Source organism: Desulfovibrio sp. MES5 (genome assembly GCF_002237645.1).
GTDB lineage: Bacteria > Desulfobacterota > Desulfovibrionia > Desulfovibrionales > Desulfovibrionaceae > Desulfovibrio.
This window is the reverse complement of the sequence record NZ_MJUZ01000011.1, coordinates 57,510-115,180: the sequence shown is the minus strand read 5'-3', so window position 1 is coordinate 115,180 and position 57,671 is coordinate 57,510. Positions and strand designations below refer to the sequence as shown.

Genomic DNA, 57,671 nt, shown 5'->3' with positions numbered 1-57,671 from the left:
CTATCCCGCGTCGCAGGGCGGAGCGAAGAATGGCGGCACGGAAAGTGTGAAATCTGAAAAGACGCCCACTGCGCCCACCAATGGCAACGGTTCGGGCCTTTCCGCCGCTGGCGCTCAAGCGGGCCAGCGTAGGCCGTCAGATCAGACAGAACAGCCGGGCCAGACAGGGCAGCCGAGCCAGGTCAGCCAGTCGGATCGGACCAGTCAGCCAGGGCAGTCAGGCCAGCAAGGGCAGGGTGCGCCGCAAAAGCCTTCGGGCAATGGCGCGCGGTGACGTCGTTTTCCTCATCCCTGGCGCGCGCAAAAGGGGACGGACGGGTTCGCATCTTTTGTCATTACCCTCAGGGTGCTGCCTTCACGCCGCTCCACTGGCGTCAGATGAAAACAGCTCTTGAGGCCATGCTTGAAGTGCTTCCGGATGCGGCCCCGCCTGCCTCCGAAGAATTTCAGGTTCCGGCGGAAGTTGAGCTTTTTTTGCTGGACGATGCCGCCATTGCGGATGCCAACGCCAGACATCTCGGCTGCTCGGGCCCCACCAATATTCTTTCCTTTCCCGGCGGGGCGGACGCTCCCGGAGTTCTACTTCTTTCACTGGACACACTGCGCAGGGAGTGCCTGCTGTACGGGCAGGACCCGGCTGAGCATGCCGTGCGGCTTCTGGCCCACGGCATGGGGCATTTGTGCGGATTGGACCATGGCCCGGACATGGACGCTCTTTGTGAACGCTACATGGACGCGGGCTGCGCTGCTTTGTGCGGTGAACGTGGAGCGGAGCCTGCTTGCGCCGCGTCTTTGTGATGTGAGCGGCGACGGGCGGCGCTTGCCGGTGAAGACGCAAGCTCAGTTGTTTGCCAGGGGAACGTCCTTGCGGCTGTGTTGTGACCTTGGCGAGGGGATACCCCCACCACTGATCGCGCTCGAGCAGTTTACGAATGAAATGAGTTCACTGCTCTGCAAGGATTTTCAGGAAAATCCTTGCCACGAAATGCAAGCAGGCAGGCTTTTGCCTGCCGCACGCAAGCATTTCAAGTGTTAAATGCTCTAAAGTTTTGCCAGTGCCTGGCAATGCAGGTCCCGCAGCTTTCGGGCAGAAATTTCCCCTTTGTCGCGCCACGCATCGGGCAGACGCAAATCAAGAAGCACAGCCAGATGCGCAAGAGCCACAGCGCTGACAGGGCTGCCGCTGTCCGCATCCACCAGCCGCCAGAACTGTTGGTCAAGGCCTGACGCATGCACCCGCCAGAGCAGGTCGCGGCGGGTTCCGGGCCGAAGCATTGAATACATGCCGCCTTTCATGTGCTCCGCCGCCGCAAGCATACCGGCCTTGGCAAAGCGGGCTGGCAGGCGCAGGCGATGCGCCATGTCGGCACTCAGGGCAATGCCGCGTTTTTCATGGCCATAGTGATGCGGCAGCAGGGCAGGGTCGGTCTGGATTTTTCCCAAATCATGGCAAAGGGCCATCCAGGCCGTCAATGCGTCGCCAGCAACCGTGTCCATAATGCGCAGGCTGTGGCCGAGAACCGAATTGTTGTGCCACTGCCTGGGGCCTGCGGGAATCCGGCTTGCTTCGTCCAGTTCCGTGAGCCATGGCCGCAGGGCGTGCCCCTGGGCCAGCACGCGAAAAAAGCGGGCGGGAGCCGGGGCTCCCAGAGCCTTGACAATTTCGCGGCCCACACGTTCGGCGGGCAAAGCGGCGAGTTCCGCTGCCGAAAGGGCGCGCATCTGCTCAAAGGCGCTTCTGTCGATGCTCCAGTCAGGCCAGGCGGCTGCAAAGCGCGCCAGGCGGAAGATTCGTGTGGGGTCATTGGCAAAAGAAGTGGGGGAGGCAGGACGCAGAATCCGCCGCTGCAGGTCGTGAAGAGCCTGCGGGTGCGAATACAGTCTTCCTGCGCTGTCCAGCGCCAGGGCATTGACCGTGAGGTCGCGCGCCATGAAATCGTTTTCTGGGCTGTTGCCGCGCAGGGGCATACATTCCCGTCCGCGCCACAGACAAACGTGTACGCTTTTGCCAACACGCCGGGCATCAGGATGGAGATCCAGAAAATCTGCCACAGTGCCGCTAAAGGCGAAATCCAGTTCCGTGGGCGTCCGGCCCACCAGCATGTCGCGCACCGCGCCGCCAACGAGGTAAAGTTCCATGGTCGCAGTATGTCACAGTCATCCACATGAGGGAAGCGAGGGGACCTCTTCAACGCCGGATTCGCGTTCGCCCGCCATCTGGCGTTTTGGACATCTGGCCTCATGTCTTGATACCGCCATGCATATGGCCGCCAGTGGCCTGCTTGCGCCGTGGGACAGCGTGCAGTGCGCGGCCCAGAGCGCCGGGCGTGGTCAATTGCGGCGCTTCTGGCATTCGCCGCCGGGCAATATCTATGTGGCCATGCGGATGCCGGTGACCCCGCCTTTTGACGGTTCCGCAGCGGCCCCGGCCACAGCGTCTTTACTGGCAAAAGCCTTGCGGAGCGAGGGCTGGCCTGTGCAGCTCAAGTGGCCCAATGATATTGTTATTGAGGATATTGACGGGCAGCCCAAAAAACTGGCGGGCATCCTGCTTGAAGAGCGCGGCGGCATACTGCTGGCGGGTATGGGCATCAACGTGGATTTTTCCCCGCCAGCTACGCAGTTGCGGGCAGACGCCGCCATGGAGGCCACCTGTCTTCGTGAAGTGTTGGGGCATATGGAGGGGGGGTATATTTCTACAGCGGAAGTCATATGGCAACGGCTTGTAATGCGCATGCATTCAGCATATATTAACTCCCACTCATTTTCCGGGCAGTGGAAAAAGCGCGCCGACAGTCTTTTGCTGTGGCGTGGAAAAGATGTGGAGCTGCGCGACGATGGGCGCATTGTGCGCGGCTGGTTGACGGGTTTGGGCCCGGCAGGCGGCCTTTGTCTTAACCAAAACGGACGGCTTGAGGAATTTTTTAGCGGAAGCCTTCTGCTAACCGGCAGAGCAGCAGTAAAGGGTTAAAAGGCATGGGCAACAAGACATTCGCGGAAGTGCAAGAGTTTTTGAAGGGTAAGGTTATACTTGTCGCCAACCGGGGTATCCCGGGCAGGCGCATTTGCCGCTCCATCCGGGAACGGTTCGACGCCGTGGCAGCCATGACCGCCACTGATGTGGACAAAACCGCTCCGGCGGCCTCCACCGCGCAGGAACTGGTCCTACTAGGAGCGGAGCCGCGCGCCTATCTGGACATTGACGGAGTCATCGCCAAAGCCAAGCAACGCGGCGTCGTCGGCATCCATCCCGGATGGGGATTCGCCTCTGAAGACACGCGCTTTCCCGCGCGCTGCAAAGAAGCGGGCATTACCTTTATCGGCGCCACCGCCGAGGCCATGAACTTGCTCGGCAACAAGGTTCAGGCGCGGGAAGTCGCTCGAAAGCTAGGCATCCCGGTGGTTCCCGGTTCGGACGGCGCAGTTGATGTGCCCACTGCCAAAAAGCTCATCAGCGAGATGGGGCTGCCCATTATGCTCAAGGCTGAAGGCGGCGGCGGCGGTCGAGGTATTTTCGCCATTCACAATGAAGCCGAGCTAGAGGACGCCTTTTTCAAGGCTTCCACCATGGCGCAGGCTTCTTTTGGCAATCCGCGCCTGTTTGTGGAAAAATTTCTCGCTGACGTGCGGCACATTGAAATCCAGGTCATTGCCGACATGTACGGCAATGTCTTTGCCTTTGATGAACGCGACTGTACCGTGCAGCGCAATCACCAGAAACTCATTGAGATAACCCCTTCGCCCTGGCCGGGCCTCTCACGCAACCTGCGCGAAAGACTCAAGGACTATTCGCGCCGTCTGGTGCGCGCGGTGGGCTATCACAGCCTGGCAACTGTGGAATTTCTGGTCACGCCCGAAGGCACGCCCTACCTTATCGAGGTCAATACCCGGCTTCAGGTGGAGCACGGCATCACTGAGTGCCGCTACGGCATCGACCTCGTTGAAGAGCAGATCGCCGTGGCCTTTGGCGCGGAACTGCGCTACCGCGAAGAAAATCTGCGTCCCTCGTACTGCGCCATGCAGGTGCGCATCAACTGTGAGAACCCGCAGGACAACTTTGCCCCCAACTCCGGCCTTATTTCGCGCTATGTGTCGCCCGGCGGCCCCGGCGTCCGGCTGGACTCCAACATCAGCGCCGGGTACGAGTTCCCAGCCAACTACGACTCGGCGGGCGCTCTGCTCATTTCCTATGCTCATGACTGGGAAAAGACCCTTGGCATCATGGAGCGCGCGCTCAGTGAATATGTCATCGGCGGCATCAAGACCACCATTCCTTTCTACCGCCAGGTCATAAAGAATCCCCTGTTCCGCCAGGGCAACATCAACACCAACTTTATCGCCGACCATCCGGAGCTCATGGTCTACACCGACCTTGCTCCCGAGGGCGAGCGCCTGTCCAAGCTGGTGGCCGAAATCTCCGCCAAGGGCTACAATCCCTACGTGCAGCTTGGCGAATACCGCTCGGACACCACGCCCTGTCTTGGACCCTTTGAACCGGTAATGCCCGCCATCACTTCGGCGCAGCGGCGGCAGCCTTCGCCCTATCCGCAGGGCGACCGTCTGGCTACCCTGGATTATATCCGTGATTCCGGAAAGGTGCACTTTACCGACACCACGCCGCGCGACTTCACCCAGTCCAACTCCGGCAACCGTTTTCGTCTTGCCGAAGACAGGCTTATTGGCCCGTATCTGGACAACGTGGGGTACTTCTCCATAGAAAACGGCGGCGGCGCGCACTTCCACGTGGCCATGCTGGCCAATATGACGTACCCCTTCACCGAGGCGAAGGAGTGGAACCGCTTTGCCCCCAAGACCATGAAGCAGCTTCTGGTGCGTTCCACCAACGTGCTCGGGTATACGCCGCAGCCCCGCAACCTCATGCTCAAGACCGGCGAAATGATCTGCGATCACTACCAGATCATCCGCTGTTTTGACTTTTTGAACCATGTTGAGAACATGCGTCCCATGGCTGAAGTGGTTCTCAGCCGCAAGGACGTCATTTTCCAGCCCGCCATCTCCATGTCCTGGGCCAAGGGTTTTGACGTGCAGCATTATCTTGGCGTCACGGACGCCATGATGCGCATGGTTGGCAGCGTCATGGGCGTGGACCCCAAGGAAGCTTCGCGGCAGATCATTCTGGGCCTCAAGGACATGGCCGGGGTGTGCCCCCCGCGCTTCATGACTGAACTCGTCACGGCCATACGCAAAGCCTGGCCTGAACTTGTGCTGCACTATCACCGCCATTACACCGACGGCCTTTTCGTGCCCGCCTGCGGCGCGGCGGCCAAAGCCGGAGCCCACATTGTCGATGTGGGCCTGGGTTCAGCCGTGCGTTCGTACGGTCAGGGCGACGTGCTGGCCACCATGGCCTACATTGAAGATGAACTTGGCCTCAAGTGCCATTTGGACAAGAGCGCCATCCGTGACGCCAACTTTGTCTGCAAGCAGATCATGCCCTACTATGACCGCTACTGCGCGCCGTACTTCCAGGGCATAGACTATGACGTCACCCTGCATGGCATGCCCGGCGGGGCCACCTCTTCCTCGCAGGAAGGGGCCATGAAGCAGGGCTACATTCACCTGTTGCCCTACATGCTCAAGTTCCTTGAGAGCACGCGCCAGATCGTGCGGTATCATGACGTCACCCCCGGTTCGCAGATCACCTGGAACACGGCATTTCTGGCCGTGACCGGCGCCTGGAAGCGCGGCGGCGAAGACGAGGTGCGCTACCTGCTTCAGGTGCTTGCCGAAGTGACGCGCACGCCGGAAGAGGATTTGTCGCAGGAAATGCGCAAGGCCCGTCTGCACATCTACCGTGACTGCAACGACGCCTTCCGCAATCTTCTGCTTGGCAAGTTCGGCAAGCTGCCCCTGGGCTTCCCCGCAGACTGGGTATACATGAGCGCTTTCGGCGCTGAGTGGAAAAACGCCATTGCCAGCCGTACCGAGACTTCGCCTCTGGAATCGCTGACGGATATAAATCTGTCTGCGGAAGAAAAGGCCTGCGCCGACATTCTCAAGCGCAAGCCCAATGATGAAGAGTTTGTGCTCTACCTCAATCATCCGGCGGACGCCCTCAAGACCATACAGTTCAAGGCCAAGTTCGGCGATCCCAACAACCTGCCCCTGCATGTGTGGTTCGAAGGGCTGAAGGTCGGCCAGGACCTGTACTTCAACGACAGCAGCGGCAAGCCGCATCATCTGCAGTTGTTGAGCATATCCTCGCCCAATGAGGCCGGGATATCCATCTGCCGTTATGTGCTGGATTCTGAATTCATGAGTAACGAGGTGCAGGTGCGCCAGCCCGTGGGGACTGCCGCCAAGGGCGCTCTTATGGCTGATCCTTCCAACCCGTACCATGTGGCCGCGCCTAGCAACGGCGACCTCTGGGTCATGTATGTGCACCCTGGCGACGTGGTCAGGGCTGGCGAGGAACTGTTCAACGTGTCCATCATGAAGCAGGAAAAAGCCGTGCTCGCCCCTGTGGACGGCATGGTCAAACGTGTACTGAAAACCGCTGACTTCAAAGAAAGCAAGCAGATGGTTTCTGTGCGCGAGGGCGAACTCATTGTGGAGCTTGGCCCTGTGCCGCGCGTATGCGCCAATGAAGCCTGCGGTCAGCCCATTCCCATGGAAAACATCACCTTCTGCCCCTATTGTGGTTCAAAGGTCAGCTAGGTGACACGACATTGACGCTTTTTGGCTTCCGGAGGGTTGTCTTCCGGAAGCCAAATCCGCTAATGCCGGCAACCCCGATGTGCCGGCTCATCAGTAATTCTGCCATAACAGCCGATGGCCTCCTGTCATGCGGTAATTTGTAGACAGTTTGCTGATGCCGATATACAATTTCCTAGGTTGCAATGCTTCTGTTTCCCAAACCGGAGGAAGACATGGGTAAGAGTACCGCCGCCAAACCTGCGCAGAACAAGGCCAAGGGGCATACCCCTGAAGCCGTTCAGAAAAAACTGGTGCTTACGGGCGCCGACATTGTGCAGCTTGGACCCGAAGCGGAATTGCTTGTTGGTGGTAAAAACTATAACACGGCGTTAATCAGCCAGATTGAGGGCATTCAGGCGCCTTATTTCCGCGCCATATCCTCTCTGGCCTTTCACCAGCTTCTGGATGAAACCAAGGTGAACGGGCGCGTGGTACGCAGTGTTGTGGACCGTGAATACGGACGCATTGACTGGAACGATCCCGAAATTAACCAGGATCCGGACTTTCTGCAAAAATTTGTGCGCCAGCTCGGCAAACAGATTCATCAGGCCGCCAAGGCCGAAGGCGAGCAGTCGCACACCAAACTGCGTACCTTTATCAATAATATTGTTGAAGGCTTTGCCACCTCTCCCGAGGGCATTGACCAGTTGCGCAAGCGTTCGGTCATCGTTCAGGCGGCCATTCTCTCCGTGGAGGTCCCCGCCGATGTCAGTGAGGCCGTGCGCGGGGCTTACCGCGAGATCTGCCAGGACAACTCCGACGACATGACCCCTGTGGCCGTGCGTTCTTCAGCCGCTGGCGAAGATTCGCGCAAAAAAGCTTTTGCCGGCCTTCAGGACACCTATCTGAACATGGTGGGTGAAGACAAGGTTGTTGAAGCGTACCACTGGGACTGTGCATCAGCCTACAACCTGCGCTCCATGACCTATCGCCGCGAGGCTATCCTGGACGCGCTGGCCAAGGCTGAGGAAACCGGCGACGAGTCCATTGCCGAAACCGCCAAGAAAGAATGGGCCATCGAGCATACCTCACTTTCTGTGTGCATGATGCAGATGATCAACCCCGTCATTTCCGGTACGGCGTTTTCCGCTGATACGGCCACCGGCTGCCGCGGCACCAACCGCAGGGATCTCGTGAGCATTGACGCCAGCTATGGCCTCGGCGAGGCTGTGGTGGGCGGCAAGGTTACGCCCGACAAACTTTATGTCTTCCAGCGCGACGACGGCGGCGAGGTTGTCATCCGTCAGATGGGCTGCAAGGACATGAAGATCGTTTATGACGAAAGGGGCGGCACCAAGGAAGTGGAAGTCCCCGAGCTTGAGGCGTTGCGCTGGGCGCTTTCGCTCAGTCAGGCAGAACGTGTAGCCCAGGGCGTGCGCGCCGTAAGCAAGGCTTACGACGGCATGATTATGGACACCGAATTCTGCATTGACGCCAACGACAAGCTCTGGTTCGTGCAGGCGCGGCCTGAAACCCGCTGGAATGAAGACCTGGAAATGCACCCCACGACCATCTTCATGCGTCGTCGCGAGGTTGATCCCAAGGCCGCCGCTGATGCCGAAGTGCTGGTTGAAGGCAACGGGGCTTCACGCGGTGCGGGTCAGGGCACGGTGCGCTTTTTGCGTTCAGCCCTTGAACTGAACAAGATATCCAAGGGCGACGTGCTTGCCGCCGAGCGCACCGACCCGGACATGGTGCCGGGCATGCGCGTGGCCTCCGCCATTATGGCCGATGTGGGCGGCGACACAAGCCATGCCGCCATCACTTCGCGTGAGCTCGGCATTGCCGCCGTTATCGGTATTCAGCGTCTTGACGTGCTGCGCGCTCTGGACGGCGCGGAGGTTACTGTTGACGGCACGCGCGGGCGCGTGTACCGCGGCCTGCTGCCGCTGCACGAGGTTGGCGGCGAAATGGACGTGGCCAAGCTGCCTGCCACCAAGACCAAGGTAGGCCTTGTGCTTGCCGACGTGGGGCAGGCGCTCTTTCTTTCCCGCCTGCGCAACTTTGACCAGTTTGAAGTGGGTCTGTTGCGCGCGGAATTCATGCTGGGCAACATCAGCATTCACCCGCAAGCTCTGGAAGCCTTTGACAAGGGCGAGCTTGAAGGGGTGGTGCACGCCAAGCTGAAGGAGCTGGAAGACCGCCTCTCAAAGGTGCTGCGCGAGCAGATGTCCGCCGGGCTCATTGTCTTTAATCTCAACCTGCGCGAACACGTGGGCGAGATCACGGGCCTTGCCGCTGAACTGGCTGCTCTGGCCGACACCAGCAAAAACCTCAATGCCGAAGATGTGCTGTTGCAGCACCGTAAAATGCGCGAGCTGGATCACAAGATTGACCAGCATATGGAGATGGCCTCACGCCGTATCGAAGTGCTCAAGACTTCGCCCGATCTGGCTGACCATGTGCGCATTATTATGGGCTATGACGACGAGCTTGCCCTGCAAAATAGCAACGACCCCGAATCCGGCAAGCGTATTGCCGAAATTGAGGCCAGCGTTGAAGCCCATGTGAAGCGCATCAAGGACCTGCCGGGCGTGACGCGCCTTATGGCCAACATAGCCCATCTGCGTGAAGAGGTGGGCCTGCGCTCCGGCCTCAAGAAAGAAATGGACGACGTGCGCAACCTGCCGGAAAAAATCCACAGCATGATCAAGGCGCGTGGCTTCCGTACCGGCAAGGAGCATTATGTGCAAACCCTTGCCCAGAACCTGGCGCTCTTTGCCATGGCCTTCTACGGCAAGCCCATCACCTACCGCACGACGGACTTCAAGAGCAACGAATACCGCAACCTGCTTGGGGGCAACCTCTTCGAGCATTTTGAAGACAACCCCATGCTCGGGTATCGTGGCGTTTCGCGTAACATCCATGACTGGGAAATTGAGGCCTTCAAACTGGCGCGGGGCGTATACGGCGGCTCCAATCTGCGAATGATGCTGCCCTTTGTGCGTACCCTTGAAGAAGCCCGCTCCATGCGCAGCTACCTTGAACAGGTGCATAAGCTCAAGAGCGGCCAGGACGGCCTCAAGATTATCCTCATGTCCGAGTTGCCCTCCAACGCCATTCTGGCCAAGCAGTTCATTTCGGAGTTTGACGGGTTCTCCATCGGCTCCAATGACATGACCCAGATGGTGCTGGCTACTGACCGCGATAATGCGCGCCTTGCGCACATTTATGATGAAGAGGATCCCGCCGTTGTCTGGGCCATTCTGGTGAGCATCTTCACCGGTCTCAAATATGGCAAGAAGGTGGGCTTCTGCGGTCAGGGCGTGTCCAACAGCCTTATCCTTCGCGGTCTGGTGGCCATTGCGGGCATTACGTCCGCCTCGGTGGTGCCCGACACCTATTACCAGACCGTGTTCGACATCGCCGCTGTGGAAGGGGAGAATATCCCCACCTCTGATCTCGGCAAGTGGCTCTGCCAGCAGCACCACCAGCGTCTGGCGGGGCTTATGGAAAAGGCCGGTTACGGACATATCCTCAAGAAATACAAGAATCCGCAGGATATTCAGGAATGGTACGAAGGGGAGTTGCAGCGCCGTCACGAGCAGTTCCGCGAGCATCTTGACACTCCCAAGGAAGACTTCTATCGGTCGGAGCTGCAAAGCTTCCGTTCCACCTTCCACAAGCCTGTGATCTATGCCACATGGAACTGGGATGATACCGTGCTGGACGCCCTGCACCATGCGGGCTTCCAGAACTTTGAGGAACAGGCCCAGGCCCTTGCGGCAGCCCGTTCCATACAGGAATAACACCAAAGAACCTTACAGGCTCTAGAGCCTGACAGTAAAACGGCCCGAAACCATATTGGTTTCGGGCCGTTTTAGCGGTTTTTGCCCGGATGCGGCAAAGGACTTCGGGCCACCTGGTGCGGCTGTTTTTTTCGCAACGGCAGGCATTGAGAACTTTACTGTGAATGAACTATGCGTGACATGACACTGAGCGGCGATGAAGGCGTATGAGCGCATTACCGCGCATTTTTTTGCGGTGGCAAGCACTTCCAGGTGGTTGTGCCACATACGTTGAGAACCCGCATTCACACAGGGAAGGACAGATAAACTTTGAGATGGTGAGATGCCAGGAAGGTGCTGCCTTTTCCAGCCAGACGGCTTTGACATGCTTGGCTTTCAACGGTGTCAGACAGCAGAAAATGCGATTTTCGGCTGAATCCAGGCAATGTTGCGGCGCGCTGCACTCTCGTGCAGCATCAGAGCATTTTACGTTTTGCAAAGGTAAGATGCTCTAATTCAGATAAAAATAGAGGCTGTGCAACAGGTACTCTTCGCCCTTGCTCGTCGCCAAGGCCAGGATTTTACGCTTGATGCGGGGCAAAGGCGCAAGATCGACGCCAAGAAGTTCAAGATCTTTGAGCATGCGGGTTGATTCGCTGGGCGTCGCTTTTTTGCTTACATAGCCCCAGACGTGTTCAGCGGCGTTTCTGGCCTTGCCTGGTTCAAGGTCGCAGGCAAGGGCTTCTTCAAGCAGCGCGTAAAACGCTTCCGCTGCCGGGCGCTCGCTTTTGAGCAACTGGCGGATGGCGGAATACGCGCTGGGGCTGCGCTCCAGCACAAGATACTTGTAGCGCGCCCATTCTTCCGTAAGGTTTTTACGTGGCAGGTCTGGCTGCGTCAGGTTTGCGCATTTGATGGCCGAAAGGTTTTTGTCCTTAACCTCCAGCATGACATCAAGCTCGCGCTCTTCGAGCAGGCTGTGCATCTGCATAAAAGGGCGCATGGCGATGGTGAGGGAGTGCATGCCCGCTTTGCTGTCCGTCAGCTGCTGCGAATAATGGATTTTCTGGCGTCCGCTGCGGGCGTTCCAGGTGGCCCCTGCGCGGTCAAGCCAGTACCGCAGGTCGCCATGCAGGGGCGGGTTCAATTCGTGATGGAAAATGTCAAAAATGGCAGGTAGTTCGAAGTCATGGCAGACTGCCAGAACATCTTCAATGGTGTAGATGCGCTCGTCATTTTCCAGGGCCAGACGTTGCAGGATACCATCGGGCAAGGCAGCAAGATTGGCGCGCAGCCTTTGCAGCGCGGAGGCCTTGTCGCCATAGCCCCCGCCAAGATGCAGGATTATGCGGCACTCCGGGCCAGCTTGCAGGGCGTCGAGAAAGGCCGCGTGGTAGGCAAGATCGGCCACGGCTTTGCGCACTACATCCTGACGTGGAGAGTTGAGCACCGTGTACTGGCCTGGGTGCATGGAAAGGCGCACGCCACTCTGGCGCGCAAGGGCGGCCAGGTTTTCAAGTTCAAGCCGTAATTCGGCCTGCCAATCGAAGTGCACCGCTTCATGCGAGGCCAGCGGAATAATATCTGAACTGATGCGCATGAGTGCAAGGGACTGACTGCGGCAATAGCGCAGCATGGCTTCCAGCGCGCCCAGATTGTTGCGGCTGACGGCCAGGAGGTTGTCGCGGCTTGCACGCGCCAGGGCAAGACTGCTTTGTGCCGCTCCAGGCAGGCCAATGGTTTTGCAGGCAAAGCCGTAGCGGATCATAAAAAACACCTCGGTGAAAAAAAGCCCCCGCTTGCGCGGGGGCTTTGTCATTCTACAAATCGGGAAGCGCCGGGCTGGCTTAGTACATGCCGCCCATGCCGCCCATGCCACCCATGCCGCCCATGTCAGGCATGGCAGCATCTTTCTTGGGTTCGGGCTTTTCGGCAATGGCGCACTCGGTGGTCAGCAGCAGGGAAGCCACGGAGGCGGCGTTCTGCAGAGCCGTACGGGTGACCTTTTTGGGGTCGATAACGCCAGCCTTGATGAGGTCTTCGTAGTCGCCGGTGGCGGCGTTGAAACCGAAGCCGTCCTTGCCTTCACGCACCCTTTCGACCACGATGGAGCCTTCAAAGCCGGCATTGTGGGCGATCTGGCGCAGGGGCTCTTCAATGGCGCGGCGGATGATGTTCACGCCAGCCAGTTCGTCGTCGTCAGCGGGCTTGATGTCGCAAAGGATCTTGGCCACGCGGATGAGCGCGGTACCGCCGCCAGGCACAATGCCTTCTTCCACGGCAGCGCGGGTGGCATTGAGGGCGTCTTCAACGCGGTCTTTCTTTTCCTTCATTTCCACTTCAGTGGCAGCGCCCACATGCACCACGGCCACGCCGCCCACCAGCTTGGCAAGGCGTTCCTGCAGCTTTTCGCGGTCATAGTCAGAGGTGCTGTCTTCGATCTGGGCGCGGATCTGCTTCACGCGGGCCTTGATGTCTTCGCTCTTGCCAGCGCCGTCGACAACGGTGGTGTTTTCCTTGTCGATGACGATGCGCTTGGCGGTGCCAAGTTCGGCCAGGCTCATGTTTTCAAGCTTGGAGCCAGTGTCGTCGGAAGCCACCTGGCCGCCGGTCAGCACGGCGATATCCTGAAGCATGGCCTTGCGGCGGTCGCCGAAGCCAGGAGCCTTAACGGCAACAACCTGGAGGGCGCCACGCAGCTTGTTGACCACCAGGGTGGCCAGGGCTTCGCCTTCCACGTCTTCAGCGATGATCATGAGCGGACGGTTCACCTTGGCAACCTGCTCAAGCACGGGCAGCATGTCTTTCATGCTGGAGATTTTCTTTTCCGTGCACAGGATGTAAGGATTGTCCATTTCGCAGACCATCTTTTCGGGATTGGTCACGAAGTAGGGAGAAAGGTAGCCGCGGTCAAAGCGCATGCCTTCCACCACATCCATGGTGGTTTCGAGGCCCTTGGCTTCTTCAACCGTGATGACGCCTTCCTTGCCCACTTTGGACATGGCTTCGGCAATGATGTTGCCGATGGTGGTGTCGGAGTTGGCAGAAATGGTGCCGATCTGGGCGATTTCTTTCTGGTCGCGGGTGGGCTTGGCAAGATTGGCCAGTTCGGCGATCAGGCCTTCAACAGCCTTGTCGATGCCGCGTTTGATGGCCATGGGGTTGCGGCCAGCGGCCACAAGCTTGATGCCTTCGCGGTAAATGGCCTGAGCCAGAATGGTGGCGGTGGTGGTACCGTCGCCAGCGGCATCGGAAGTTTTGGAGGCCACTTCCTTGACGAGTTGAGCGCCCATGTTTTCAAACTTGTCGGACAGTTCGATTTCCTTGGCAACCGTCACGCCGTCCTTGGTGATGACGGGAGCGCCAAACGACTTTTCAATGACCACGTTGCGGCCTTTGGGGCCAAGGGTGACCTTGACGGCATTGGCAAGCTTATCAACGCCACGGGAAAGTTTTTCACGGGCTTTCACATCAAAAAAAATTTCTTTAGCAGACATTGGGACATTTCCTCCTAGTGGTAATGCGGCAAAGGTGGGAGTTAGTCGATGATGGCGAGAATGTCTTCTTCGCGCATGACCAGATGGTCAACGCCGTCAAGCTTCACTTCAGTACCGGCGTACTTGTTGAACAGCACTTCATCGCCAGCCTTGACGGCCAGAGGGGTGCGCTCGCCATTATCCCCTACCTTGCCGGGACCCACTGCCACAACCTGACCCTTGGACGGCTTTTCTTTAGCCGTGTCGGGGATGTACAGGCCACCGGCGGTCTTTTCTTCGGATTCAAGGCGTTTGACCAGAACACGGTCGTTGAGGGGTTTCAGCTTCATGACGTCAGATCCTCCCGGAAATGTTATTATCGTCCCTCAGGGACACAGCTGTGGACGCAAAATAGCGTACACGCTGGAAATATTGCGCGTAACAGGCCATGTTGAACAGTCTGTCCAATCCGGCCCCGCACCGGCATAGAAATAAGACATGCTGGCGGGTTGAAAAGGGGGGTGTGTGGAATTTTTTTGAAATTTTTTTTAACCATGTAAAATAACAATAAATTACATAGTTAAAAAAAGAATCCGCACATCCGCTATTTCCGGCATCCGGCCCTTGCGGCAACCCGGCAAACCGGGACGCCGGACAGCGAATGATCTTCGCGGGCTGTTACGTCTCGGCACCATACGTTATTGGGCGGCAATGTAAAGCCCCGCGCAACACGAGGGTGCTGGCCGGAATCTGCTGGCCGCCGCCGCTGGCGGCGGGCCTTTGCGTCAGCCCCTCGACTCGACGAGAGCAATGTTATTTTGAAATTCTTTGTGGGAGTGGGAGCCCCTTTTGCAATAAAGGCCCTCACCCACGCCCCAACATTTAAAGCTTTTACTGTATTTTAGTGCAGCACAACGATTTTTATGATCTGAAAAGGGCAGAGACAGCGTCTTGCAGGCAGTACGCCATCTAGACCAGGTTAGCTTTGAAATGCTTCACATTTCAAAGTTGTCGTTCTGCCGAAAAATGCGATTTTCGGCAGAATCCACGCCATATTATGGCGCGCTGTACTCTCGTGCAGCGTTAGCGCATTTAAACTTTTTCAAAGTTAAAATACTCTAAAGGGTTATTTGCTCTCAGGGGGTTCAACAGTAAATCGGCCAGAAAATACATCAGCCCGTGAAACAGTACCGGGGCCGCTGCGTTTGGCAGCGGCCCCGGTGACGTTGGGATATTGTCTGTTTTATGCGGCCTGTCGCGTCTACACGCTGGCCTCATCTACCAGAAAGACAATGGAGTAGTAGGGAATGCCGCCGTGCAGCGAAAGGCCGATCTGGCATGTTCGACTTGAGGAATAGCCAACCTCGCACGTGCTGACCTGCATGCGCAGGCTCTTGAGCGCGGATTCATTAAGCTCAGGGTGTGTAAAGCCCCGGTCGCCCGCCCATCCGCAGCAGTTGATGCCGTCCGGTACGACAACGTTTTCGGCGCACATTTTGGCGAGCTTTTCAAGTTTGCCCTCAAGGCCCATTTTGCGCACCGAACAGGTGGCATGCAGGGCAATGGTTTTGGGCAGTTTGTTGAACTTGAGGCTGCCATCCATCTTTTCAAGAATGAACTCAATGGGCTCCATCAAGGTCAGCGACGGATCAAGAGTTTGCTTCATGTGCAGCAGGCAGGGGCTGGTTTCGCAAAGCACGGGGTACTGCCCGTTGTTGCTGGCTTCCTTGAGGGCGGCTTCCAGTTCCTTTTCCTTTTTGTGGGCGGCGTCGGCAAGGCCCTTGCTGGCAAAGGCCATGCCGCAGCAGAGCTTGTCCATATCCTTGGGCAGAATGACATCGTAGCCGCCCTTGAGCAGAACGCTGATGACCGCTTCCGGCTCAGTGCGGCGATCGGTGTGCTCTTCGCCGGGGCCCATGTTGCGGGCTATGCAGCTTGGAAAGTACACCACTCTTTTGGGATTGGCGCTGTGGGTTTCAGGAATCCGTATCTTGCTGCCGCCCTTGGGCATATCCCTGTTCCAGAGAGGAGCCTTGTTGAAGGTGACGCAGCGCAGCAATCTGGAGCCATTTTCCATAAAGGTGGTGCCCAGGGCGCGGTGCAGCTTGTCCACACTGTTGAGCGCAAAGGACATGGCCCGGCAGGTTCCGGCAAAGTGGTCAGCAATACTGTTGGCGACCTTTTTGCTCAGGTTGCCAGCTTCCCTCTTGCGCAGGCTCTTGATGAAGACGCCGGTATCCACTCCAGCGGGGCAGCGGGGGCGGCACAGGCTGTCGGTTGCGCAGGTGGCGTTGCCCATATAGTCGTATTGTTTTTCAAGGTTTTTGAGTTCCTTGCTGCCAGGGGCAACCTCACGCAGGCGGCATATTTCGCGGTACGCCGTGATGCGCTGGCGCGGGGTGAGGGTCAGATTGCGGGACGGGCAGACCGACTCGCAGAAACCGCACTCCATACACTTATCCACAAGCTCGTCAGCCGGATGCAGGGGCTTGAGGTTCTTGATGTGCCCCTGCGGATCGGGATTTATAAGCACGCCGGGATTGAGAATGCTCTTGGGGTCCAGCAGATCCTTGACGGATTTCATGATGCTGTAGGCAGCCGCGCCCCATTCCAGTTCGACAAAGGGGGCCACGTTGCGGCCCGTGCCGTGTTCTGCCTTGAGGGAACCGTCATATTTTTCGGTAATAAGTTTGCAGAAGTCGTCCATAAAGGCCGCATAGCGGGCCACTTCAGTGGGCGAGCCGAAGTCCTGCCAGAAAACGAAGTGCAGGTTGCCGTCCCTGGCATGGCCGAACAGGGGGGCCACCGAGTATCCGTGGCGGGCAAACAGGTCTTGCAGGTCTGTGGCGGCTTCGCCCAGGCGCTCAAGGGGAAAGGCCACGTCTTCAATAACAATGGAGGTGCCCACAGGGCGCATGCCGCCCACCGAGGCCAAGATGCCCTTACGGATCAGCCAGAGCTTGGTGTATTCTTCGGGCTTGTCGGTAAACGCGTGCGGCCGCACGAATTTTACGTCCTTGAAGGCGGCGTTGATGGTGGCGATGTTTTTGTCCAGCTCTTCCTGAGAGGAGGCGCGCGTCTCCACCAGCAGGGAGCAGACCTTGTCGTCCAGGGTGTCGAGGCCGTCGGGCAGGCCGGGGGTGCCCTCCACTGAGCGCAGAGAAGCCCTGTCCATAAGCTCGGCGGAGGAGACTGGCAGAGTGGCCACGGCAGAAGCGAGGTCACAGGCGTCCTTGACCGTGGGCAGCAGCATGAGGGCCGATGCCTTAAACGGCGCTTCTTCCACGGTGCGGTAGGTCACTTCGGCGATGAAGCCCAGGGTGCCTTCAGAACCCACCATGAGGTGTTGCAGGATTTCAAAGGGATCTTCGTAATCAACCAGGGCGTTGATGCTGTAGCCCGTGGTATTTTTGATCTTGAACTTGCGGCGGATGCGGTCAGCCAGGGCTGCGTCGCTCATGATCTTGTTTCTGAGAGCGGTCAGGCCGTCAAGGATGTGGCCGTGAGTCCTGGCAAAGGTCGCGCGGCTTTTGGCGTCGGCGGTGTCCAGCAGGGTGCCATCTGACAGGACCATGCGGGTGGACAGGACTGTTTTGTATGAGTTGTCGGAAGTGCCGCAGCACATGCCGCTGGCGTTATTGGCAAAAATACCGCCGATAAAACAGCTGTCGATGGAGGCCGGGTCCGGCCCGATTTTTTTGCCGAATTCCGCCAGTATCTTGTTGGCCCCGGAACCGATGATGCCGGGCTGAAGCGTGATTTTTTCAGCGTGCTCACCCACGCGCCAGTCTCTCCAGCCCTGGCTGATGCGCACCAGCACGGAATCCGTCACGGCCTGGCCTGAGAGGCTGGTGCCTGCCGCGCGAAAGGTTACGGGCACCCGCATGCGGTCAGCCACGCCCATGAGCTCAACTATTTCTTCTTCATTAAGCACGTCCACCACAAGCTTGGGGGTGAGGCGGTAGACGCTGGCGTCTGTGCCATAGGCAAACAGGCGCAGGGGATCAGTATATATACGATTTTTAGGGATAAAAGCCAAAATGGCATCATGAAATTCTTTGTGGGGTGATGTCAGCATCAGGAGTCCTCCAGGGCAGGGCGAACCTGCGATGATTTGCAGATAGCAGTAACTAAGTTACCTATTGTTAATAAAAATCGCTAGTAAAAAAAGTTTGACAACGTACAGGATATAAAAAAGGAAATACAATATTCATAGATTTTTATGAATTATACTTAGGGTCATGTCCAGATGAAAGGTTTTTCCCTGAGCTTTTTGAGGACAAGTTTGCAGATACTCTCGTCCTAGGGGTAAAGCGGAATTCGCAACTGGCCCATATAAAAAACCGCCAGTAGGGCTACAAGGCGGTTTTTTGAAGCGCCACAAGCGAGAAAGAGCCTGCCTGTTTTTAAAAACTTCAACTCACGAAGACATCAAACACAGCCATGATGCGGCATACAAATACAAGTGTCGTGCGTAGCATCTTGGGAAGATTTATGTTGTTTCATCCTATGTCACTGGGAGGAAACATAATTTATCTTCCTTATAACGGGACTTTGGCGTGTCTCCTATGAAATCTTGCTTTAGTGATGAATCCGATGCTTGAATAGAACTGATACTTGGCGGTGACCGCTCTATTGCAAGCAGTAAATGGTTTTAATATACTATCCGCATAATCAATACGGCGGCGAAGCAAATCAAGACAGCGCAAAATCGGCTATGGCTTGGGTGTGAAGAGCTGTGGTGTCAAATACCGGAAAGCCGGGCAGATCATCCTGGCCTATGAGCAGGAAAATCTCGGTGCAGCCGAGAATGACTCCCTGTGCGCCTTCGGCTCGCAAGGCGGAAACTATGCGCAGATACTCCTGTTTGGAGTCCTTACGCAGATCACGACGCACCAGTTCATCAAAAATGATGCGATCGACGATACCCTTATCATCATCGTTGGGTGGCATGACTTCAACGCCGAATTTGTCAGAGTAACGCTGGCGGAGCGCTTCAGACTGCATAACTGGCATGGTTCCCAGCAAGGCCGCACGCTTAAGGCCTGCTTGCCGGATGGCCTCGCCAGTGGGGTCGGCAATATGGATGAACGGCGTGCTGCGGCTGGCCATTATTGGTTCTACTACCCGGTGCATCGTATTCGATACGCAAGCGATGACATCGACGTTCGCGAGTTCCAAAAGGTTAACTTTCTCATTGAGGTACGCCTGAGCTTCATCCCATAAATTGTGATGTACAAAGTGTGCAATATTACCGAAGTTTACCGAAACGACGATGATTTCTCCATTGTCCCATCCACCCAGGCGGCTATTCAAGCGTTCGTTGAGCATGTTGTAATACTCGCTTGTGGCCTGATTGCTCATCCCGCCCAGGATTCCAATCACTTTCTGCTTCAGAGGGCGAAGCCGAGAGGTATTTTTCATTTTTTCTCCTTTTTTATCTGGATGTTGCTTCATTTTCTCGTTTTTCTGCGTGGACGCACTTATATTGCAGCAATTACGTTTTTATTAATTGGATAATCCTGCTCATAGGCATACTAGAGCAGTTTCGCATTGAGAATATCCATTCTCGCGGTAGCCGTTGCCCGCTCCTGCGGGATTGCCTGAACCGTTGGCGGGAACCGCCTTACGGGGCAGGACAGCATCGCTACGGATAGCGACAGCGGTTCTTCCACTTATATGTCGTGTAACCAATTACTGTCTTCAGGCGTATTTTCCTGCGTCACAACGCCTGAAGCAATGCTTCCGAGACGCTCGCTTCGGCGCTTAACCGCGCAAATAAATAGCGGTGCTGTCTTCGCGGCAGCCTTTGCCCGAAGGACTTACGGATGCGGCAGCGATTGTATGAAACAAGCTGTGCCGTTATGCATGCTGTCTTCAAGCGTAGTTTCCTGCGTCACAACGCTTGAAGCATCCGTAAGCCCTGCGGGCAACGGCTGAAGCTGCGCTTACGCCTCTGCGGCGGGCGTCTGCTCCCGCATCCGCCAGAGCAATTTCAAAGTGAAATTGTTCTAAATATGGCAGACAGGTAACGAGTAATGAAAGAGCAACGAACAAAGGCGCAAAGGCGCGACAGGATGGTGCTATGGCGCGACTCCTGCCTGCCGGACGGGCTTGAACTGCTCAACGCCTCTTGTCACGAGTATAGTTACCCGGCGCACTTTCATGATGAGTTCGTCATCGCGGCCTTCAGCAGTGGTGCTCAAAGGCATCAAGTTTCGCGATGGCGCGGCATCGCCACCCCCGGGACGGTAATGATAATCCCGCCGGGTGAGGTTCACACGGGCGAAGCCGCAGAGCGTAATATGGGATGGGAGTATTGCGCCTTTTATCCTTCAAATCGCTTTTTAAACGCTATTGCCGACGAGGTTCTGGCAGGTCGGGGCGATCTCGACTTTGGGAGCAAAATTTTGCACGAGGACGCAACGTTGGCGCGGCACCTGCAATACGCAAACGCAGTGCTGGCGCAATCGTTGGATGTGCTTGAACGACAGTCCTGGGTTTATGCAACCCTGGCATCAGTGATCGAGCGCTGCGGCACACGAACTACTGCAAGTTCAAATGCTCATGTGTGCCGGTCATGTATGAAGCGTGCGATTGACTTTTTGCAGGCGCACCATGGCGAGCAAGTTGCCTTGCACGACGTCGCTGCAGTGGCGGGGTTGAGCGTATACCACTTCATGCGAACGTTTAAGGCTATGACTGGCTTGTCGACGCACAGCTATTTGACGCAAATCCGCCTTCAGCACGCGAAAAATCTACTGGCCAAAGGCGTACAGGCAGTTGAAGCCGCAGCCAGTGTGGGGCTGTTTGATCAAAGTCATCTGAACCGACTGTTTCGTCTTCATTTTGGGATTACGCCCGGGCAGTACGCTGCTGGTTGCAGATGAAGCTGGGGCGGCGGCAAAGCTTTGTTAAAAAAGACGAGACCATGCCGACAGTACTCAGGGTTTGCCTGAGCGTGCGGCATGGTCTCGTCGGGTCTGAACTTGTCGGGCCATGTCTGGTCGGCCAGACCTCGCTGGTCAGGACTCACCGGCCAAGTCTCGTTAGCCTGTGGGGCCGTGTCAGATTTTTTCGATCTTTACGGCGCAGGCTTTATATTCCGCAGTTTTGGTAATCGGGTCCATGGCGGGGTTGGTGAGCCAGTTGGCGTTGCTTTCACGGAAGTGAAAGGCCATCCAGACCATTCCCACGGGCATGTCGTCCGTGACCTTTGCCCGTACCGTCACTGATCCACGGCGTGAAGACACGCGGATGGTTTCGCCGTCGGCTATCTGCAGCCGGGCGGCATCAGCGGTGGATATATCCGCCGTGTCGTGGCCCATGAGCGTGTTGAGCCCCTTGCTGCGGCCTGTTTGCGTTCTGGTGTGGTAGTGGTAGAGCCGCCTGCCGGAACTGAGAACAAAAGGATATTCCGCATCGGCAACTTCTGCTGCCGGCGTCCAGTTCACAGACACAAACAAGCCCTTGCCGCGAGTAAACGCCCCGTCCTTGTGCAGCACCGGGGTTCCAGGGTGGTCTTCATGCGGGCAGGGCCATTGCAGGCCGTCGCCCTTAATGCGCCGATACTTGATGCCGCGGAATATTTCGGCCAGTACCGATATTTCATGATCCCACAGGTCCTGCGCAGAATCCGATTCCCAGTGATGGCCAAAACGGGCCGCCAGTTGCTTGAAAATCCACCAGTCCATTTTCGCCTGGCCGGGCGCGGCGCTGGCGGCGCGTACACGGCTGACGCGGCGTTCGCTGTTGCTGAAGGTACCGTCCTTCTCGCCCCAGGCTGCGGCAGGCAGAATCACATGGGCGAAGCGCGTTGTTTCATTGGGAAAAATATCCTGCACCACCAGAAACTCCGCGGACGCCAGGCAGCTTTCCACATGGCCGATATCGGGTTCCGTGTTGGCAAGATTTTCGCCAAATATATACATGGCCCTGATTTTCTTTGACTTGAGGCCATCCAGCATGTCGGGCATCATCATGCCCGGCCCTGTGGGCAGGGACGTTTTCCAGAATTGCTCCAGCCTTTCCCGGGCGGCCTTGTCGGCCACCTTGCCGTAACCGGGGTAGGTATCCGGCAGAGCGCCCATATCACAGGAACCCTGCACGTTGTTCTGCCCGCGCAGGGGGTTCACGCCGCCCAGTGGTTTGCCCACATTGCCCAGAAGCATTTGCAGCGACGCGCAGGCCAGCACGTTGTTAACGCCGCAGGTATGCTCTGTTATGCCAAGGGTATAGGCCAGCATGGCGGGTTTGACCGAGGCCAGATCGTGGGCGGTACGCTCAATGACTTCAGGCGCAATGCCGCAAATGGGCGCGGCACGCTCAGGCGTGCAGTCGGCCACATTGCTTTGCAGTTCCTCAAATCCCAGCGTGTGCCGCGCCACAAAGTGCTTGTCGTACAGGTCATCTCTGATGAGCACGTGCATGATGGCGTTGAGCAGGGCAATATCCGAACCCACGCGCAGTTGCAGGTGGGTTTCCGCCTCCTTGGCTATGCCGGTGCGGCGCGGGTCCACGACAATCAGTCGGCACCCATTGCGAACGGCCCGTTTGACAAGGGTTCCGGCCACGGGGTGAGCCTCCGTGATATTGGAACCAATGAGTAAAAGCATTTTGGCTTCGCCCAGATGGGCAAAGCTGTTGGTCATCGCACCTGATCCAAATGATGTGGCCAGACCGGCCACAGTGGGAGCGTGTCAGGTACGCGCGCAGTGATCAATATTATTGGTCTTGAACACCGCGCGAAAGAGTTTTTGCATCTGGTAGTTATCTTCGTTGATACTACGGGCGCAAGCCACACCGGCCACAGCATCCGGGCCGTGATTTTCAATCACCTCAGAAAATTTGGCAGCTATGAGGTCCAGAGCCTCGTCCCATGAGGCCGTCCGGAACGTGCCGTCCTGGCGGCGGATAAGCGGCTCGGTAAGCCGTTCTTGACTGTAGATGAAGTCATAGCCAAAGCGCCCCTTGACGCACAGGCTGCCCTTGTTGGGGCTGCCGTCTTCAACGCCGTTGACCTCGATTATGCGCCCATCCTTGACGGACAGGTTCAGTTGGCAGCCCACGCCGCAGTAGGGGCAGGTGGTGCGCACCGTGTCTACCTTGTCTTCACGTACGGCAAGGCCATAGGACTTCTTTGCCGTAAGCGCCCCGGTGGGGCATGCCTGAACGCACTCGCCGCAGTGGGTGCAGCGTGTGTAGTCCACCAGGGGCCACCAGGATTCTTTTTCAGCTCTGCGGCCGAACTGCGGCGGAATGGCGTCGTTGACCTGAATGGCCGAGCAGACCGAGGCGCAACGCCCGCACTGCACGCAACGGCTGAAGTCGCGCGTGATCATCGGGTGGTCGTCATCCAGGGGAAAATGCCCGGGTTCCGGCACAAGGTCTTTGACGGGCACATTGCACTTCATGGTCAATGTCTGGAGCTGGCATTTGCCTTCGGCGGGGCAGGGATGCTCACGATGGGGCATGGCCCCTGCGGCCTTTTGATATGCGGGCCAGAGGTCGGGAGGCAGTTTGCGCAAAAAGCAGTCGTGGCGGCCCTCGGCCACCAGCAGAGAAAGAATGTTTTTGCGTGTGGCGAGCACTGTAGGGGAATCCGTCTCGATGATCATGCCGTCTTCGGCAGGGGAAGAACAGGCGGGCAGCAGGCGGTCGCGCCCCTTTACCTCGACGGAACAGATGCGGCATACCTTGCCGTGTCCGGTTTTGGGCAGCCAGCACAGCGTGGGAATAAAGACGCCGTTGGCCTCGGCGACATCCAGTATGGTCTGCCCAGGCTGAAAGGCAGCCTGTTTTCCATTAATGGTGACAAACATAGAAACTCCCGTTTGGGCCAGATGCGGCCCGTCCTTCATATTTGTACGACGCGGTCAGTGCGCGTTCGTCCGATATTCAGTTTTTTGCGGCCTGCTCTCGGCGTACCCTCAGGCTGTCCGCTCCCGGCATGTAGTCGCAGGGTTTTGCCTGAATAACTATTGGCAATTACGTCAGCAGGCTTTGTGCGCATCTAAAAAAAAATCAATCAACCATGCGCCCACATGCTCAATGTGCAGTCATGACGACGCGCAGGCAGCGCAGGCAGCGCGACGACTCGCGTACGGCTTCCCACTCCAGCGGTTCTGTTTCCACCTCTGTAAAGCCCTGCAGGCGTTCGTGCAGAGAGATGGCGTGAATGGGCATGGGCGGCGTCGGGTCCTCAAGGGGAACGGAATCTTCCGTATCCAGCATATTGATGGACATGAGCGCCTGTTCCAGCTTTTCGCGCAGGGTTGGGCCTTCATCCGTGCCGCTCAGGTGGGCGGCTATGTGCGCGGCCGCGCGTTTGCCAGCGGCAAGGGCGGCTATGAGCGAACTTGGGCCAGTCACGCAGTCTCCGCCGCCGAAAAAGCGGGGCAGGGCGCTGACTTCGCCGGTGATGTCGTGGGCGTCCAGCGTGCGGTACTTGTTCAGGGCGCCGTCCTTGCCTTTAAGGATCACTTCCAGAGCGACCTTTTGGCCGATGGCGTAGACAATGGCGTCACAAGGCAGTTCAAAGTCTGCGCCTTCAACAGGAACAGGACGGCGACGGCCGGAGTCGTCCGCAGGGCCGAGTTCCATTTTCTGGCACACAAGGCCGGTAACGCGACCGTCTCTGTTTTCTATACGCAGCGGGGCTGCCAGAAACGTGAAAAGAGCGCCTTCTTCCCTGGCCTCTTCAATTTCCACGGGGTCGGCGGGCATTTCTGCCTCGGTGCGGCGGTAGACCACGCGCACTTCCTTGAAGCCGTGGCGCAGCGCCGTGCGTGCGCAGTCCATGGCCACGTTGCCGCCGCCCACCACCACAAGGCGGGCGCCGCTTACGGCCTGTCTGCCCATGGTGGCTTCATGCAGGTAATGTATGCCGCTGAGGTAGCCCTGCGGGCAGCTGTCTTCGCCTTCGCAACGCATACCGGGGGCGTGGGGCGCGCCTGCGGCAATAAAGACAGCCTCAAAACCCTCATCGTGCAGCTGGTCCACAGAAATATCGCGTCCAATTTCAACGCCGGTGCGGATGTCACTGCCAGCAGCAGCCACCACGTTTACTTCCCGCGTCAGCACGGATGGCGGCAGGCGAAAGTCGGGAATGCCGAATTTGGCCATGCCGCCGCAGACGTCGTGACGCTCGAAAATGGTGGGCGCGGCTCCCAAATGGGAGAGGTAGTAGGCACAGGACAGCCCGGCAGGGCCGCCGCCGATAATGGCCACTTTTTTACCGTGGGCAGGCGGATTTTTAGGCGCAAGGGGCTGGTTGAGCGCGGCATTGTGGTCAAAAAGAAAACGCTTGAGATTGCGAATGGCCACAGGCTTGCCCTTGAGGCCACGCTTGCAGGCGGCTTCGCAGGGGCGCTCACACACGCGGCCAATGGTGCCGGGCATGGGGCAGTTGTTCATAACCCGCTCAAGGCCTTTGTCAAACCGGCGAAAACGGATGTCTTCAATATAATCAGGAACATTGACATGCCCTGGGCAGGCATTGACGCAGGGGGCGGTAACCATGCTCGTATAGTTGCCGCCAGAGGTCTTTCTGGCCTTGAGCAGTTGCGGGGCCTGTTCCAGCACATCCAGCAGGGGCTGAGGCGAGGTCTGGCCAATGTCGCAGCGGGCGCTGCCACGGACCATAGCGGCCAGTTCGCGCAGATATTCCAGATCATCGGCGCGTTCCTGCCCCTGGCACATATCCTCAAGGCGCGCGGCAATGCGTTTGAGACCGCTGCGGCAGGGGAAGCACTGGCCGCAGGATTCGCCTGACGCCACGGCATAATATGCGCGCAGCATGTCAAGAACATCAACAGTGTCGTCATTGACCGTCAGGCCGGCCCACCCCATAAAGGCTCGCTGATTTTCAGGGGCCTTTTTTCCTCGCCATGTATCAATCGTCTGCATGGGTATCCTCTGCATTCTTTCTACCGTGTTGGCATATGCGTTCAAGATAGCGCATTGCCAGCCCGAGGCAAAGACGGCCCGGACGGAAAAAGTTACATCCCGTCTGAGCCGTCTTTATGATGTCATGCGTTTTGAACACTAAGAAAGCTTTTTTATAGTGGCTTTCCCAGGGGTTATGCCATGCCGGGCAAGACAGGAGCCAGCCGCGGCATGCAGGATTTTTGAACGCTCCGGCATTGAGAATGCATGCTTTCAGTGCCGGAAGTCGTCCCAGGTCCTGGCGGGCGCTGCCCGTGCAGCCGCCCCCAAGACGCAAAACAGCGTTGGGCTAGAACGAGGGCATGATGCCTTTGCCCACCAGTTCTTTTTCAATGTAGGCCTTGACTTCGGGCGACTGGGCGGCCTTGATGAGGGCCTTGGCCTTGGGGCTGTCCTTGTCGGCCGCGCGCACCACGATGATGTTGGCGTACGGCGATTCGCTGCCTTCAATCACAAGGGCGTCACGCGCGGGGATAAGACCGGCTTCGCCAGCGAAGTTGGTATTGATGACGGAGGCGGTCACGTCGTCCAGGGTGCGGGGCAGCTGGGCGGCGTCAAGCTCATGAAACTTGAGGCCAAGGGGATTTTCGGTGATGTCGGCCACAGTCACGAGAGCGCCGGGCTTGATCTTGATGATGCCGTTGGCTTCAAGCAGGCGCAGGGCGCGTGCTTCGTTGGTGGGGTCGTTGGGCACGGAAATGGCGTCACCCTTCTTGAGGTCGGCCAGCTTCTTGATTTTTTTGGAATACACGCCAAGCGGTTCGATATGCACCTTGCCGATGGACACAAGACCAAGGTTCTTTTCCTTGTTCATGTTGTCGAGGTAGGGGGCATGCTGGAAGAAGTTGGCGAAAAGCTGACCGTTGGCAAGGGCCATGTTGGGCTGCACGTAGTCCGTGAATTCCTTGATGACCAGGTTGTAGCCGTCCTTGGCCAGCAGGGGCTTGACCACAAGCATGATGTCCTTGTGCGGGAAGGGGGTGACGCCGATGACGATGTCTTCGGCGGCGAAGGAAGGAACGGCCAGGGTCAGAATCATGGCCAGAGACAGAAGCAGGCGTTTCATGATGGCTCCTCGCTTGGGTAAGACTGTGCCTGTTGAAGAATCAAGGCCCGACATGGAAATGGCGGGGCTTTATCGCAGTATCTTGTACAATACGTTGCAGATGCCCTGTATAAGCAGCACCAGTACGCAAAGGATGATAACGGAATAGACCATTATATCAACCTGAAAGCGGTTGTAGCCGTATTTTACGGCCAAATCGCCCAGCCCGCCGCCGCCCACGGTGCCGGCCATGGCGGAATACCCCAGCAGGGTAATGGCAATGACCGCGATATTGAGCACTATGGAAGGCAGCGCCTCGGGAAAGAGCACGCGAAAAATGATCTGAGAGTTGCTGGCTCCGAAGGATCGGGCCGCTTCGATCACGCCCCTGTCCACCTCAAGAAAGCAGGTTTCGATGAGGCGGGCCACAAAGGGGGCCGCCGCGATGGTGAGGGGAACAATGGCCGCCGCGCTGCCAATGGAGGTGCCCACCACAAGGCGGGTAAAGGGGATGATGGCGATCAGCAGAATGATAAAGGGAAAGGAGCGCACCAGGTTCACCACAAAATCCACCACCCTGTAGATCGAGCGGCAGGGGCTCAGGCCAATGGGGTTGGTCACGATCATGAGGATGGCCAGGGCAAAGCCGATGAGCAGTGAAAAAAACGTGGAGAGCATCACCATCTGGAGGGTTTCCCAGGTGGCCAGCAGAATTTCGGGCATTTTGTCCTGAAGACGGTCCCACAGGGGGGCGAAGTCCTGCGTCAGTTGCGCGAGGGAACTCAGATCACTCATGGCTCGCATCCAAGGCTTGTTTTACGGGGTATTCCAGTATTTCCCAATACAGGTGCTGTTCTTCAAGGTAGCTCAGTACGGCTTCGATGTCCTGATCCTGCACATTGATGATAAGAAAGCCGAAAACATCATCCAGGTACCGCTCAAGCTTGCCGCCCACAATGGAAAAATCGATGCCAAGGGTCCTTGCCATCTGCGTGATGACGCTCTGCTGCGAGATGACGCGCGGGAACATGAGCCTGATGTTGGTGCCGCCGGGAATGAGCGTGTACTCATTCTCCACGATGGCCTTCATGTCCTTGGTGGGCGAAAGAAAAAGGTCCTCGGTCTTGCCCATGGCCACAGTTTTGCCGCCGTCGAGCAAGAGCAGGCTGTGACAGAGGCGTTTTACCACTTCCATCTGGTGCGTGACCATGATGATGGTCAGGTTGAGCCGCTTGTTGATGTCTTCCAGCAGGTCAAGGATGGATGAGGTGGTCTTGGGGTCAAGGGCGGAGGTTGCCTCGTCGCAAAGCAGAATGCTGGGGTTCAGGGCCAGGGCGCGGGCAATGCCCACACGTTGCTTCTGGCCGCCGCTCAGGCTTTGCACCCTTTGGCGCGCCTTGTCCGTGAGGCCAACCAGATCCAGCAGTTCCATAACGCGCTTCTCGCGGTCGGATTTGTGCCAGAGCTGGAGTGGAAAGGCCACGTTGTCAAAAACATTTTTACGGGCCATCAGATTGAAATTCTGAAAGATCATGCCCATCTTGCTTTGCAGCAGGCGCAGGGCGCGGGGCTCAAGCGAGGCCACTTCCACGTCCATAACCCTGACGCTGCCCTCATCATAGACCTCAAGGCCGTTGAGACAGCGCAACAGTGTGGATTTGCCAGCGCCGGAATGGCCGACAATGCCGAAAATTTCGCCCTGGCGTACCTGCATGTTGATGTTCTGCAAAACAACATTGCTGCCGTAGCGCTTGAGAAGATTGCTTACCTGAATCATGCGGCGAATACCTGAGTCTGTTTGTTATAATCCGGGTACCATGCGATATTTACCTCGAAAAGTAAAGGAGGTTGCCCGGTTTCCTGTGCTGACAGCCTGATTGCAGGCTGTACGTCTGCGGTGCAGTTTTGAAGCGTGACAGTGCCCCAGGTGGTACTAGAAAACCCCCGGCGTGGCCCGAGGGTTTTTATTACAGAAGCTGTATCGTCAGGTCGTTGGCAAAAGCCGCTGGGCCATCACCTTTTTATCAAAATTCACTCCCTGACAACAATAAGAGTTTTAGAGCAAGTTCTCTTTGAAATTGCTGTGGCGGATGCGGGAGCAGACGCCCGCCGCGGAGGCGTAAGCGCTGTTTATCTGCGCGGTTAAACGTCGGAGCGGGCGTCTTGGAAGCGTTGCTTCAGGCGTTGTGACGCAGGAAAATACGCCTGAAGACAGTAATTGGCTACACGACATCTAAGTGGAAGAACCGCTGTCGCTATCCGTAGCGATGCTGTCCTGCCCCGTAAGGCGGTTCCCGCCAACGGTTCAGGCAATCCCGCAGGAGCGGGCAACGGCTACCGTGAGAATAGATATTCTCAATGCGAAAATGCTCTAGGGGGGCGTGGGGGAGGGACCTTTTTGCAAAAGGGTCCCTCTCCCACAAAGCATTTTCACGTTAATTAAACATCAAACAGCATTTCCAGGTCTTCGCGGGTAAGGGACTTCCAGGTGTCCTGACCGGGAATAATGGCTTCGGCCACGCCGCGTTTGGCTTCCTGAAGCTTGAGTATCTTTTCTTCCACCGTATTCTGGCAGATGAGCTTGTATGAGAAGACCTGCCGTGTCTGGCCGATACGGTGGGTACGGTCCGTGGCCTGACTTTCCACAGCGGGGTTCCACCATGGGTCGTAGTGGATAACGTAGTCCGCCGAGGTAAGGTTGAGGCCCGTGCCGCCCGCCTTGAGCGATATAAGAAAGATGGGGATGTCGGGGCTGTTGTTGAAGCGGTCCACCTGGTCAAAGCGGTCCTTGCTCGCGCCGTCGAGGTAGCAGAAGGGCACCTGCGAGAATTCAAGCCACTGCTTGATGATCTGCAGCATCTGGACAAACTGCGAGAAGACCAGCACCTTGTGCCCGCCTTCCACAATTTCCATAACCATGTCCTTGAAGGCGTCGAATTTGCCGGAAGGCAGGTTGTTGGAAAACCCGGGCAGGTCCAGCTTGAGCAGCCGGGGGTGGCAGCAGATCTGGCGCAGCTTGAGCAGGGCGTCCAGAATGGACATCTGGCTTTTGGCCAGGCCTTTTTCGTCCACATCCGCGAGCACCTGGGCACGCAGCTTGCGGGCGAGGGCCGCGTACAGTTCTGCCTGGGCGTCTTCAAGGGCGCAACAGGTGACGCTTTCGACCTTGGGCGGCAGATCCTTGGCCACTTCGGCCTTGGTGCGGCGCAGAATGAACGGGCGTACGCGGGTGCGCAGGTAGTCCAGAGTTTCCGCGTCGCCATCCTTGATGGGCTTGACGATGCCGCGCTGGAACGCGTGCTGCGAGCCGAGGAAGCCCGGCATGAGGAATTCAAACAGGGACCACAGCTCGAAAAGGTTGTTTTCAATGGGCGTGCCCGACAGGCACAAACGCATGCGTGCGTTGATGCGTCGCACGGCTCTTGCGGTTATCGTATTGGGGTTCTTGATATTCTGGGCTTCGTCAAGAATGACGGTGTTGAAGTCGTACTTCTCCATCTCCTCAAGGTCACGGCGCAGCAGAGCGTAGGTGGTGATGACGAGGTCAGACGCGGAGATATGCTTGAACATGCCTTCGCGGCGCGTGCCGTAGATGGTCAGCAGCTTGAGGCTGGGCACGAATTTTTCCGCTTCGCGTTCCCAGTTGGGCAATACGGAGGTGGGCACCACAATAAGGTTGGGGCCGCCTTGGCTGTGCTGCACCATGTGCTGGATGAAGGCGAGGGTCTGCACAGTTTTGCCCAGGCCCATTTCGTCAGCCAGGATGCCGCCGAAGCCGTATTCCGACAAAAAGTTGAGGTATGAAAGGCCCTGCACCTGATAGGCGCGCAGATTAGCGTTGAGGCCCTTGGGCGGCTCAATGGGGCGCACCTCGCGGAAAGAGCGTATCTTCTCGCGAAGGTTGTTCCAGAAAGAGTCGGTGGCAGCGCCGGGCAGGTCTTCAAGCAGGCTGTCCAGCACCGGGGCTTCAAACTGCTTGAATTTGTGCTGCGGCGGCTTGGAGGGGTCGAGGCCGAGGGCGGTCAGCTTGTGCGAAAGCTTTTCAAGCCACGCTTCAGGCAGGCTTGTGTAGGAGCCGTCCTTCAGCTGCACATAGCGCTTGCCGCGCGTCCACGCCTTCCAGATTTTTTCCAGGGGCAGGGACTGGCCTTCGTAATCAACGGTAATATCCAGCGAGAACCACTTTTCCTTTTCATTACTGACAACTTCGGCAGTAATATTGGATGTGGCCGTGCGCACCTTGTAGCGTGAAAGGGCTTTTTCGCCGTAAACGCGGTAGTTTTCGACCAGCTTGGGGTAGTAGTCCAGCAGAAAGGCAATGGCTTCTTCCGGCTCGAGGAACCACAGCTTGCTGGAGCGGGCCTGAAAATCCATGCCCGCAAGATCCGACATGAGCTGGGCTTCTTCGTCCTGATGGCGGCGCACCAGGAAGGTCTGACCTTCATAGGTATAGCTGCCGGTCTGGAAGTCGGGGTTGGGCCCGTTGAGCGTGAATTCGCCGTGGCGGGTCTCATAGATATTGTCGATCTCAAGCGTGAGCAGGCTGCCTTCTTCATCCAGAAAGAGCTTGGGATTATACGTGGCGGGCTGAAACACCGGCTCCATCTGTTTGAGGAACTGCTGCGGCTCGTACAGCTCTGAAGCGGGAAGGCGCGTCCACACGCGGTCAAGAAATTCAGAAATTTCCTCGTGCGGCACAACGGGGCGCTCATAGATGAGATTGCGCACAAGCGAGGGGTAAAGGCCCGTCTGCACAGGGTAGAAATTGTGCTGGTAGCAGACCCAGAGCGGCATTTGCCCGTGAAACGTGATGGGCGCGTCTTCCGGGGCGGAGCTTTCGTTCTGCGGGTTGCGGCTTTCAGCGGCGGCGCGGCTTGCAGCGCCCGCCCGGATGGGCAGTGGGGGGCGGCCTTCGCGCTTGAGCAGCACCTCAAAGCTGAAGCCCGAATCGTCCAGAATGGGCTTGAGCTTGAGAGCAAAGGGCGTGCTTTCGATGCGGCAGGGCATGTCCGTATCTTTCCAGAGCAGATAGTATTCCTTGCGCACCGACCAGAAAAACCATGAGGTAAGGCCCTGCGGAATTTCAACCCTGTGACCGTAATAGTCGAGGTGCTGGCCGATCTGACGGGCCACATGGGGCAATTGCGGGGAAAATTCGCACCATTCGGGGTTGTTGATGATCTGCTCCAGCGTCACCTCGTTGTGCACGCTGGACAAGCCGGATTTGTTCTGCCGCCCGCGAAAGAAGGATACCAGAAGGCGGCCCTGTTCCGGTTCAAAGCGAAAGATGAGATAGTGGCGGCCCGGCTCGGCCTCCATATCGGTGGAAAAAAAGTTCCGGAAGCTTTGCTTCCAGTCCGTGCTTGGCGGAGGGCTTTCTTCAGCATCGCCCTGTTCTTTGCGCAGTTCTTCCACAAGGCGCAGGCCGAGAGCCGCCACATGACGGCATATGCCGGTGAAGGCGTCAGAGCAGTTGCACTGGTGGCGCGTGCTGCGGTCGGTGATGGTCAAACTCAGGCTGGGTGTGTAGACCTGCAGGTCATCGCCCTGGATAACGCCTTGCACGTCCCAGGTCTCGCCTTCCTGAATATTTATTTTTTGCACCTCGCCTTCGGACAGTATATAGTACGCTGCGTCGCGTATGTATTCCGGCACGCTGTCGTGCAAAAAAGCTTGGCACATTTCGCGAACAACGCTTTGTTCTGATCGGCTCATGCGTTCCCCAAAAAACCTCTGTCAGACATTTTGAATTTTCAATGACAGGGCGCTGTTATGATGTTTGCGATAAATAGCACAGGTGGGGGGGCGAAAGCAATATGAAGCTTCAAGATTATGGAAAAAATAAATTTTGAGTGGGCAAACAGTATGTTGGGTATAATTGCCAGGCTTGTGGTCACGTTCTTACTAGCTGTTTTCACGGGATCTTTTTTTGCTTCGGCCCCCTTGGCGGACGAAATCGTATCCAAAGAAAACCAATGGGGCAGTCCTGTTGACGGGGGACGGATTCTTTTTGGCAGCATAGGCGAAGCCTCGAATTTGATACCGTATCTTACCGCGGATTCGGCCTCGCACGAGGTGGCCGACCTTATTTACGTGTCCCCCCTGCGCTACAACAAAGACCTTCAGGTTGAGCCGTGGGCCGCCGAGAGCTGGAGCATGGAAGACGAGGGGCGGCTCATGCGGTTTACCCTGCGCAAGGGCATTCGGTGGGAAGACGGCGTTGAACTCACCACCGCAGATGTGGCCTATACCTGCAAGGTTGTGGCGGATCCGGCCACCGGCAGCCCGTATGCCGAAGATTTTTCACGCATCAAAAACTTCCGCATTATTGACCGTTATACCTTTGAGGTTGAGTACGAGCACTTTTTTGCACGCTCCGTCTCCACCTGGATGCAACCCATACTACCACGTCATTTGCTTGAAGGACAGAACATTCGCAATACGCCCTTTTCACGCAAGCCTGTGGGCGCGGGGCCGTACCGCCTGAAATCCTGGGAACCGGGCAGTCGCATCATTCTTGAAGCTTCGCCAAGTTATTTTGCGGGCAAGCCCCATATCGCCGAGGTCGTATACCGCATCATTCCCGACAACGCTACTATGTTTATGGAAACCCGCGCCGGGCGGCTTGACGTCATGGGGCTCTCGCCGTTGCAATACCTGCGGCAGACGTCCGGCCCGGCCTTTGAGCGTGAGTTCAACAAGTTTCGCTATCTGGATTCTTCTTATGTTTTTTTGGGGTTCAACCTGCAGCATCCCTTTTTCAAGGATGTGCGGGTGCGCCGGGCCATTTCGCAGGCCATCGACCGTGAAAGCATCATTCAGGGCGTGCTGATGGGGCAGGGCATACCTGCCTTCGGCCCCTTCAAACCCGGGGTATGGGCCTACCATCCCACCCTGAAGCCCATGCCGCAAAACGTCGCCGCCGCACGCGCGCTGCTGGCCGAGGCAGGATTTACGGACAGTGACGGCGACGGTCTGCTGGACAAGGACGGCAAGCCTTTTTCTTTCACCATCCTGACCAATCAGGGCAACGAGCAGCGCATCCTTACCGCCACGGTCATACAGTCGCAGTTGCGGGCCGTTGGCATTGACGTGCGCATCCGTACGGTTGAATGGGCCGCGTTTATCAGGGAATTTGTCAATAAAGGTCGTTTTGACGCCATAATCCTCGGCTGGACCATCCCGCAGGACCCGGATATCTACCAGGTCTGGCATTCGTCGCAGGCTTTTGAGGGTGGCCTTAACTTTACCCACTACAAAAATCCCGAAGTGGACAGACTGTTGGAAGAGGCGCGCTCAACCCCGGATCAGAACACGCGCGCGCAGTTGTATTACCGCATGCAGGAGATACTGGATGCGGAGCAGCCCTACTGTTTTCTTTTTGTGCCCTATGCCCTGCCCGTTGTGCAAAAGCGTTTTCAGGGCGTTAAACCTGAGCTTGCAGGCATAATGTACAACTTTGAAAAGTGGTGGGTGCCCAAGAAATTGCAAGGGTACAGCCTGACGCCGGACTAGGGGCTGTCTCTAACTACTTCTTTTGTCCAACTGACTGCGTCAAAAGGCCATTTTTACTCCAGTCATGTACCGTAAGAGTACATTCACTTCGTAAAAAAAGCCTTTTTCCTTGCCTTTGGCGCAAAATTATTTATCTAGAAACAGTCCCTAGCCCTGTTTTGTGACAATACGACGACAGCGCAACTGTATTTCGGCCCGGCAAGGTTTCAACCTTGCCGGGCTTTTAGAGCAGTTTAAGAATGAAGTTAGTTAACTGCTCTGCAAGGATTTTTTTTGAAAATCCTTGCCACGAAATGCGAGCAGGCAGGCTTTTGCCTGCCGTACACGAGCGTTTCAAGTGTTAAATGCCCTAGCCGGGTTTATGAAGGCGCGTGTTTTTTTCACGCCGCTTGTGACGTTGACAAGGCTGAGCAACTAAGAACATAGTCAAAAACATTACAAAGATATTACGCCCCGGATGGGACTTACGCATGATTCGTATACAGGAAATTCTCGACAAGGTTGCAGCGCACAACCCCAGCGCAGATCTGGAGCTTATCCAGAAGGCCTACGTGTTTGCCGCTACCGCCCATGTTGGACAGACGCGCCTCTCAGGCGAGCCCTATCTGTCCCATCCTCTGGCCGTGGCTGATACCCTGGCTGAAATGGGATTTGACGAGGCCACGGTGGCCGCTGGCCTGCTGCACGACACGGTGGAGGACACCAAGGCCACCATCGAAGAGCTGGATGAAAATTTTGGCGAGGATGTGGCCGATATTGTTGACGGCGTCACCAAGATCAGCATGATCCCCTTTGAAAACAAGGAAGAAGCGCAGGCAGAGAACATCCGCAAGATGATCCTGGCCATGAGCCACGACATGCGGGTTCTCATGGTCAAGCTCGCCGACCGTCTGCACAACATGCGCACCCTTGATTTTCAGAAAGCTCACAAACAAAAACGTATCGCCCAGGAAACCATGGATATATACGCGCCGCTGGCTAACCGCCTGGGCCTGTATATCCTAAAGCGCGACCTGGAAGACTTGAGCTTCAAGTATCTGCGGCCAGACATTTACAATCAGATAGACCACTGGCTGGACAAGCATCAGGTGGTGGAAAAGCAGATCATTGCCAAGGTTGTGGATCTCATTAAGGATCTGTTGGCCTCCAACGGCATTGATGGCCAGGTGTACGGGCGCATCAAGCACAAGCACAGCATCTACAAAAAAATGCAGTCCCAGTCGCTCAGCCTGGACGAAATGCATGACATTATGGCGTTTCGTGTGCTGGTTAAGGATATAAAGGACTGCTATGCCGCTCTGGGCCTCGTGCACTCGCAGTGGCGGCCAGTGCACGGACGATTCAAAGACTATATCTCGATGCCCAAAACCAACGGCTACCAGAGCCTGCACACAACCGTCATTGGTCCCGAGGGCGAACGCATCGAAATTCAGATTCGTACCGAAGACATGCACCGGCAGGCTGAACACGGCGTGGCCGCGCACTGGCTGTACAAGGAAAAGGGCCGCGTCAACAGCAAAGATCTGGAGCAGTTTGGCTGGCTGCGAGAAATTTTTGAACGGCAGAGCGAAGAAACCGACTCGCGCGAGTTCATGCATTCGCTCAAAATGGATCTCTTTAAAGACGAGGTATATGTCTACACCCCGGCGGGTGATGTAAAGGAACTGCCTGAAGGCGCGACGCCTCTGGACTTTGCCTTTATCATCCATACCAAGGTCGGGCAGCACTGTGCGGGCGCAAAGGTCAATGGCCGTCTCATGCCCCTGAGTACGGAGCTGAAAAACGGCGATATTGTTGAAATTGTTACCGACCCCAGCCGTAATCCCAACCGTGACTGGCTCAAAATAGTCAAAACCGCCAGGGCGCGCAGCCGCATCCAGCACTACCTGCGCACCGAGGAACGCGCCCACGCCGTAAGCCTCGGGCGTGACATGCTCGAAAAAGAAGGCCGCAAGGTCAGCCTTAATGTGAACAAGGCCATCAAGGAAGGGCATATGGCCCTGGTGGCCCAGGAAATGAACTTTGAAGGCGTGGACGATCTGGTGGCCTCTGTGGGCTATGCCCACACCACGCCGCGCAAGGTGCTCAACAAGCTGTACGCTGTTCTGCATCCTGATGAGGTCACAGCCGCGCCCGCCACCCCCACAGTCAAGGAAAGCAAGGATGCCGCCACCCGCAAGACCGAGGGGGTGGGCATTTCCGGCGTGGACGGCGTGCTCATGCGCTTTGCCAAGTGCTGCAACCCTGTGCCTGGCGACCCCATTATTGGCTATATCAGCCGGGGGCTTGGCATCAGCGTGCACCGTGCGGACTGTCCCAATGTGGCCAATATGGAGCCGGAGCGGCTCATTTCCGTGCATTGGGACGGTGTTGAAGAAAAGCCCTATGAAGCAGGCATCTTCATTATTGCCAAGAATGAACACGGCGTGCTGGCGCTTGTGGCGCAGATACTTGCCAAAAACAATGTGAACATCACCGGCCTGAGCATGGACAATCTGGTGGATGGCCGCGCCAAGCTGCGGTTCACCGTCGAGGTGCTTGACGCCACGCAGCTCTATCAGCTCATTGAGGCCATCCGGGCCCTGCCCCCCATCCTGGAAGTGGTGCGTGATACGGAAGACACAAAATAGGCATTTTTCGGACAAACTGTTCTTCATGGCCTGTGGTGCAGCAACACCGCAGGCCATATTTTATTGATGGGTCTGCCGATTGCATCTGCACACAGCACAGCGGGTACACTTTTTGATGCGTGCTGCCTGGAAGGCGCTGCATCAGGAACCCCGCGTCAGATGAAGAGGAAGACTGTAACACACTGCATTACAATAAAGGTTTTAGGGGGTGGGGGCGTGGGGGAGCGACCCTTTTGCAAAAGGGTTCCTCCCCCACGGGGCAATTAAAAGTGGCCGCAGAAGCACAAGCGCCAAGACGAGGCGGCGCGGGCAGCCCTCAGGGGCGTGCGCCTGCTACAGCGGCGGCAGCGTTGCGCTGTGCGCAAGGGGGCGGCGGGGCTCTGCGGAGCAAATGGCATGCGTTTTTCTCCAGGCTGTAGGGCTTGTACCCACGATGCGGCGAAAGTGCTCTCTAAATGACGTTGCTGAGCCAAATCCCGTGATGGAAGCAATCTCCTCCACAGGCAATGCGCTTGATTCAAGAAGCACTTGCGAGCGCCGGACGCGCGCCCTGGTCAGCCAGACCATGGGCGGCAGGCCTGTCTGCTCCTGAAATTTCCGGTTCAGGGTTCTTGCGCTCATATGCGCCTCTTTGCATATCTGCTGCACGGTCAGATTACGGTGCATGTTTTCCTGCAGCCACAACAAGAGGGCTGACAGGCTGCCGTCGGAATCCGGGGCGGCATGCCGTATGAATTGCCGGTGCCCGCCGTCTCTTTCAATGGGCACAACAAACAATGTGGCAAGCCTTTCTGCGGCGGTGGCGCCCAGATCCTTCCGCACCATATGCAGACAAAGATCGATGCCGGATGAAAGACCGGCTGAGGTAAGTATCTGACCATTATCGCAAAACAGGATGTCTGGTTCAACGTTTACCTGCGGGTACCTGGCGGCAAGCTCTTTCACAAGCGCCCAATGCGTTGTCGCGGTCATGCCGTCCAGCAGGCCCGCCGCCGCCAGAATGCACGCCCCGGTGCAGATGGACGCCAGCCTTATGCCTGCCGAGCACGCATGGCCGAGGGCCTCAAGCACAGAAGGATTATTGAAGGAAAAAGGCTGAACAATGCCTGGAATAATAATGGTGTCCATATCCTGCATGGAAGAAAGCGGCAGTATTCTTGTGATGCTGAAGCGTCCGGAGGCAACGGCTTCCTTGTCTCCAACAAACGATATCTCGTAGGCTTCTTTTCCGTCTGCCGCTGTTGCCAGTGAAAACATTTCGTAAGGAATGCTGCAATCAAAAGGAACAAAACCGTCAAGGGCAAGGATACCTATGTGATGTTTTGAGAAATGTGGTCTCATGGCAATGCCTCTGGGGTGCGCAATGTGTAAAAGCGTTGTTTCTGTACTCCAGAAGCGGGGATAAGCCAACCTGCGAGGCGGACGATGGCAATATCCCGTTGCTGATTGGCACGACAGGAGCTTTTTCACGCCAGTATCTGTGGTATTTTCTTTAATCATTACTCAATCAAAGGGAGTACCCATGTCAAAAAACGATGTTCCCCTTTCCACAACCCCTGATGCAGGAGCGTCCCTGCAGGGAGCTTCTGGTGCACAAGGTGAAGCGGGCCAGCTTTTCGCTGACTCTCAGGCAGTGGCGCGGCCCCCGCACATATCTTTTGTGCTTTATGACGGAATGACCGCGCTGGATCTGATCGGCCCGGCAGAAGTGCTTGCCGGGCCGCAATTCAGGGTTGATTATGTCTGGCGAAGCAAAGACCCGGTCCGGGCCGAAAGCCAGGCCGACAAGGAACTGCGCCTGGTGCCCACAGCCACGTTTGCCGACATCAGCGAAACAGACATTCTGTGCGTGCCTGGCACAAGCGACCCTTACAAACAGATGATGCAGAAGGACATGGTGGACTGGCTGGCCGCTGTGGGGCGCAACGCCACATGGGTGACAAGCGTCTGCACCGGATCGTTTCTGCTCGGTGCTGCCGGACTGCTCAAGGGGTACAGGGCCACGACCCATTGGACGCTTTTGGATCAGCTGGCTTACTTTGGGGCTGTTCCTGAAAACGCGCGCGTTGTTCATGACCGCAACCGCGTTACCGGGGCAGGGGTCACGTCGGGCATAGACTTTGGATTGACGCTGCTTTCGCTTATTGCCGGGCAGGAGGTTGCCGCAGCGAAGCAGCTGGTTCTGGAGTACGATCCGGCTCCGCCATTTTCAAGCGGTTCGCCCGCAGTGGCGTCGCCTGAGATTACGGCTTCGGTTAAGACGCAGTATGCGGCGTACGTCAAAGAAAAGATGCCCTATGCGCAAACATGCCTTGAAGATGCCGCCTTGCGATTGGGGATCATCTGACAGCAATGGTGGGGCAGGTATAACCAGAGAAGGTTTTCGTTGAAATGCTTTATATTTCAATTTCTCATTCTGCTGAACAATGCGATTTCCGGCGGAATCGACGCTACTTTGCGGCGCGCTACATTATTGTACAGCGTTAGAGCACTTAAACTTTTTTAAAGTTAAAATGCTCTAAAATGCAGCAAAGGTTTTAGGGGGTGGGGGCGTGGGGGAGGAGACCCTTTTGCAAAAGGGTCCCTCCCCCACAAAGCATTGTATCGTGAAGCCCTCTGAACCGTAATAATGAAAAGGCCCGGAACGCGCTGGCGTTCCGGGCCTTAAAGTTGGGGTTTTCTGCGGCAGGTTCGCCGTCATGCCGCATCAGGTACGGCGTAACGGCGAAAACCTTTCGCGAAAATCCATTATTTCGTCCTGGATTTTGTTGTCAATCTCATTGAGGTGCATCTCGGGGCGGCCAAGATAGTAGCCCTGAACATAGTCAAAGCCCATGCGCATGACGCTGGCAAGCTCATCAGAGGTTTCCACGCCTTCGGCAAGGCTCAGGATTCCTTTTGAGCGGCAGTAGTTCAGCAGACCTGAGAGAAGGTCTTTCTGCGACGCGGACGTGTTGTGGATGGATTTGATAAAAAAACGGTCGATTTTTAAAATGTCGGGTGAAAGGTTGATAAGCCTGAGAATGTTTGAATGCCCGCAGCCAAAATCGTCCAGGGCCACCTGGGTGGACATCTCTGTACGAAAGTCTTTGACCTGCTGCGCCAGCGAGCTTTCCACCGTGGCTGTTTCAAGGATTTCAAAGACCATGTTTTTACATATGGCTTTATATTTCGGGTGAATGGCACGCAGTTTCGCCGGATTGAAAAAGTGCGTGGAGATGGTGTTGAAAAAAATCTTTCTTTCCGCAAGCAGGCGTCGGTGGCTGTAGACCCATTCAAAAATCAATTCAAACGTGATTTTTTCAAGCTGGAGGAGCTTGGACTGGTTTTCGGCCAGCGCGAGTATGTCCAGCGGGCTGGAAAAATCGGGCATTGTCGGGCGCATCAGCGCCTCATAGCCGATGATGCGGGCATCATGCAGGCTCACAATGGGCTGAAAGGCAAAGCGAAGCATCTTGCCGTCAAGAAGTTCATTCAGCTTTTCCTGCCTGCCAAGAACATTGGCCTTTGTGCGGTATATTTCGGGGCAGAACCGCATGAGGGTTCCCCTGTTGCGGCTTTTGACCTCCAGCTGCGCATGGTAGGCGCAGTTCATGAGGATGTCGCTTTCAAGAGCGTCGTGGGGATAGACGGCGGCGCCGCTTGAGGCGCGAATCCACACTTCGTCGTCGCGCAGCATGACGCGGGTGTTGAGCAGGGTTTTCAGGCAGCCTTGCGCAAAGCCGAAGGCGTCAGATTCGTTGTTGAAGCCGTGCGCGTAGACGGCAAACTCGTTGCCAGCCAGTCGCGCAAGCAGACTTGTGCCAAAGGTGCATGCCTCCAGCACCTCCGCGACCTTGTTCAGGTAGAGGTCGCCATTGTCATACCCGTAAGCGTCATTGATATACTTGATGTTGTCCAGCTCGCAGCAGAAAAGCACACCGATGCTGTCGGGCTGCTCATGTAGAATATCGCGAACCGAACGCACAAAAGACTTGCGGTTGAGAAGACCGGTTTCGACATCATGGCTTTTGTCGTACTCGGCCTGCTCTTTGAGGGTGGCCGCCTGGCTTATGACAAATTCCAGCCCTTCGGACAGATCACCCATATAATCGCCGGGCAACGCGGGGTAGCCCGCAGTCGCCATCAGCATCTGCCGTGCCAGACGCTTGAGGTTCACGTGCAGCGTCTTGAGTTCGGCGGCAAAATGGTTTGAAGGCCCAGGCGGGGAGACAGAAAGATTCCCCTTTGCAAGCTCCGCCGCGTAGCTTTTTGCTTCCGCGAGGGCCTTGGTTATCTGGCAAAGCTTTTCAGCTTGAGTTGAGGTGCTGGACTGGCAGAATGCCTCCAGAGCCTCATCATACTGACCGTGCAGTAATTTATCCAGTCCACGCTCTATATGCATCCTTGCCTCAGGAAATGTACTTGCTGATTATGCGGCGCGCAGGCTATGCATCAAAGGTAGAGAAAGTTTCAGTTTCAGTGGTGGAAAAATATTGCGCTATTGCCGCAGCGATGGCGGTTTGGTCGCAGTTTTCCGGCAAAAACGCGGCGGCTTTTTCACAGAGCCTTCCGTCAGCGTCAGGCGGGTTGCGGGCGATAATGTTGGCAGCGGCAAGAAGCTGCGCTTCAAGCTTGCACGTTGGCGCCATATCGGGGGAGTGGTGCCAGTTGATGGGCTCGGTCAGTATAAGGGGCAGCTTCCACTGGTACAGAACCACCGCACCGATAAGCGCGTGGTCCATGCTCCAGTAGTTGTTCTCGACCTCAAAATACTGGCGGCAGCATTCCTTGCATGTGTTTGTCATGGTTTCCCAGAGTTCCGGACGGCAGGCGGCAAAAAAAACCTTGCCTATGTCGTGGAGCAGACCGGCGATATAGGCTTCGTCCGGGTCCATGAGCAGACGGTTTTTTTCATCAGCGGAAGGCCCCCACACGCCGTCAAGCCCCCCCAGCTCTGCAGCCAGAATCTTGGCAATGGCGGCGGTTGCTAATTCGTGCTTCCACAGCTCTTTGATGTCAAAGCTTTTGGGCAGATTTGCCCCTTTGATCACGGCTGCCATCCCCACCATAACCACCAGCGTTCTTATGGTTTTTAAGCCCAAGATATTGATGGCGCGGTGGAGGGTGGATACCTTGAACTCCTGCCCGTAGGCTGCGGAGTTGGCAGTGGCGAGAACCCGGGTTGTCAGTTTTTGGCTCCTCTCGATAAGCGTCACCAGTCCCTTGGCCGGAGTGGCCGAGCTGTTTTTCGTCGCTGCAAACAGCATGGGGAGCAGGTCCGGCTCAAAGGGGAGCATCGGCGGCTTTTGCTGAAGTTCTTGCAGGCACGCGCGGGCGTCTTCTTGAGGTTGCATGGCTAACATCATCCCGTTTTAGAGTTCCGTAGAGCAGCGCAAAGGCGGCATCAAGCATGCTGCTGGTATGCCAGGACCGGATGATACGCAGGAAAGCTTATTCTTGCCCACCTTCACCATTCAGGACCGACGTCAGATATTCGGCCAGCGACTGCATGGTCCGGTATGGGTTTTCTTCGTGTTCAAAGGCTGAATCCATAGCCACGGCAACACTTTTTCCCATTTTTCTCGAAAGGAGATCATCAATATTATCCAAAAAAAGCATCGTATCAAGTGAATCCAGTATGCCGTCAACGCCCATTAACGACAGGGAAGGGCTGTATTTATGGGTAATCTCGCTTCCTTCCTGTGTAATTTCAAGGGCTTCTGCAAGTATCTTATGGATTTCATCCTGGCTGATCATAATAAAACATCCTTTTTTCAGTGTGTTGGCTGTGGGCGTCAACAACGAAACCAAAAGACGTAAAGAGCCTGAATTTTACTCAGCGCCAGGCGTTTCGATGCCGCCGAGCGTTTTTTTGCAAATAAGCAAGTACTCGTCAGGAGTATCATGCCCAGGCATGTACATAGGGCGAAACATTTCACCGCCGGGGATTTCTTCCCTGTACAGGGCGGTGCGGCTTATCTCCCTGAAGCCTTGGGCCGCTGCGAGAAGGCGCACTTTTTTATTGCTCGCCACCACATGATTGAAAATATTAATGATATTAAGCGATTTTTCCGCCCATGTGAATATGGTTTCACAGGCGGCTGCCGCAAGCCCTTTTGGGGCGTGGTTTTCAATGTAAAGTCCGTCAATGCAGCATTCATTTTTGTGAAAGGCAAAATCATTAAGGCCTACCTGGCCGTAGAGATGTTCGCCATCAGCGATAAAAAACAGAATGTAATCACGCACGGATGTGACGTAATTATTCAAGATATGGCGCATGCTTTCTTCGGTCACGGCAGTGCGTGTAAGAAAGGCAATGGAGCTTGCTTCACGCCAGCAAGCGAATTTTTTGACCAGTTCCGCATCTTGAATATCAGCCGCTGTTACGGCTTTAAGCGCGTAGGAATGGCCGCCGTGCTCAAAGGGAATGGCAAGGCCATGCTTTTTGGCTTTTGCAAAGAACTCAAGAGTGTCTGATTTGTACTTGAGCCAGCCGGACAGCGGCACTTCAGCCCTGTCGCGCCCGGGCTCCTCAATCAGCTGCCGTATGGCCGCGCAAATGTAGTCCACTTCTTCTTCCGTACGGTTATGGCCGCTGGGCAGGCAGATGGTTTTGACCGACGCGGCATAGGCGGCGGGCGTTTGCGCCTGCTTGAACATGGGCATCGAGGAGATGGGAAAATACACTGGCTCGGCCAGGATGCTGCTTGCGTGCAGTTGCATGATCATTTTGCTGCGCTGGATATTCTCGTCTTCAATAAAAAGAAGGTTGGTCAGAAAGCCGGGCTCGCTGTTTTGCGGCACGGGGTTCAGCCGTACGCCCGGCGTGTCGGCCAGGCGTTCCCTGTACCACGAATGTATCAGTTTTTTCTTGGCCATAAGGTCGTTCAAACGGCTGGTCTGCGCAAAACCCAAAGCCGCCTGAAGCGCCGAGATGGAGTAGTTGAACCCTACAAGATCATAGGCAAAGGGATTGTTGGGCGAGCGACCCCCCGCTGCCAGTCGTGCCGCGCGGTCAAAAAGCAGGTCATCTGACGTGAGCAGCATGCCGCCTTCACCGGCGACAACCGATTTGTTGCCCTTGAAGCTGAATGCGGCGAAGTGCCCGAATGATCCTGCCGGGCGGCCATTATAGCTGCTTCCGATGCCCTGTGTGGCGTCTTCAAGGACAAACAGGCCGTTTTGGGCAGCAAGCTCCATCAATGGCGTCATGCGGCACGGCTGCCCGTAAAGATGTACCGCAATCAGGCCTCTGGTGTTGGGCGTGATCTTGCGGGCGGCGTCCTCGGCTGAAAGGCACAGGGTGTCGGGGTCGACATCGCAAAAAACCGGGCTTGCCCCGCAGTACGTCACGCAGGCCGCTACGGCGAAATCCGCCAGATCCGGCACCAGCACCTCATCGCCCTGCTTGAGGCCAAGGGCGGTAAGGGCAATATGCATAGCCCCTGTACAGCTTGAAAGCGCCAGCGAGTATTTTTGCCCCGTGATCTGGGCCATTGTTTGCCTGAACGCGTTGATATAGCTGCCGGATTTCATATTCCAGCCGGTTGCGCAGGCTGAAGTTACGTGTTCGATCTCGTGATGCGTTATGGAAGGGCCCTGTGGGAGAATGGGGTCGATAATCATATATTTACCCTCACTTGGGGGCGTGCCCTGAAAATTTTTTGTGCCAGTAGGCGATGCGCTCGGCTCGCGAGGCTGCTTTTTCTTCTTTTATGTAATCGCATACCGGTAAAATCGTTGTTTTATCAAGGGAAAGGATCACCGAACCCCACGAGAGACCGGCGCCGAACGAACAAAGCACAGTATTTGCGTGTCCTTTGGCCGCAGGGCCGGAGCTGCTTTTGGCATAGTGGGCGCAGATAAGAACGGGTACGGACGCGACCCCCAGGTTGCCGTAGAGACTCAGAGACTCAGTGGGGACATTTTCTTTGCCAATGCCAACTTTTTTGGCAATGGAATCGACAATAATCTTGTTTGCCTGATGCAGAAACAGTCTGTCCACGTTTTGCGGCTCAAGACCTTCATGCTGCAGGTGTTCCTTTATATGCGGGGGGACGACAGAGGTGCTGAAGGTATATATGCCCATAGGGTCCATCCAGATGGAGCACTGCCCGCCAAGAGTCCAGGGATTGCCCTTATCGTCGGATACGGTCTGATTGAACGGACTGTCCGCTCCTTCAGAGGCGCATTGGGGTATGCGGCTTCCGCCGCCGGGAATAACCAGGGCCTCATGCTTGCTGCCGTCTGTGCCGAAGGCAAAGCTCATGGGCGAGGGGGATTCGCTATAGGAAACCAGCGCCGCTGTTCCCGCATCGCCAAAGATGGGGCCTACCACCCTGTTAGCGGCAGGCTGAAAGCGCCCCGGAGTGTCGCCAGCCAGAAGAAGCACGTTTTTGCAGGCGCGCGACTCCACAAGGCTTGCCGCCATCCACAGGGCGTTTATAAAGCCTGCGCATCCGGCATTCATATCCATGGCCACGCAGTTACGCGGCAGACCCAGACTGTGTTGCAAAATGGCGGCGCTTGCGGGCAAAAGGTAGTCCGCACTATGGCTGACAAAAAAGACAGCGCCGATATCGCTTGAAGGGGTGTCGGTATGGCGCAGAAGGGCGCGCGCTGCCTGAGCGCACATGTCTGACGCCGTCACGTCATCATCGGCTTTACGGCGTGTATGCAGTCCGCTGACATCGGTAAAGCGCTTCATCTGTGCGGGATTGTCTGAAAAATACTCAAGCTCGTCTTCAACGGACACCGCATGCCCGGCCACTACGGAGCTTATGGCGGCAAGGGCCGCGTGCGTAAAGCGTGTATTGGTCATATTTCTTTCCTCTGGGCTGCGGGGGCAGGCCGTATGGCGGCTCCACGCTTGCCATTTGAAGGAATGTCTTTTTTAATTTATTTTCAGTGGGGCTCTGTTTGTCAGTATTTGTAAATGACAACTTTTATTGTGGTTTACTGTATGAACAAGGGCTTCTGTCAGATGAGCATATTTTTTTTACGAAGGGAAGAGCATGGATAACGTATTTGCTGCCCGTGCCACATTTCTCTCTTTATAGTATGATTAAATAGAGAGTTATTGCAAATGATGAAGAAAGACGTTTTAGATTTTATCCATGCTGCCATATTGCGAATCATGTCCGAAGAAATGGGCTCTGCCCCGCAGATTGACGAAACAACCCCCCTTATGGGCAAGGGGGGCGTGCTTTCGTCGTTGATGCTGGTGGAACTCATGCTGGCGCTGGAAGACTATTGCACGGACAATAATAGGCGCTTTACATGGACTCATGACAGTATGATGTCGGCAAAAAACAGCCCGTACCAGACCATAGGCAGTCTGGCAGAATACATATGCTCCTTGCCGACGCTTGGGCAGGAGGGGTGACATGGCAGACCGTCATGTGGTCATAACAGGCATAAGCGGCGGCGTGGGGCGGCATCTGGCCATGCGCGCCATGGAGGAGGGGTATAGCGTGACAGGGCTTTGCCGAACGCCCCCCGCTGATATGCCGTGCGAAACGCTGGCCTGCGATGTGGCCATGGCGGATCAGGTGGCTGACTGTTTTGCCAGATTGCGGCATGTGCCGCTGTGGGGCGTCATCAATGCCGCGGGCATTGCGTCGATGAACCTTACCGTGACAACGCCGCCAGAGACCATGCGCCGTATTGTGGAAGTCAATCTGCTCGGAACCATGTACTGCTCGGCGCAGGCCGGGCGTTTGCTGGCGCGCCGCAAGGGCGGCAGGATAATAAATTTTTCATCCATTGCCGTGGCTTTGGGACTTGAGGGCGAGAGCGCCTATGTGGCCGCCAAGGCGGGGGTGGAAGGGTTCACGCGGGCTTTTTCGCGTGAAATGTCCTCCTGGGAGGTCACGGTCAATGCGGTGGCTCCCGGCCCCATCCCCACGCAACTCACGGCGAAAGTCCCTCAGGGCAAGCTCGACGCCCTGGTGGAACGGCAGGTTATTCGCCGCCAGTGCGCCCTTGACGACGTCTGGCAGACAGTCCGCTGGCTGCTGGATGACGCCAGCGGCATGATCTCCGGCCAATGCCTTCATGTGGGTGGCGTGTGAGCCTGTATCGCGATCTCTGTCAGCGCAGCGCTGATCCCCGCCGTCCTTTCCTGCTCGGGCCGGGGGAAAGTCTCAGCCTTGCCGATATGGCGCAGGCGTCTGACCAGTGTGCCGACGTTGCCCCCGGTGATGTGGTGGCCCTTGTGGGGGACTTTGACGCGTCAGGCATACGGAACCTGCTGACCCTTGTGGACAAGAAGGCCATCATCATGCCGCTGGTGGCGGCAAACCGCGCGCAGCACGAATACTGTTTTGCAGCCGGCCATGTCGACGTTGTCATGGCCGACGGCAAGCTTGTGCGGCGGCAAGAGCGGCAGGCCGCCCATCCTTTGCTGGACCAGCTGCGCGCCCAGGGCCACGCCGGACTGATTCTTTTTTCTTCTGGCAGCACCGGCAGTCCCAAGGCCATTGTGCACGACTTTGATAAATTTCTTGCCCGCTTTGCCACGCCGCGTCCGGCATGGACCACTCTGGGATTTTTGCTCTTTGACCATATCGGCGGCCTGAACACGCTGTTTCATATGCTGTATAATAATGGTCTTGTGGTGCGCCCGACGGCACGCACCGTTCCCGCCGTACTAGACGACATTCGCGCACATGGCGTCCAGCTGCTGCCCACGACGCCAACTTTTTTGCGCATGCTGGTTCACAGCGGTCTTCTGGACGGAGCCGATCTGCCGACGTTGCGGCTTGTCACGTACGGCACCGAGCTGATGGATCAGAATACGCTGTCAACCATTGCGGACCTTCTGCCGCAGGTGGACTTGCGGCAGACCTATGGCATGTCCGAATTGGGCATTCTGCGGGTGCGCACACGGAAACGCGACGAACTCTGGATACAGATCGGCGGCGAAGGTGTGGAAAGCCGCGTCCGCGACAGTGAACTGCATATCAGAGCCGAAAACAGGATGCTGGGATACCTCAATGCGCCTTCGCCCTTTGATGCTGAAGGCTGGTTCAACACCAAAGACCTGGTGGAGCTTGACGGGCCATGGCTGCGGATTGTGGGCAGGGCTGACAATGTGATCAACGTCGGGGGGCTCAAGGTGCTGCCTGCCGAAGTAGAAAGCGCGGCTCTTTCTTTCCCAGGCGTGAGGCAGGCCAAGGCAAACGGGGCACCCAACCCTCTGACAGGCATGCATGTAGAGCTGTTATGCCAGCCGGGCGAAGGAGTGGATCTGTCCATTGACGCCCTGCGGCGGCGCCTGGGGGAGGTTTTGCCACCTCATGCGCGCCCTTTGCGGATCAGGGTCGGCACTGTGCCCACAGGCCACAGGTTTAAGCAGACATGACGCAGGTCGTGATAAATTTATATTTGTTATTCTATTGAGAATGATAAGCTAAGCAGCACTTACTATAGTGATGTCGCTCATATAAGCTCAGAAAATATGTATTATTATATTTTTTTGTTGTCTACCCATGAGTGCATGAGGTATTTATCGTAATTAAGAATCATTTTTATTTGTTGACAGGGTCCACTTGTATGTCTATCTTGACGACTAAGGTATACAATTGGAATTTGATTACCACTGCCTGAAGAGTGGAATCTTAAAATATTCTCTTCACTTTGCTTAATCAGTTGGCTGCTTGTAATTCATGATCTGCTGACTGGGGGAGACTTGATGTCTCCTCGGATTCTCGGATTTTCTTCCGAGCCTCCCTATATAATCCCAATTACTATGACGGTTGCGCGCAATTTTCAGATCGTGGTCTGAAAGTCGTGCTTTGTGTCATTCGTCGCAAACGCCAAAATTACTTTGGGGGCGAGATGAATACGATTTCTCTTATGCGTCCTGCTGCTGGACAGCAGGTAACAGTTCCTTCTGCAAAAGAATCCACCTTTGTCGTGGATTTCTCTGCCGATCAGATTACTCTGGAAAAAGCTGATGATGCCCTTGTCTTCCACTTTGACGATGGCGGAAGCATCAGGATTGCTGATTTTTATACTGAATACACCAAGGACAATACCCCGGATTTTGAAGTGGACGGGCAGCTCGTCACAGGCGCGGATTTTTTCAACGCCTTTGGTCCTGACCTCGCGCCTGCCGAGGGGGCTCCCGCATCTGAACGCTCCGCCCGGTATAATGAGTTCAGCGGTAGCGAACTTGCCGATGGCGTGGATCATCTGGATGGGGTAGCTTATGAGGCGGGCTCTGGAAGCGCCTTCAGCGACCCTGGCACGCACAATTCTCTGTTCGCGGCAGCGGTGGGACAGGCTCCTGCCCCTGGCGGCGACGGCGGCGGCAACGGCGGTGAAAACCCGCAGCCTCCTGTTCAATACTCCCTCAAATACTCCAACGTGGCGCTTCTTGGCGCTGACGGGCAGGACAACCCCGAGGTTCACCTTGATCTGGCGCGCCTTGGCGATGACGACGTGGCGGGCAAAACCCTTGCCATCACCAATTTTGACGGCAGCATAAGCTATACCGGAACAGCCAACCCCGACGGAACCTGGACATTTGATCTTGATGGCTATCAGGCTGTGTATGATCCCGTGAAGGGTGAACTTGTATTTACGCTTACCGACGTTGCCAGTGGCGCTACAGGGTCTGAAAACTACACCCTGGTGTTCACTGACGCCAATGGCCAGCAGATCAGTCATGGCGTGCGGGTCGCTTCCACCACTGACCACAATGACATGACATCCATTGCCTGGAAGGCGCCGGAAAGTGCCGACATGCAGGTAACAGACCAGACCTGGGCTGGTGAGGTCGCCCATGGCGCGCATTTTACCAACGCCAGCACGGCTGATATTGCCGCAGCCATCAAGCTGCCGCATCCTCCGGCGGGCGAAGGCGCGTATGATGCGGGCAGTGGCCGCGAAATGCACTATCAGCTCACTGAAACGTCGCTCACCGCTGACGGCGGGCAGAGCAGATTTGAGATCGACCTGAAGTCGGGCACGAGCTCTTTGCGCATCAGCAATAATGACAACACTGCCGTACTGACGGGTGTGGAGCATCATGAGCCGCTGCCTGGATTTGGCGACACTGGCTATGGACTGGGCTACACGGGTGCAGATGCCACCGAGTATTCGGCGAACGTAACGGCAACAGTGGCCGCCCAAGGCACAACGGGCCAGAACGAAATTCGGGTGACTGGCGGCGATCTGATTATCCAGACCGTGAGTGACCAGCCCAGTTTTTCTGCGGACGGCGCAGCCTATGTCAGCGGCGCTTACGCCACAGGCGGAGGCCATGTTTCTTTGGAGGCGCAGGGCGTTTCTGTGGGCGCTGCTTCCGTTGCTGCCGGATCTGCCGACAAGAGCGCTGTGATCACTGGCGTGCGCGCCGATGGCGGCGTATTGACAAATAGCGGCGCCCTTGGATCGACCGGCGGGACTACCGGTTTTTTTGTAGGCAGGGAGTTTGACAGTTCCGATGTCAGCATCACTGCCACCACGGGCGATGTGCAGGTCAGCGCGGATATGACGGGAACGGCAGGCTTCAATACTGCGGTTGCCGGGGTTGCCGCCACGGATAATGGGCACGTAACCATAGCCGCTGCTGATGGCAATGTTGACATCACCGTGAATAACAGGACCGAGAGCGGTTCGCTGGACGACTCTTCCAGCTTTTTCGGCGTGTTTTCCGGTGTTGGGCTGGGGGGTAACGATCTGCCCGGCGAAGGAGATTTTGCCGACAGATATCAGCAATATCAGTATACCGCTGGCCTTTACCAGCAATATCTTGTGGATAAGTTTAACGAATCCTCGAATCCTTATTTCACCCAGGGCTTGGATTTTGACTCAAACCGTGGTCAGCAGACCATTGTGGATATTCAGGCTGAAAAAGATGTGAATATCAGTCTGAACCTTGGCGCACGGGACGGCGGATTTGAGGCCGCAGGCATTAATGCCCAGTTGGGCGACGTGAATATCGCCTCCAAAAATGGCGACATCAATGTGGATGTGGCCATGCAGGGCAAGCATTTGTCCACAGGCTCAGGTCAGGAATGGGTTTCCGCTCTGGAAATAAGCAACGGGACAGCCGACCTGAAGGCGGAGCTGGGAGATGTGAATCTTTCAGTAAACGCCAATGGTGAGAATATTGCTGTGGTGCACTACAACGGGGCAACAGCTTTTCCTGCTGGCGGTCCCTACGAATATGTTCCGGATGCCGCAGTGATGGCATCATCATCCATTACCGGGAAGAACATCAACCTGAGCGGTACGGTGGGGGCGGACGGCAGTTCAGCCATAAATCACATCATTGGCATCAATGCCACCCACACGCATAAAAAGGAAACCTTTGTCATCAGCGCGGATGAGCGGTTCACATTGAATGTTGCCGCTGTAGACAATGGCGGCGCAACTTCAGCCACAGGCATTTACGCCGGCTACGCTTTTTATCCGGACGATGACGGAGGGTTCTTTTTCAACAATGCCCCCAGTTATGTGCTGGCGCTTGGAGCCAAGGAGGCGGAAATTACCGCCAAAGTGGAAGCCGGAACCGGTCTTTCTGCTGACAGCCGCAGTGTGGGCATCGAAGCCAGCGGCCGTAAGTTCGCCATCATTTCTGATTCAGAAGATAATCTGTGGCGCGATGATGGGTACGGAAACAAGGCGCCGAACACAACAGCGCTTGGGTATACAATAGGATACGATTTTGATGCCGTTAATCAACTGACCGTTTCAGCCGAAGGCGCGTGGCACAATACGGGAATTCTGGCCGACAGCGTTGAATTCACTACATACGGCCACCTATATCAAGCGACTTCAACCGTGGATATTCGGGCGGACTCACTGACCGTCAAGGCCACAGGCAATCCCGAGGCAGGCAGCACGTCCAGCAGTACCGGCATTGCCGCAGTTGAGGGCAGCATGGTGCATATCGTCTCCAATGACGTCACTATTGAGGCTGCAGACGCTCACCACAGCGTTGGAATTCATGCGGATGGGGGCGGAAACGTGTCGATCTCCAATGCCATACTGGGCGGGACTTCGGATTCTGGCCTGAAGGTTATCATCTCCGCCAAGGTCGGTACTGACCTTGAAAGCATGACCAACGGCATAGCCATTGAAGCCATCAGCGGCGGTCATGTACAGATTGTCTCACGCGGCGACAGTGGCGATTACGTTGAAATCAACGGCGGCATCGTCACCGACGGCACCGGGCACGTCACCATACAGACTGGCGGCGGCGATGACATTGTGAAGCTCAACGGCGCGGTGGACATCGGCTCGTCAAACGGTCTTACCATTGACGGCGGCGAGGGCTATAATCTGCTGATCCTTTCAGCGCCCGACCACGAAACCTTCATGCAGTACTACAAGAGCTGGTTTGAAAGCGGCGCCATTGAAAACAATATTCACAACTTCAATGAAATCATCCTGCAAGGCGTGGATATGGGGTCGGATGCCTACCATCTGATCCAGAACAGTGTCGGCGATCTCGACATTCTCGTGCGCGTTATTGATGCGGGAACCAACGTGGATCTGGTGGCCAACGCCTATGAGCATGATTTCGGTTCCCACGATAATCATGCAGGGGACAATGACCTGCTCTTTGTTCGGTTCAACGGCGCGGAAAATCCCGATCAGGACGGGTTTGACCAGACCATGCACAATATCGGCGATGTGGGCGACGGTTATGAAAGCGTCCTGCTTGATTTTGTGGGGTCGGGTGATGAGTCCCTGTTTGCCCACAGCAGCAGCCTGGACCGTCTGTTCGATCTGAAGAACAGCAGCCATGAAAATACTGACATCTTCGTCCGAACCGAATCCAGTGACTCCCTGGTTGATTCGGGATGGGCAGCCAGCACTGAAACCAGGGTGTTGAATGGCGAAACCTACACGCAATACAACAATGAAAGCGGCGAAACAATGTATGTGCAGATGACCATCGAAAACTGCGCGTAGAGCCCTTGCACTCTGCAATTGCTCTGGAAACTGCGGGGCGGCCCCTCGTCGCAAAGTCGCAAGCGGATGTGCCCTCGTTGACGCCGCCATACAGGCATGCCGTAGAGTTTGAGAATACATGGTCTCACCGGTAATCCCATTGGGCGTCAGACCAGATAAAAAACGGCCCGGTACAGTTCCGGGCCGTTTTTTTTGAGGGCTCTATCGGGCCTGTCGCCCCTTGCCTTCTTTCACATTTAATGAAAGTACGCTATGTTATAAGAGCAGTTTTACGTTGAAACTGTACTGCGGCTGCGTGAACAGGCGCTCGCCGTAAAGGCGCAAACGCAGGGCATCTGCGCTGGAAAACGCCGAGGCGGGCGTGCCGAGAGCGTTGGGAATGCACATTCTCAAACGGTTCATCTGCTCGGAACTGGCGGCTGCAACACAACCTGAATGGAGCGGTATGGGCAATTATACGCTGGATAATGTGGAGCTTGCTGGCTGCTCCGTAGTGCTGGGCGAAAATATGCAGCGCCTTGAGGATGAGCCGCAGTACTGGGGCAATGACCGGTCACAGCTGGCTCGCCTTCAAAACCGGCTGGGGCTGGATACAAGGCGCGTTGCCGCACCCGGCACCACCGCCAGCGATCTGTGCCGCCAGGCCGCCACGTCGCTCATGCAGGAAATGCGTATTGACCGTCAGGATGTGACAGCCATCATTTCCGTTACCCAGACCCCGGACTATCTGATGCCGGGCAACGCCTACGTGCTTCATGCCGCCCTTGGGCTTTCAAAAGAAACCGTTGCAGTCGATGTCTGTCAGGGATGCGCTGGCTTTGTATACGGCCTGTGGCTGGCTGGCATGATGTCCCGCGCCTCGGGCAACGGCGGCGTGCTGCTTTGCGCGGGCGACACGCTTTCCCGTGCAGCAAACAAGAAAGATTATACCACCGCGCCCATTTTTGGGGATGCGGGAAGCGCCGCCTGGGTCCGGTACTGCCCGGATGCGGAAAACACGTATTTTGTCCTGCGGGCAGACGGGCGTGAGCTGGACAAGCTCTACATTCCGGCGGGCGGCGCGCGTATGCCCGCGTCCGCAGCGACCGGGGCCGAGCAGACGTATGATGACGGAAGCGTCCGTTCCCTTGATGACCTGCATATGGACGGCGTCGGGATTTTTTCCTTCACCATGGCCGAACAGCCCCAGCTGTTGCGTGACCTTATGCGGTTTTCCGGTTGCGATGCCGCGAGCATCGACTACTTTGTCATGCATCAGGCAAACAGGTATATTGTTGAAACGGTAGCGAAAAAATCCGCTATTCCCGCACAAAAAGCGCCCATGGCCACGTTCTCGCGCTACGGCAATCTGAATTCCGCGTCGATTCCCGGCGTACTCTGCGGCGAACTGGCCTCCGTGGCCCGCGAGCGAGACCTGAACGTCGTATTGCAGGGCTTTGGCGTGGGGCTTTCGTGGGGGGCGTGCCAGATGCGTCTGCGCCAGGCCTGTTGCCTTGAGCCGCAAATATACAGCCCTCAGGACAAAGCCTAAGGCAAAGCAGCTTTTTGAAATACTTTGTGGGGGATGGACCCTTTTGCAAAAGGGTCCATCCCCCACGCCCCCACCCCTAAAACTCTTGTTTTAGAGCATGTTGCCTTTGAAAAGCTTGTATGCTCTTTGCCTGCCGTATACGAATATTTCGAGTGTTAAAAGCTCTGAAAGGCCAAAAAGGCGTCTGTGTCAGCGTATTGCTGGCACAGACGCCTTTTTGCGTCCTTGATCTACGTTTTCGCCGTGAAGCGCGGGCCTTCCCCGGTCCTGGGGGGCAGTCAGGGGCTGGCCTGCGTTATGGCTCGAGTATACTGCGCAGAATGCTGACGGGGTGCAGGCAGGCAGTGCCGCTGCCATGCACAATCTGCACCCGGCAAGTGCCGCATTCTGAAGCGGAAATGTCCGCTCCGCTTTCACGTATGGTGGAAAACAGGGTTGATCCGACCTGCTGGGCTATTTCATATTTTTCAGTCTTGAAGCCGTAACTGCCGGAAATGCCGCAACACCCCGCATGGGCGTCAGTTACGCTGACGCCGGGCAGCCTCCGCAGCAATTCAAGGCTGGGCAAACCGTTGCCCTGGGCCCGCAGATGGCAGGGCGCATGGTACATGATCCTCATGTCGGGCTCATGTTCCCGCCTGGGCGCGGGCGTAAGGTCCAGTTCGCCGGAATCGGCGCAGGCCAGCAGGAAGTCCTGCGCGTCGTCCAGGCGGCAGGCTCCATATTTTTCGCCCAGATCAGGAAAGTATTCCGGCAGGTCAACGCGGAACATCAGTGCGCAACTGGGGCAGCCGGTGACCACAGGCAATTCCTGGTCGCGCCACTGCGCCAGCGCGCGAAGGTTATACTCCGCATTGCTTCTGGCATGCTGCCAGAACCCATTGGCCACCATAGGCAGGCCGCAGCAAACGAGGTCCTGCGGCACAATAACCCTGTAACCGGCGCGGTTCATGGCCCATATCATGTCCAGCCCTGTCTGCGGGTCGTAAACGTCAACGTAGCAACCTGGGTAGAAAACCACGCTGCGCCCGGTATCCGGCTGGCGCACCTCTTTGGCGAGGCTGCGAAAACTGCGGCGCGCAAATGCGGGCAAAGGGGCGCTCCTGTGGATGCCGAGCCTGTGCAGCACCTGGCGCGTGACCGGGTTGAGCATGCCAAAGTTTTTCAGGGCAGCCGGAATGCGGTGCAGCCATTTGGCCATAAGCTCGCCATGTCCCAGTATCCAGTCCCGCAGGCCGGGAGGCGTCTTGCGGCACTGGTCGGCACGAGCCATCATGTTCAGGCTGGATACAGGCACCCCGTGCGGGCAGGTAATATCGCAGTTTTTGCAGTTTGAGCAGTAGTGCAGCGAGGGGTCTTCGTTCAGGCCCAGCAGGCGAAAGCGTTCATAGGCCGGGCCGATCATGCGCGGGCCAAGAAATTTGGGCGTCGCATCGGCAACAGGGCAATGCACCACGCAGGTGGTGCAGGCTATGCAGTTGTCAGGGTTGATACGGCCGCTCATCTTCCTTCCTCCGCAGCGGCGGCAGCCATGCTGCCTGCCTGCCATCCCGTGGCCACGGCAACGCCGTGCCCGCTTTTTTCTGCCGCATAGTCATATCCGCCAAGGCTGCGCCCCGCAAAAAAGACGTTGGACCAGCAGGCGGACGTCTGGGAATCCACCGGGCGCATGGCGCTGTCGACAAGCACGCCCATTTGGGCAAAAAAATGCCTGCCAAACAGTTCGGGTGAAGACCACTGTTCCACATTGGCAGGCGCTGCCACATCCAGCCCCATGACGCTTTCACGTACCATGCCGGGTTGCAGCGTGAGCCCGCCGCCAAGAATGCCCCCGGTGGCAAGCACAAAGGTTCTGGCTTCGTGCCTGCGCTCCTGCCCCGAAGCTTCAGCTATAAGGGCCGTGCATTTGCTGCCGTCTGTCTCGGCGCGCAGCGCCCTGGCGTTTTCAACCATCTCGAAATCGTAACAGCGCAACGCGCGCAGCAAGGCGTCACGCAGGCGCAAGCCGCCCACGCCAGGGGGGATGGACAGCATCTCCACCACCGGGCATCCCGCAGCCTTTTCAATGGCCTGCCAGGTTTCCGGCTGCGCTTTGCTGCCGCAAACAGGGGGCAGCAGCACAAGGTCGCAGGAGTCCGCACGGGCTGCGAGGGCGTCGGTGAGCCATTGGCGGCTCTGGGGCTTGTCCATGAGGCGGGCAAGATCAAGCGCGCTTGCGCTGCGGTGGGCTTGCCCAAGCGGGGAGGGCATTGTCAGCTCGGAAAATTCCCTGTCGGCCCATGACCTGTAGCGGCGCAACTGGCTTATGACCAGGGCCGGGCGGCAGTCGCGCAGGCCCTCAACGCTGGCCACAAGCACGCGGCGCGCGGATTTCAGGGCAGAAACATTCACTCTTTCCGGCAGAAGATATGTGGGCTTGAGCGTGCCCATAATGGTTGGCATATGCACATTGCAAGGCTGACCATCGGCGTTGGTGGCCGCCCGCATGGGCCAGCGCTGATCGGCCATGTGCTGCTGGAAAAAGTGCAAAGCCTCGCGCACGTTTTCCTCGTCCATAAGCCTGTAGGGATGGTTGGCAGGCAGCATGGCCATGCCCGTCCAGGGATCGGCAACATATCTGCCGTCAACATAGCCGAGCAGATCGATCGTGCCGCCGCTGATGGCAAGAGAACCCATGCCGGTCGTGAGCATGCGCACCTTTTTCCCCCGGCTGGCGGCGGTAAGGGCAGCCACAAATCCGGCCATGCCGGAGCCCACTACAAGAACGTCAGCAATCCTGTTCATGTTCGGCTCCGTCAAGGTTGAGGGTAGCGGCGTAGATGGCCCGGCTCAGTTCCATTTCACGGGCCTGCATGCCCCAGAGGGCAAAGCGCAGCCCACCCCAGCGTTCCTGCAAAAAGCGCCGGACATTGTCCGTGGGCTTGCGTTCCAGATGCACGCCATGTTCGGTCAGCGCGCCTACCGTTCGCAGGGAGCAAAAGGCCCCCTGACAGGTCCCCATGCCCAGGCGCGTACGCAGGCGGATGTCCGTGAGGGAAAAAATGGAAGGCTGGCGCGCCACGTATTCGATTTCAGCCATGCTTACCATTTCGCATTCGCAAAGCAGGGGATTGTCTGGCTGTTTTTCTGCCAGCTCCAGCACGCCCGGCAGGTCGTCCCCAAGGCGGT

Annotated in this window: 35 protein-coding genes (2 of these 35 cut by a window edge); 14 read left to right on the top strand and 21 right to left on the bottom strand. The window is 56.7% G+C overall.

What is annotated here, in order from left to right:
• Together BCS36_RS03890 and ybeY are read left to right on the top strand one after the other, a co-directional pair.
• Positions 1-274: the final stretch of an HDIG domain-containing metalloprotein gene (locus BCS36_RS03890; protein WP_291301601.1), read on the top strand. 2,393 nt of this gene lie to the left of the window's left edge; only the last 274 of its 2,667 coding nucleotides appear in the window; the start codon falls outside the window, past its left edge; it ends in the stop codon at positions 272-274.
• Between the two features lie 125 nt (positions 275-399).
• Positions 400-798, top strand: a complete 399-nt coding sequence (gene ybeY / locus BCS36_RS03885) for an rRNA maturation RNase YbeY (RefSeq protein ID WP_291301600.1) — start codon at positions 400-402, stop codon at positions 796-798.
• A 243-nt stretch (positions 799-1,041) separates the two neighbouring features.
• Here the strand turns inward: ybeY and BCS36_RS03880 are convergent, their stop codons facing one another.
• Positions 1,042-2,139 (bottom strand): polynucleotide adenylyltransferase, encoded by a 1,098-nt coding sequence (locus BCS36_RS03880; RefSeq protein WP_291301599.1) that lies wholly within the window; start codon positions 2,137-2,139, stop codon positions 1,042-1,044.
• Between BCS36_RS03880 and BCS36_RS03875 the strand changes: the two genes are divergently transcribed.
• The 3 genes from BCS36_RS03875 to BCS36_RS03865 all read left to right on the top strand — a co-directional run bounded on the left by BCS36_RS03875 (position 2,138) and on the right by BCS36_RS03865 (position 10,466).
• The gene (locus tag BCS36_RS03875) at positions 2,138-2,971 is read left to right on the top strand and encodes a biotin--acetyl-CoA-carboxylase ligase (RefSeq protein ID WP_291301598.1); all 834 of its coding nucleotides are present in this window, start codon (positions 2,138-2,140) and stop codon (positions 2,969-2,971) included. The genes BCS36_RS03880 and BCS36_RS03875 overlap by 2 nt on opposite strands.
• Before the next feature lie 5 nt (positions 2,972-2,976).
• A complete protein-coding gene (locus tag BCS36_RS03870; RefSeq protein ID WP_291301597.1) occupies positions 2,977-6,678 on the top strand; it encodes a pyruvate carboxylase in 3,702 nt (1,233 codons plus the stop codon).
• Between the two features lie 212 nt (positions 6,679-6,890).
• Positions 6,891-10,466 carry a PEP/pyruvate-binding domain-containing protein gene (locus BCS36_RS03865; protein ID WP_291301596.1) on the top strand — a complete coding sequence of 1,192 codons (3,576 nt, stop codon included), beginning with the start codon at positions 6,891-6,893 and terminating at the stop codon, positions 10,464-10,466.
• Between the two features lie 490 nt (positions 10,467-10,956).
• On the opposite strand, the gene uvsE is transcribed toward BCS36_RS03865, so the two are convergent.
• The 5 genes from uvsE to BCS36_RS03840 form a co-directional block, all read right to left on the bottom strand.
• Complete coding sequence (gene uvsE, locus BCS36_RS03860) at positions 10,957-12,264, bottom strand: UV DNA damage repair endonuclease UvsE (protein WP_291301595.1); 1,308 nt, start codon at positions 12,262-12,264, stop codon at positions 10,957-10,959.
• Positions 12,265-12,292: 28 nt separating this feature from the next.
• Complete coding sequence (gene groL, locus BCS36_RS03855; protein ID WP_291301594.1) at positions 12,293-13,942, bottom strand: chaperonin GroEL; 1,650 nt, start codon at positions 13,940-13,942, stop codon at positions 12,293-12,295.
• A 41-nt stretch (positions 13,943-13,983) separates the two neighbouring features.
• Complete coding sequence (groES, locus tag BCS36_RS03850) at positions 13,984-14,271, bottom strand: co-chaperone GroES (RefSeq protein WP_291301593.1); 288 nt, start codon at positions 14,269-14,271, stop codon at positions 13,984-13,986.
• A gap of 911 nt (positions 14,272-15,182) precedes the next feature.
• Positions 15,183-17,999 (bottom strand): FAD-binding and (Fe-S)-binding domain-containing protein, encoded by a 2,817-nt coding sequence (locus BCS36_RS03845; protein WP_291301592.1) that lies wholly within the window; start codon positions 17,997-17,999, stop codon positions 15,183-15,185.
• 617 nt (positions 18,000-18,616) lie between these two features.
• Positions 18,617-19,378, bottom strand: a complete 762-nt coding sequence (locus BCS36_RS03840) for an aspartate/glutamate racemase family protein (RefSeq protein WP_291301591.1) — start codon at positions 19,376-19,378, stop codon at positions 18,617-18,619.
• Between the two features lie 581 nt (positions 19,379-19,959).
• Between BCS36_RS03840 and BCS36_RS03835 the strand changes: the two genes are divergently transcribed.
• A complete protein-coding gene (locus BCS36_RS03835; protein WP_291301590.1) occupies positions 19,960-20,811 on the top strand; it encodes an AraC family transcriptional regulator in 852 nt (283 codons plus the stop codon).
• Between the two features lie 177 nt (positions 20,812-20,988).
• Here BCS36_RS03835 and fdhF read toward each other — a convergent pair whose 3' ends face one another.
• The 6 genes from fdhF to BCS36_RS03805 all read right to left on the bottom strand — a co-directional run bounded on the left by fdhF (position 20,989) and on the right by BCS36_RS03805 (position 32,627).
• Entirely contained in the window at positions 20,989-23,742 is a 2,754-nt protein-coding gene (gene fdhF, locus BCS36_RS03830) for a formate dehydrogenase subunit alpha (protein WP_291301589.1), read from the bottom strand.
• A 226-nt stretch (positions 23,743-23,968) separates the two neighbouring features.
• Positions 23,969-25,828 (bottom strand): FAD-dependent oxidoreductase, encoded by a 1,860-nt coding sequence (locus BCS36_RS03825; protein WP_291301588.1) that lies wholly within the window; start codon positions 25,826-25,828, stop codon positions 23,969-23,971.
• 328 nt (positions 25,829-26,156) lie between these two features.
• The gene (locus tag BCS36_RS03820; RefSeq protein ID WP_291301587.1) at positions 26,157-26,933 is read right to left on the bottom strand and encodes a MetQ/NlpA family ABC transporter substrate-binding protein; all 777 of its coding nucleotides are present in this window, start codon (positions 26,931-26,933) and stop codon (positions 26,157-26,159) included.
• Between the two features lie 69 nt (positions 26,934-27,002).
• Positions 27,003-27,707, bottom strand: coding sequence for a methionine ABC transporter permease (locus tag BCS36_RS03815; protein ID WP_291301586.1), 705 nt, complete (start codon positions 27,705-27,707; stop codon positions 27,003-27,005).
• Complete coding sequence (locus tag BCS36_RS03810) at positions 27,700-28,689, bottom strand: methionine ABC transporter ATP-binding protein (protein WP_291301585.1); 990 nt, start codon at positions 28,687-28,689, stop codon at positions 27,700-27,702. Before BCS36_RS03810 ends, BCS36_RS03815 begins: the two co-directional genes overlap by 8 nt.
• Before the next feature lie 662 nt (positions 28,690-29,351).
• On the bottom strand, positions 29,352-32,627 hold the full coding sequence (locus BCS36_RS03805; RefSeq protein WP_291301584.1) for a DEAD/DEAH box helicase: 3,276 nt from the start codon (positions 32,625-32,627) through the stop codon (positions 29,352-29,354).
• Positions 32,628-32,777: 150 nt separating this feature from the next.
• Between BCS36_RS03805 and BCS36_RS03800 the strand changes: the two genes are divergently transcribed.
• Positions 32,778-34,427 carry a peptide-binding protein gene (locus tag BCS36_RS03800; RefSeq protein WP_291301583.1) on the top strand — a complete coding sequence of 550 codons (1,650 nt, stop codon included), beginning with the start codon at positions 32,778-32,780 and terminating at the stop codon, positions 34,425-34,427.
• Between the two features lie 470 nt (positions 34,428-34,897).
• Entirely contained in the window at positions 34,898-37,057 is a 2,160-nt protein-coding gene (locus BCS36_RS03795; protein ID WP_291301582.1) for a bifunctional (p)ppGpp synthetase/guanosine-3',5'-bis(diphosphate) 3'-pyrophosphohydrolase, read from the top strand.
• A gap of 333 nt (positions 37,058-37,390) precedes the next feature.
• Here the strand turns inward: BCS36_RS03795 and BCS36_RS03790 are convergent, their stop codons facing one another.
• Positions 37,391-38,398, bottom strand: coding sequence for a GlxA family transcriptional regulator (locus tag BCS36_RS03790; protein WP_291301581.1), 1,008 nt, complete (start codon positions 38,396-38,398; stop codon positions 37,391-37,393).
• Positions 38,399-38,579: 181 nt separating this feature from the next.
• On the opposite strand from BCS36_RS03790, the gene BCS36_RS03785 reads away from it, so the two are divergent.
• Positions 38,580-39,404, top strand: a complete 825-nt coding sequence (locus tag BCS36_RS03785) for a DJ-1/PfpI family protein (protein ID WP_291301580.1) — start codon at positions 38,580-38,582, stop codon at positions 39,402-39,404.
• Between the two features lie 360 nt (positions 39,405-39,764).
• Here the strand turns inward: BCS36_RS03785 and BCS36_RS03780 are convergent, their stop codons facing one another.
• From BCS36_RS03780 to BCS36_RS03760, 5 genes are all read right to left on the bottom strand, one after another.
• Positions 39,765-41,441, bottom strand: coding sequence for a GGDEF domain-containing protein (locus BCS36_RS03780; RefSeq protein ID WP_291301579.1), 1,677 nt, complete (start codon positions 41,439-41,441; stop codon positions 39,765-39,767).
• Positions 41,442-41,484: 43 nt separating this feature from the next.
• Entirely contained in the window at positions 41,485-42,393 is a 909-nt protein-coding gene (locus BCS36_RS03775; RefSeq protein ID WP_291301578.1) for an HDOD domain-containing protein, read from the bottom strand.
• A 97-nt stretch (positions 42,394-42,490) separates the two neighbouring features.
• On the bottom strand, positions 42,491-42,796 hold the full coding sequence (locus BCS36_RS03770) for a hypothetical protein (RefSeq protein ID WP_291301577.1): 306 nt from the start codon (positions 42,794-42,796) through the stop codon (positions 42,491-42,493).
• 75 nt (positions 42,797-42,871) lie between these two features.
• Positions 42,872-44,665, bottom strand: a complete 1,794-nt coding sequence (locus BCS36_RS03765) for a DegT/DnrJ/EryC1/StrS family aminotransferase (protein ID WP_291301576.1) — start codon at positions 44,663-44,665, stop codon at positions 42,872-42,874.
• A gap of 10 nt (positions 44,666-44,675) precedes the next feature.
• The gene (locus BCS36_RS03760) at positions 44,676-45,860 is read right to left on the bottom strand and encodes a ketoacyl-ACP synthase III (protein WP_291301575.1); all 1,185 of its coding nucleotides are present in this window, start codon (positions 45,858-45,860) and stop codon (positions 44,676-44,678) included.
• A 315-nt stretch (positions 45,861-46,175) separates the two neighbouring features.
• Between BCS36_RS03760 and BCS36_RS03755 the strand changes: the two genes are divergently transcribed.
• The 5 genes from BCS36_RS03755 (at position 46,176) to BCS36_RS03735 (ending at position 54,503) form a co-directional block, all read left to right on the top strand.
• On the top strand, positions 46,176-46,424 hold the full coding sequence (locus BCS36_RS03755) for a hypothetical protein (protein ID WP_291301574.1): 249 nt from the start codon (positions 46,176-46,178) through the stop codon (positions 46,422-46,424).
• Position 46,425: 1 nt separating this feature from the next.
• Positions 46,426-47,112 carry an SDR family NAD(P)-dependent oxidoreductase gene (locus BCS36_RS03750; protein ID WP_291301573.1) on the top strand — a complete coding sequence of 229 codons (687 nt, stop codon included), beginning with the start codon at positions 46,426-46,428 and terminating at the stop codon, positions 47,110-47,112.
• Positions 47,109-48,404 carry a fatty acid--CoA ligase family protein gene (locus BCS36_RS03745; protein WP_291301572.1) on the top strand — a complete coding sequence of 432 codons (1,296 nt, stop codon included), beginning with the start codon at positions 47,109-47,111 and terminating at the stop codon, positions 48,402-48,404. Before BCS36_RS03750 ends, BCS36_RS03745 begins: the two co-directional genes overlap by 4 nt.
• Positions 48,405-48,880: 476 nt before the next feature.
• A complete protein-coding gene (locus tag BCS36_RS03740) occupies positions 48,881-52,972 on the top strand; it encodes a hypothetical protein (RefSeq protein ID WP_291301571.1) in 4,092 nt (1,363 codons plus the stop codon).
• Between the two features lie 379 nt (positions 52,973-53,351).
• Complete coding sequence (locus BCS36_RS03735; RefSeq protein ID WP_291301570.1) at positions 53,352-54,503, top strand: 3-oxoacyl-[acyl-carrier-protein] synthase III C-terminal domain-containing protein; 1,152 nt, start codon at positions 53,352-53,354, stop codon at positions 54,501-54,503.
• A 295-nt stretch (positions 54,504-54,798) separates the two neighbouring features.
• Here BCS36_RS03735 and BCS36_RS03730 read toward each other — a convergent pair whose 3' ends face one another.
• The 3 genes in view from BCS36_RS03730 to glpA are tightly spaced (each overlapping or abutting the next) and all read right to left on the bottom strand, a layout consistent with a single transcriptional unit that may run on beyond the window.
• Positions 54,799-56,007 (bottom strand): anaerobic glycerol-3-phosphate dehydrogenase subunit C, encoded by a 1,209-nt coding sequence (locus tag BCS36_RS03730; protein ID WP_291301569.1) that lies wholly within the window; start codon positions 56,005-56,007, stop codon positions 54,799-54,801.
• The gene (gene glpB, locus BCS36_RS03725) at positions 56,004-57,287 is read right to left on the bottom strand and encodes an anaerobic glycerol-3-phosphate dehydrogenase subunit GlpB (RefSeq protein ID WP_291301568.1); all 1,284 of its coding nucleotides are present in this window, start codon (positions 57,285-57,287) and stop codon (positions 56,004-56,006) included. The genes BCS36_RS03730 and glpB overlap by 4 nt, the downstream gene beginning before the upstream one ends.
• Positions 57,271-57,671, bottom strand: the final stretch of a protein-coding gene (gene glpA / locus BCS36_RS03720) for an anaerobic glycerol-3-phosphate dehydrogenase subunit GlpA (protein WP_291301567.1). It continues 1,207 nt past the right edge of the window; 401 of the gene's 1,608 nt are visible here — the last part of the coding sequence; its start codon lies beyond the right edge, outside the window; its stop codon occupies positions 57,271-57,273. The genes glpB and glpA overlap by 17 nt, the downstream gene beginning before the upstream one ends.

Coding starts and splice junctions, on each gene's coding strand:
- ybeY (WP_291301600.1), top strand. CDS start 400: ATGCTTGAAGTGCTTCCGGATGCGGCCCCGCCTGCCTCCGAAGAATTT.
- BCS36_RS03875 (WP_291301598.1), top strand. CDS start 2,138: ATGGTCGCAGTATGTCACAGTCATCCACATGAGGGAAGCGAGGGGACC.
- BCS36_RS03880 (WP_291301599.1), bottom strand. CDS start 2,139: ATGGAACTTTACCTCGTTGGCGGCGCGGTGCGCGACATGCTGGTGGGC.
- BCS36_RS03870 (WP_291301597.1), top strand. CDS start 2,977: ATGGGCAACAAGACATTCGCGGAAGTGCAAGAGTTTTTGAAGGGTAAG.
- BCS36_RS03865 (WP_291301596.1), top strand. CDS start 6,891: ATGGGTAAGAGTACCGCCGCCAAACCTGCGCAGAACAAGGCCAAGGGG.
- uvsE (WP_291301595.1), bottom strand. CDS start 12,264: ATGACAAAGCCCCCGCGCAAGCGGGGGCTTTTTTTCACCGAGGTGTTT.
- groL (WP_291301594.1), bottom strand. CDS start 13,942: ATGTCTGCTAAAGAAATTTTTTTTGATGTGAAAGCCCGTGAAAAACTT.
- groES (WP_291301593.1), bottom strand. CDS start 14,271: ATGAAGCTGAAACCCCTCAACGACCGTGTTCTGGTCAAACGCCTTGAA.
- BCS36_RS03845 (WP_291301592.1), bottom strand. CDS start 17,999: ATGCTGACATCACCCCACAAAGAATTTCATGATGCCATTTTGGCTTTT.
- BCS36_RS03840 (WP_291301591.1), bottom strand. CDS start 19,378: ATGAAGCAACATCCAGATAAAAAAGGAGAAAAAATGAAAAATACCTCT.
- BCS36_RS03835 (WP_291301590.1), top strand. CDS start 19,960: ATGAAAGAGCAACGAACAAAGGCGCAAAGGCGCGACAGGATGGTGCTA.
- BCS36_RS03825 (WP_291301588.1), bottom strand. CDS start 25,828: ATGCAGACGATTGATACATGGCGAGGAAAAAAGGCCCCTGAAAATCAG.
- BCS36_RS03820 (WP_291301587.1), bottom strand. CDS start 26,933: ATGAAACGCCTGCTTCTGTCTCTGGCCATGATTCTGACCCTGGCCGTT.
- BCS36_RS03815 (WP_291301586.1), bottom strand. CDS start 27,707: ATGAGTGATCTGAGTTCCCTCGCGCAACTGACGCAGGACTTCGCCCCC.
- BCS36_RS03810 (WP_291301585.1), bottom strand. CDS start 28,689: ATGATTCAGGTAAGCAATCTTCTCAAGCGCTACGGCAGCAATGTTGTT.
- BCS36_RS03805 (WP_291301584.1), bottom strand. CDS start 32,627: ATGAGCCGATCAGAACAAAGCGTTGTTCGCGAAATGTGCCAAGCTTTT.
- BCS36_RS03800 (WP_291301583.1), top strand. CDS start 32,778: ATGTTGGGTATAATTGCCAGGCTTGTGGTCACGTTCTTACTAGCTGTT.
- BCS36_RS03795 (WP_291301582.1), top strand. CDS start 34,898: ATGATTCGTATACAGGAAATTCTCGACAAGGTTGCAGCGCACAACCCC.
- BCS36_RS03790 (WP_291301581.1), bottom strand. CDS start 38,398: ATGAGACCACATTTCTCAAAACATCACATAGGTATCCTTGCCCTTGAC.
- BCS36_RS03785 (WP_291301580.1), top strand. CDS start 38,580: ATGTCAAAAAACGATGTTCCCCTTTCCACAACCCCTGATGCAGGAGCG.
- BCS36_RS03780 (WP_291301579.1), bottom strand. CDS start 41,441: ATGCATATAGAGCGTGGACTGGATAAATTACTGCACGGTCAGTATGAT.
- BCS36_RS03775 (WP_291301578.1), bottom strand. CDS start 42,393: ATGCAACCTCAAGAAGACGCCCGCGCGTGCCTGCAAGAACTTCAGCAA.
- BCS36_RS03770 (WP_291301577.1), bottom strand. CDS start 42,796: ATGATCAGCCAGGATGAAATCCATAAGATACTTGCAGAAGCCCTTGAA.
- BCS36_RS03765 (WP_291301576.1), bottom strand. CDS start 44,665: ATGATTATCGACCCCATTCTCCCACAGGGCCCTTCCATAACGCATCAC.
- BCS36_RS03760 (WP_291301575.1), bottom strand. CDS start 45,860: ATGACCAATACACGCTTTACGCACGCGGCCCTTGCCGCCATAAGCTCC.
- BCS36_RS03755 (WP_291301574.1), top strand. CDS start 46,176: ATGTCCGAAGAAATGGGCTCTGCCCCGCAGATTGACGAAACAACCCCC.
- BCS36_RS03750 (WP_291301573.1), top strand. CDS start 46,426: ATGGCAGACCGTCATGTGGTCATAACAGGCATAAGCGGCGGCGTGGGG.
- BCS36_RS03740 (WP_291301571.1), top strand. CDS start 48,881: ATGAATACGATTTCTCTTATGCGTCCTGCTGCTGGACAGCAGGTAACA.
- BCS36_RS03735 (WP_291301570.1), top strand. CDS start 53,352: ATGCACATTCTCAAACGGTTCATCTGCTCGGAACTGGCGGCTGCAACA.
- BCS36_RS03730 (WP_291301569.1), bottom strand. CDS start 56,007: ATGAGCGGCCGTATCAACCCTGACAACTGCATAGCCTGCACCACCTGC.
- glpB (WP_291301568.1), bottom strand. CDS start 57,287: ATGAACAGGATTGCTGACGTTCTTGTAGTGGGCTCCGGCATGGCCGGA.